The sequence below is a fragment of the Microcystis sp. M144S2 genome (assembly GCF_020246065.1).
GTDB lineage: Bacteria > Cyanobacteriota > Cyanobacteriia > Cyanobacteriales > Microcystaceae > Microcystis > Microcystis ichthyoblabe_A.
Window position 1 is genome coordinate 1 of the sequence record NZ_JADBTR010000006.1, and the last position, 57671, is coordinate 57671.

The 57671-nt window shown below is 41.5% G+C and carries 51 protein-coding genes and 1 pseudogene; 30 read left to right on the forward strand and 22 right to left on the reverse strand.

The window, feature by feature from the left end; all coding sequences use genetic code 11:
• Window positions 1-159: 159 nt before the first annotated feature.
• Window positions 160-1194, reverse strand: a complete 1035-nt coding sequence (pyrC, locus tag IM462_RS00640) for a dihydroorotase (protein ID WP_287700601.1) — start codon at window positions 1192-1194, stop codon at window positions 160-162.
• Between the two features lie 578 nt (window positions 1195-1772).
• On the opposite strand from pyrC, the gene IM462_RS00645 reads away from it, so the two are divergent.
• The 7 genes from IM462_RS00645 (at window position 1773) to IM462_RS00675 (ending at window position 9574) form a co-directional block, all read left to right on the forward strand.
• Window positions 1773-2282, forward strand: coding sequence for a hypothetical protein (locus IM462_RS00645; protein ID WP_002740417.1), 510 nt, complete (start codon window positions 1773-1775; stop codon window positions 2280-2282).
• 71 nt (window positions 2283-2353) lie between these two features.
• Window positions 2354-3133: a photosystem II electron transport protein, Sll1252 family gene (locus IM462_RS00650; RefSeq protein WP_287700598.1), complete on the forward strand. Its 780-nt coding sequence runs from the start codon at window positions 2354-2356 to the stop codon at window positions 3131-3133.
• 43 nt (window positions 3134-3176) lie between these two features.
• Window positions 3177-5225, forward strand: a complete 2049-nt coding sequence (locus tag IM462_RS00655; protein ID WP_287700607.1) for a DNA phosphorothioation-associated putative methyltransferase — start codon at window positions 3177-3179, stop codon at window positions 5223-5225.
• A gap of 34 nt (window positions 5226-5259) precedes the next feature.
• Entirely contained in the window at window positions 5260-5886 is a 627-nt protein-coding gene (locus tag IM462_RS00660; RefSeq protein WP_149974348.1) for a Uma2 family endonuclease, read from the forward strand.
• 16 nt (window positions 5887-5902) lie between these two features.
• On the forward strand, window positions 5903-7216 hold the full coding sequence (locus IM462_RS00665; RefSeq protein ID WP_287700595.1) for a dolichyl-phosphate-mannose--protein mannosyltransferase: 1314 nt from the start codon (window positions 5903-5905) through the stop codon (window positions 7214-7216).
• A gap of 60 nt (window positions 7217-7276) precedes the next feature.
• Entirely contained in the window at window positions 7277-8287 is a 1011-nt protein-coding gene (gene trpS, locus IM462_RS00670) for a tryptophan--tRNA ligase (RefSeq protein ID WP_149978872.1), read from the forward strand.
• A 237-nt stretch (window positions 8288-8524) separates the two neighbouring features.
• A complete protein-coding gene (locus IM462_RS00675; protein WP_287700593.1) occupies window positions 8525-9574 on the forward strand; it encodes a DNA-methyltransferase in 1050 nt (349 codons plus the stop codon).
• On the opposite strand, the gene IM462_RS00680 is transcribed toward IM462_RS00675, so the two are convergent.
• The gene (locus IM462_RS00680) at window positions 9571-10161 is read right to left on the reverse strand and encodes a ScaI family restriction endonuclease (protein ID WP_287700591.1); all 591 of its coding nucleotides are present in this window, start codon (window positions 10159-10161) and stop codon (window positions 9571-9573) included. The two genes, IM462_RS00675 and IM462_RS00680, sit on opposite strands and share 4 nt — an antisense overlap.
• 396 nt (window positions 10162-10557) lie before the next feature.
• On the opposite strand from IM462_RS00680, the gene psb34 reads away from it, so the two are divergent.
• Window positions 10558-10737, forward strand: coding sequence for a photosystem II assembly protein Psb34 (gene psb34, locus IM462_RS00685; protein WP_287700589.1), 180 nt, complete (start codon window positions 10558-10560; stop codon window positions 10735-10737).
• Between the two features lie 74 nt (window positions 10738-10811).
• Here the strand turns inward: psb34 and IM462_RS00690 are convergent, their stop codons facing one another.
• Window positions 10812-11594: a tetratricopeptide repeat protein gene (locus IM462_RS00690; protein WP_287700587.1), complete on the reverse strand. Its 783-nt coding sequence runs from the start codon at window positions 11592-11594 to the stop codon at window positions 10812-10814.
• 62 nt (window positions 11595-11656) lie between these two features.
• Between IM462_RS00690 and psbP the strand changes: the two genes are divergently transcribed.
• The 4 genes and pseudogenes from psbP to ureG all read left to right on the forward strand — a co-directional run bounded on the left by psbP (window position 11657) and on the right by ureG (window position 14322).
• Window positions 11657-12205, forward strand: coding sequence for a photosystem II reaction center PsbP (psbP, locus tag IM462_RS00695; RefSeq protein WP_287700585.1), 549 nt, complete (start codon window positions 11657-11659; stop codon window positions 12203-12205).
• Window positions 12206-12408: 203 nt separating this feature from the next.
• Window positions 12409-12822 (forward strand): annotated as a pseudogene (locus tag IM462_RS00700) (hypothetical protein).
• Between the two features lie 140 nt (window positions 12823-12962).
• Complete coding sequence (locus IM462_RS00705) at window positions 12963-13550, forward strand: Maf family protein (protein WP_287700583.1); 588 nt, start codon at window positions 12963-12965, stop codon at window positions 13548-13550.
• 175 nt (window positions 13551-13725) lie between these two features.
• Window positions 13726-14322 (forward strand): urease accessory protein UreG, encoded by a 597-nt coding sequence (ureG, locus tag IM462_RS00710; protein WP_287657052.1) that lies wholly within the window; start codon window positions 13726-13728, stop codon window positions 14320-14322.
• A gap of 6 nt (window positions 14323-14328) precedes the next feature.
• On the opposite strand, the gene IM462_RS00715 is transcribed toward ureG, so the two are convergent.
• From IM462_RS00715 to IM462_RS00725, 3 genes are all read right to left on the reverse strand, one after another.
• Complete coding sequence (locus IM462_RS00715; RefSeq protein WP_287700581.1) at window positions 14329-15054, reverse strand: WecB/TagA/CpsF family glycosyltransferase; 726 nt, start codon at window positions 15052-15054, stop codon at window positions 14329-14331.
• A gap of 127 nt (window positions 15055-15181) precedes the next feature.
• On the reverse strand, window positions 15182-16609 hold the full coding sequence (locus IM462_RS00720) for an ABC transporter substrate-binding protein (RefSeq protein ID WP_287700579.1): 1428 nt from the start codon (window positions 16607-16609) through the stop codon (window positions 15182-15184).
• Window positions 16610-16802: 193 nt separating this feature from the next.
• Window positions 16803-18404, reverse strand: a complete 1602-nt coding sequence (locus IM462_RS00725; protein WP_287700578.1) for a B12-binding domain-containing radical SAM protein — start codon at window positions 18402-18404, stop codon at window positions 16803-16805.
• Window positions 18405-18752: 348 nt separating this feature from the next.
• Between IM462_RS00725 and IM462_RS00730 the strand changes: the two genes are divergently transcribed.
• From IM462_RS00730 to IM462_RS00770, 9 genes are all read left to right on the forward strand, one after another.
• The gene (locus tag IM462_RS00730) at window positions 18753-18929 is read left to right on the forward strand and encodes a DUF4089 domain-containing protein (RefSeq protein WP_069474623.1); all 177 of its coding nucleotides are present in this window, start codon (window positions 18753-18755) and stop codon (window positions 18927-18929) included.
• Window positions 18926-20257: an AtzE family amidohydrolase gene (locus tag IM462_RS00735; RefSeq protein ID WP_287700576.1), complete on the forward strand. Its 1332-nt coding sequence runs from the start codon at window positions 18926-18928 to the stop codon at window positions 20255-20257. The genes IM462_RS00730 and IM462_RS00735 overlap by 4 nt, the downstream gene beginning before the upstream one ends.
• Before the next feature lie 271 nt (window positions 20258-20528).
• Window positions 20529-21806 carry a glycosyltransferase gene (locus IM462_RS00740; protein WP_287700574.1) on the forward strand — a complete coding sequence of 426 codons (1278 nt, stop codon included), beginning with the start codon at window positions 20529-20531 and terminating at the stop codon, window positions 21804-21806.
• The gene (locus tag IM462_RS00745) at window positions 21793-22584 is read left to right on the forward strand and encodes an MOSC domain-containing protein (RefSeq protein WP_287700572.1); all 792 of its coding nucleotides are present in this window, start codon (window positions 21793-21795) and stop codon (window positions 22582-22584) included. Before IM462_RS00740 ends, IM462_RS00745 begins: the two co-directional genes overlap by 14 nt.
• Before the next feature lie 309 nt (window positions 22585-22893).
• Window positions 22894-23955: an Mrp/NBP35 family ATP-binding protein gene (locus IM462_RS00750; RefSeq protein WP_002733003.1), complete on the forward strand. Its 1062-nt coding sequence runs from the start codon at window positions 22894-22896 to the stop codon at window positions 23953-23955.
• A 219-nt stretch (window positions 23956-24174) separates the two neighbouring features.
• Window positions 24175-25455 carry a rod shape-determining protein RodA gene (gene rodA / locus IM462_RS00755; protein ID WP_287700571.1) on the forward strand — a complete coding sequence of 427 codons (1281 nt, stop codon included), beginning with the start codon at window positions 24175-24177 and terminating at the stop codon, window positions 25453-25455.
• A gap of 10 nt (window positions 25456-25465) precedes the next feature.
• On the forward strand, window positions 25466-25687 hold the full coding sequence (locus IM462_RS00760; protein WP_069474626.1) for a DUF2283 domain-containing protein: 222 nt from the start codon (window positions 25466-25468) through the stop codon (window positions 25685-25687).
• A gap of 42 nt (window positions 25688-25729) precedes the next feature.
• Window positions 25730-26707, forward strand: a complete 978-nt coding sequence (locus tag IM462_RS00765; protein ID WP_287700570.1) for an MvdC family ATP-grasp ribosomal peptide maturase — start codon at window positions 25730-25732, stop codon at window positions 26705-26707.
• A gap of 105 nt (window positions 26708-26812) precedes the next feature.
• Window positions 26813-27787, forward strand: coding sequence for an MvdD family ATP-grasp ribosomal peptide maturase (locus IM462_RS00770; protein WP_287700569.1), 975 nt, complete (start codon window positions 26813-26815; stop codon window positions 27785-27787).
• A gap of 223 nt (window positions 27788-28010) precedes the next feature.
• Here IM462_RS00770 and IM462_RS00775 read toward each other — a convergent pair whose 3' ends face one another.
• From IM462_RS00775 to IM462_RS00790, 4 genes are all read right to left on the reverse strand, one after another.
• Entirely contained in the window at window positions 28011-28544 is a 534-nt protein-coding gene (locus IM462_RS00775; protein WP_287700567.1) for a GNAT family N-acetyltransferase, read from the reverse strand.
• A gap of 299 nt (window positions 28545-28843) precedes the next feature.
• On the reverse strand, window positions 28844-30907 hold the full coding sequence (locus IM462_RS00780; RefSeq protein ID WP_287700565.1) for an ABC transporter ATP-binding protein/permease: 2064 nt from the start codon (window positions 30905-30907) through the stop codon (window positions 28844-28846).
• A gap of 386 nt (window positions 30908-31293) precedes the next feature.
• A complete protein-coding gene (locus tag IM462_RS00785; protein WP_104395982.1) occupies window positions 31294-31548 on the reverse strand; it encodes a DUF7219 family protein in 255 nt (84 codons plus the stop codon).
• Window positions 31549-31646: 98 nt separating this feature from the next.
• Window positions 31647-32591, reverse strand: a complete 945-nt coding sequence (locus IM462_RS00790) for an NAD(P)/FAD-dependent oxidoreductase (RefSeq protein ID WP_287700563.1) — start codon at window positions 32589-32591, stop codon at window positions 31647-31649.
• Between the two features lie 97 nt (window positions 32592-32688).
• On the opposite strand from IM462_RS00790, the gene IM462_RS00795 reads away from it, so the two are divergent.
• Window positions 32689-33516 carry a YaaW family protein gene (locus IM462_RS00795; RefSeq protein ID WP_287700561.1) on the forward strand — a complete coding sequence of 276 codons (828 nt, stop codon included), beginning with the start codon at window positions 32689-32691 and terminating at the stop codon, window positions 33514-33516.
• Window position 33517: 1 nt separating this feature from the next.
• Complete coding sequence (locus IM462_RS00800; protein ID WP_287700559.1) at window positions 33518-34792, forward strand: O-antigen ligase family protein; 1275 nt, start codon at window positions 33518-33520, stop codon at window positions 34790-34792.
• A gap of 192 nt (window positions 34793-34984) precedes the next feature.
• Here the strand turns inward: IM462_RS00800 and IM462_RS21150 are convergent, their stop codons facing one another.
• The 5 genes from IM462_RS21150 to IM462_RS00820 form a co-directional block, all read right to left on the reverse strand.
• Window positions 34985-35200, reverse strand: a complete 216-nt coding sequence (locus tag IM462_RS21150; RefSeq protein ID WP_419547871.1) for a hypothetical protein — start codon at window positions 35198-35200, stop codon at window positions 34985-34987.
• Window positions 35201-35300: 100 nt separating this feature from the next.
• Window positions 35301-36197, reverse strand: a complete 897-nt coding sequence (locus tag IM462_RS00805; RefSeq protein WP_287700557.1) for an AEC family transporter — start codon at window positions 36195-36197, stop codon at window positions 35301-35303.
• Between the two features lie 75 nt (window positions 36198-36272).
• Window positions 36273-36515, reverse strand: coding sequence for a nucleotidyltransferase family protein (locus tag IM462_RS00810; RefSeq protein ID WP_287700555.1), 243 nt, complete (start codon window positions 36513-36515; stop codon window positions 36273-36275).
• Between the two features lie 46 nt (window positions 36516-36561).
• A complete protein-coding gene (locus IM462_RS00815; RefSeq protein WP_287700553.1) occupies window positions 36562-37422 on the reverse strand; it encodes a formylglycine-generating enzyme family protein in 861 nt (286 codons plus the stop codon).
• 205 nt (window positions 37423-37627) lie between these two features.
• A complete protein-coding gene (locus IM462_RS00820) occupies window positions 37628-40054 on the reverse strand; it encodes a dynamin family protein (protein ID WP_287700551.1) in 2427 nt (808 codons plus the stop codon).
• Between the two features lie 228 nt (window positions 40055-40282).
• Between IM462_RS00820 and IM462_RS00825 the strand changes: the two genes are divergently transcribed.
• The gene (locus IM462_RS00825; RefSeq protein ID WP_287700549.1) at window positions 40283-41923 is read left to right on the forward strand and encodes a phospholipase D-like domain-containing protein; all 1641 of its coding nucleotides are present in this window, start codon (window positions 40283-40285) and stop codon (window positions 41921-41923) included.
• A 223-nt stretch (window positions 41924-42146) separates the two neighbouring features.
• On the opposite strand, the gene IM462_RS00830 is transcribed toward IM462_RS00825, so the two are convergent.
• From IM462_RS00830 to IM462_RS00840, 3 genes are all read right to left on the reverse strand, one after another.
• The gene (locus IM462_RS00830) at window positions 42147-42458 is read right to left on the reverse strand and encodes an MgPME-cyclase complex family protein (protein WP_002797828.1); all 312 of its coding nucleotides are present in this window, start codon (window positions 42456-42458) and stop codon (window positions 42147-42149) included.
• 67 nt (window positions 42459-42525) lie between these two features.
• Window positions 42526-43248, reverse strand: a complete 723-nt coding sequence (locus tag IM462_RS00835; protein ID WP_287700547.1) for a pyridoxine 5'-phosphate synthase — start codon at window positions 43246-43248, stop codon at window positions 42526-42528.
• Window positions 43249-43307: 59 nt separating this feature from the next.
• Complete coding sequence (locus IM462_RS00840; RefSeq protein WP_002733791.1) at window positions 43308-43652, reverse strand: YbaB/EbfC family nucleoid-associated protein; 345 nt, start codon at window positions 43650-43652, stop codon at window positions 43308-43310.
• Window positions 43653-43816: 164 nt separating this feature from the next.
• On the opposite strand from IM462_RS00840, the gene IM462_RS00845 reads away from it, so the two are divergent.
• Complete coding sequence (locus IM462_RS00845) at window positions 43817-45109, forward strand: DUF4377 domain-containing protein (RefSeq protein ID WP_353737344.1); 1293 nt, start codon at window positions 43817-43819, stop codon at window positions 45107-45109.
• Between the two features lie 277 nt (window positions 45110-45386).
• Here IM462_RS00845 and IM462_RS00850 read toward each other — a convergent pair whose 3' ends face one another.
• Window positions 45387-46208, reverse strand: coding sequence for a slr1353 family protein (locus IM462_RS00850; protein WP_287700543.1), 822 nt, complete (start codon window positions 46206-46208; stop codon window positions 45387-45389).
• A gap of 422 nt (window positions 46209-46630) precedes the next feature.
• Here IM462_RS00850 and IM462_RS00855 point away from each other — a divergent pair, with 422 nt between their 5' ends.
• The 5 genes from IM462_RS00855 to IM462_RS00875 all read left to right on the forward strand — a co-directional run bounded on the left by IM462_RS00855 (window position 46631) and on the right by IM462_RS00875 (window position 53299).
• Window positions 46631-48883, forward strand: a complete 2253-nt coding sequence (locus IM462_RS00855; protein ID WP_287700541.1) for a ribonuclease R family protein — start codon at window positions 46631-46633, stop codon at window positions 48881-48883.
• A 2-nt stretch (window positions 48884-48885) separates the two neighbouring features.
• Complete coding sequence (locus IM462_RS00860; protein WP_287700539.1) at window positions 48886-49668, forward strand: DUF3153 domain-containing protein; 783 nt, start codon at window positions 48886-48888, stop codon at window positions 49666-49668.
• Window positions 49669-49964: 296 nt separating this feature from the next.
• The gene (gene fbp, locus IM462_RS00865; RefSeq protein WP_002801107.1) at window positions 49965-51011 is read left to right on the forward strand and encodes a class 1 fructose-bisphosphatase; all 1047 of its coding nucleotides are present in this window, start codon (window positions 49965-49967) and stop codon (window positions 51009-51011) included.
• Window positions 51012-51126: 115 nt separating this feature from the next.
• Window positions 51127-52497: an AAA family ATPase gene (locus IM462_RS00870; protein ID WP_287700537.1), complete on the forward strand. Its 1371-nt coding sequence runs from the start codon at window positions 51127-51129 to the stop codon at window positions 52495-52497.
• Between the two features lie 157 nt (window positions 52498-52654).
• Entirely contained in the window at window positions 52655-53299 is a 645-nt protein-coding gene (locus IM462_RS00875) for an HNH endonuclease family protein (protein ID WP_287700535.1), read from the forward strand.
• Window positions 53300-53886: 587 nt separating this feature from the next.
• Here IM462_RS00875 and IM462_RS00880 read toward each other — a convergent pair.
• The 3 genes from IM462_RS00880 to IM462_RS00890 form a co-directional block, all read right to left on the reverse strand.
• On the reverse strand, window positions 53887-55182 hold the full coding sequence (locus IM462_RS00880) for a CO2 hydration protein (protein WP_287700533.1): 1296 nt from the start codon (window positions 55180-55182) through the stop codon (window positions 53887-53889).
• A 57-nt stretch (window positions 55183-55239) separates the two neighbouring features.
• On the reverse strand, window positions 55240-56790 hold the full coding sequence (locus tag IM462_RS00885; protein WP_287700531.1) for an NADH-quinone oxidoreductase subunit M: 1551 nt from the start codon (window positions 56788-56790) through the stop codon (window positions 55240-55242).
• 78 nt (window positions 56791-56868) lie between these two features.
• Window positions 56869-57594: a carbonic anhydrase gene (locus tag IM462_RS00890; RefSeq protein WP_287700529.1), complete on the reverse strand. Its 726-nt coding sequence runs from the start codon at window positions 57592-57594 to the stop codon at window positions 56869-56871.
• Window positions 57595-57671: the final 77 nt, after the last annotated feature.

The following is a 57671-nucleotide window of genomic DNA, read 5'->3' on the forward strand; positions in this document are numbered from 1 at the left end:
CCTTAAATGTATCTGGATACACGCCACACAAGCGTTTGAACTCTGTTGGCTTTAAAGTTTTTACTTGTTCGTAAGTCATCTTTCAATCTTAACTCTTGGACTATTTTATCCTATTTTGTCTAGACTTATGCAAGAGATCTTATCAAGACTGGCGGTTTTCTATTCCCCTAATTGCCAGGTTATCTCTTCACCCGCTCGTAACGGCACCAGTCCAGATTCGGGAAATGGCAATTCATCGGGAATGCGCCAAGGGGTTTTGGTTAAGGTGATTTGTTCGGTATTCCGGGGGAGTTGATAAAAATCTGGCCCGTGGAAGCTGGCGAACCCTTCCAGTTGCTCAAGCGCATCGACGCTCTCAAAGGCTTCTGCGTACAACTCTAGGGCGTGCAGAGCCGAATAACAACCCGCGCAGCCACAGGAACTTTCTTTGCTGTAGCGAGAATGGGGCGCACTATCGGTCCCTAGGAAAAACTTGGGATTGCCCGATGTGGCCGCTTGCAAAAGTGCCAAACGATGATCCTCTCGTTTCAAAATCGGCAGGCAATAAAAATGGGGACGAATGCCACCGGTAAAGAGAATGTTTCGGCTAAACAATAAATGTTGGGGCGTAATTGTGGCGGCGACGTTGTTGTTAGCAGATAGAACAAACTTGACCGCATCGGCAGTGGTAATGTGTTCAAACACGACACGCAGTTTCGGAAATCTTGTTATCAGTGGGAGCAAGTGCTTCTCAATGAACACTTTCTCTCGATCGAACACATCAATATCACCATCGGTAACTTCTCCGTGCAGTAGTAGCGGCATATCTACCTGCTCCATCGCTGCCAAAACGCCATCGCACCTACGAAGGTCCGTCACCCCCAAGTCGGAATTAGTTGTCGCACCGGCCGGGTAGTATTTCACCGCTTTGACAAACTGGGAGGCTTTCGCCGCCATAATTTCTTCGGGACTGGTATTATCGGTGAGATAGAGGGTCATCAATGGCTCGAACTGTTGACCCTCTGGAACTGCTGCCAGAATGCGATCGCGGTAGGCGGCGGCATCGGCCACCGAGCGCACTGGGGGCTTTAAATTCGGCATGATAATAGCACGGGCAAACTGGCGCACCGTATGGGGTAGAACCGCTTTCAGTGCCGCACCATCCCGGAGATGAAGGTGCCAGTCGTCGGGTCGAGTGATTGTGAGTCTTCGCATTTTTCCATCATACAACGGTTAGGAATCCCAGCGCCACAATTAAACGCAAGAGAGAAGTCAATCTTCGGTCAGGGAATCAATTCCCTATTTCAGCAGTCAAGTCGGTTTTAACTAATAAGCTGCCGCGCATCTAAATTGGTCTATATCTATAAGAGAAGGCTGGATCTGCGCTATTTATTTCTCTTTTTTTCATAAATTCAATTGGCGTACAAGTGAATTACTTAAGACTAGATATTATTACCAAAAATCTAATCTCTCTTTTAGTTTTTACCTCAGATGTAGCCGATGAAAACATTCAAATAATGACAGGAGTGAGTCAAACTTTACAGTCTAATCCCAATGGTAATAGTCCTAAAAAACTTCCTGTTAATAATAATTAAACTATCTTTCTTTATAGTAAATTAGTGCCAAAAATAACCAAGATAGAGCAATTTCTTGAATTGCTAATAATTCCACATTAATCAATCCTATCCAAGATTGACTAACGCATCCCCTTGAATATTTTCTTGATCGAGCGGCTTTTCAGTCCCCAAAATCCTTACAATAGGAGATGAAGATAGCCTAAAAAGTTGGAGAATATGAATTATCTCATTGCCGTGTTAGCTGATCGCATACAAGCAGAAGAAGCTGCCGTTGCCCTGGAAAAGGCGGGAATTCCCCAATCTCAAGTGACCATTCTCGGTCGCGGCTATAAAAGTGCTGATGAGTTCGGTTTGATCGATCCCTTCCAACAGGCCAAAAAACGGGCTACTCTCATGGCTTTTTGGTTAATTCCCTTCGGTTTTGCCGGCGGCTACCTTTTTAACCTGATTACGGGATTGCATACTTTTGATTGGGCCGGAGAACCGGGCAATCATATCGTCGGCGGCATTGCCGGGGCGATGGGGGGGGCGATGGGCAGTATTTTTGTCGGTGGTGGCGTGGGTTTATCGTCCGGCAGTGGCGATGCACTTCCCTATCGCAATCGTCTCGGTGCCGGAAAATATATTATTATCGTGCAGGGTTCGGAAAACCTGAAAAATCAAGCGACTCTTATCCTGCGTCAATTTAACCCCGAAAATCTGCAAGGATACGCCCTAGAAAGATGAACGGTTATCGGGAATAAGTTATCGGTCATCTGATTTTTTCCTAAGAATTTTTGATTAATTACCACAAAACAATGTTACCAAGAGAAGAATTACTAAAGGGTGTCGAGAACCGCGAGGAAATAGCGAAAGTTATTGATAAAGCCGAACAAGCGATTAAGACTTGGGAAGTGACGGTGACAGACTTTCTTTCTCCTGCGGTTTTAGCGGAAGTAGAACGAGTTTTTCAGCGTTTAACCGATGTGTCAATGGAAAAATGGGGCGGTTATCCCCAAGCAGAAAGACAGCGCCTCGGTATTGCTAGAGTTGATCTACCTTTGGCAGTAACAGATATTCCCCTATCTGCCCTTGATATTGCCGGTAATTTTCTTTTTGATACCGCTAACCACCGGGATTTTTTAGGGGCAATGTTGGGGACAGGGATCGTCCGGGAAAAAGTCGGCGATATAATCGTTTTAGGTGAGCGAGGAGCGCAGGCGATTGTAGTGCCTGAATTGGCAGATTTTTTATGTGCTAATTTACTACAAGTGCGTTCGGTTCCCGTGAAAACTAGCCCGATTCCTTTGACGGAATTAAAAGTTAGACCCCCGCAAAAAAAAGAAATTAATACTGTGGAAGCTTCCTTACGTTTGGATGCGATTGCCTCGGCGGGTTTTGGCATTTCTCGCAGTAAAATGGCCGAGGCAATTAGTGCCGGGGATGTGCGAGTTAACTGGAAAGATATCAGTCAATCTAGTTATAACGTTAAAACCGGTGATTTGATTTCTTTTCGGGGAAAAGGTCGTTTAGAAGTGGGGGAGGTTACTGTGACAAAAAAAGAGCGCTATCGGGTTCATTTAACTAGATTTATTTAGTTTTTTCTGTCTCTAAAATTTGTTATTAGACAGATTAATTGCCATGGCTGAGAATTTCGCCCTAATCGTGCAACTGTGTCAAGTTAGTCCCATCGGTAAACTATTACCGGGGGCGCTTTATGTTCATCGAGAAGCATTACATCAACTGGATCCTATCCTCCAGAATTACGAACAACAAGCAAGAATTAATCAGCATTTATCCGAGGCAACAATAATTAAATTTAGCACCGATAAACCGAAAATATCCTATCTTTTTTATCCCGATTTTGATCGGGAACCTCACCCAGTTTTAACTAAAAGTTTAGTGGTAGATTTGGGGACATTAATCTTAAGTGAATGGAATTATCAAAATGCTGATAATCCGCCCATTTTACACCGAAAAGAAACTTTTGTTACTAGGGACTATCCTCTTTATCAAGAATTCGAGCATCTCACAAAAATCGAGAGTGCTTTAGGACTTTTAAACAGTTCTTATCCCATCGGTACTAAACAGGAATGGCAACGGCTTTTAAGAAAGCATCACCTTGATTTTGCAGGAGATTATTTAGTTTGTAATCTAGAGGGACAAAAGGAAAAATCGATAATAATTGATCGCCACAAAGCTGCTCTTGTTCGCAAAACCCTTTCTCGTCCGACAAGATTAGCATTAGCGGCGGGATTATTCCTTCCTGAAACCACTTTTTTTGATTACGGTTGTGGTTATGGAGGTGATATAGAACGCATAGCTGAACAGGGTTATCAAAGTGAAGGTTGGGATCCTTATTATCGTCCCGATAGTCCTTTAATTGAATCTGATATTGTTAATTTAGGCTATGTAATTAATGTTATTGAATCCGCCGAAGAACGACAAGACGCTCTATTAAAAGCTTGGCAATTAACCCGTCAAGTTTTAATTATTTCAGCACAGATTTTAATTGATGATAGTGAACGGGGTTTAATGGCTTATGAAGATGGAATTATAACCCGTCGTAATACTTTTCAAAAATACTATCAACAGGAAGAACTAAAACAGTATATTGATAGCAGTTTAGGGGTTGATTCTATTCCGATAACTTTGGGAATTTATCTAGTTTTTCGAGAGGAAGAAAAAGCGGAAACTTTTCGTTTATCCAGATGTCGTTCCCGCGCTACTACCCCTAAAATTAAAACCCATCTCAAACGCTTTGAAGATTACGAAGATTTATTAACTCCCCTGATGGAATTTTACACCCAGCAGGGACGTTTACCCGTTGCGGGAGAATTATTACAAGAGGAAGAAATTAAGGCAGAATTTGGCACTTTTAGACGCGCTTTTCAAGTAATTCTACAAGTAACAGAAGGGGAAGAATGGGAGATAATTGCCGATAAAAGACGCGCCGATCTTTTACTTTATTTAGCTTTAAGTCAATTTAGCCACTGTCCGAAAGTACGGGAATTATCCCCCGCTACCCGTGCCGATTTTAAAGCTTTATTTGGCAGTTATCGCAATGCTTGCGCTTTAGCAGAAGAAGTGTTAATAAGTGCGGGAAATTTGCCAGCGATCGCTCGTACTTGTGAAAATAGTTCTTTAGGCAAACTTTCCCGTTATTCCCTAACTATTCATATTAACATTCTGGAAAAATTACCGATGTTATTACGCTTATATGAAGGTTGTGCTAGTCAAACTATCGGACGGTTAGAAAATGCTAATGTTATTCGTTTATCCTTTCGTCAACCCAAAATTTCCTATCTCTATTATCCCAATTTTGATACAGAAATCCATCCGATTTTAGCTACTAGCATGGATGTATATTTAGGTTCGGCTGATTTTAGTTTTCGCGATTATCGGGATAGTCCTAATCCGCCAATTCTACACGAAAAAGAGCTTTTAGTAACGCCGGATTATCCTAACTATGATAAATTGCTTCGCTTAACTAAATTAGAAAAGGATTGGGGATTGTTAGAGGATAGAAAAGCGATCGAACGTTTACAGGGTTGGCAAAAATGTTTAGAGGATCATTGTGCTACAATCAAAGGCCATCAGATCCTGTGGCGAAAAGATGCTGATCCCTATAAAGTGAGGATTTTACGCGCTAAAATTAACGCCAGAAGAAATCAAAATAAGTCTTCCTGAGTAATTAAGTAAAATAGATGAGGTAATTAATTTTATGATGACTACGATTCGATTACAAGGATTAGAAGATTTCGAGTTAAAAGCGAATGATCCTGAACAAAGAATGTTTATTTCTGGGGTTAATTGGCAACAGTACGAAACCCTCTTAAAACATTTAGAAGATAGTTCCAGTTATCGCATTACTTACTTAGATGGAATGGTAGAAATTATGGCTCCTAGTCGTCGTCACGAAGTTAGCAAAGAAGATATTGGTAGATTAGTAGAAGCTTATTTAGAATATGCTGAAATTGATTTCTGGGGATTAGGTTCCACCACTTTGCGAAAACAGGAAAAAGAAGCTGGGAAAGAACCTGACAAATGTTTTTGTTTATTTACAGAAAAAGAGTTTCCTGATTTGGCGATAGAAATAATCTTAACCAGTGGCAGCTTGAAAGTTTTAGAAGTTTATAAAAGATTGGGAACTCAAGAGGTTTGGTTTTGGCAAGATAATCAGTTAAAAATCTATTCTTTGCAAGAGAATGGCGAATATATTTTAATCCCTAAAAGTGCTTTATTACCAGATTTAAATTTAGAATTATTAGCCGAATATGTTAACCATCCTAATCCCCGTCTTGCCGTCAAAGAATTTCGCTCGCGTTTAACAGAAAATTCCCAGTTATAATAACTATTATTTTTCCATGAATTCTCAAGTAAAATTTAACCTATCTATCCTAGCGATATTTTTATTTTCTCTAGGAATAAGATTCTGGAATCTCAGTCAATTTAATACACTTGTTTTCGATGAAGTTTATTATGCTAAATACGGCAATGAATATCTAATCGGTAAAGAATTTTTCCAGTCTCATCCACCGTTAAGTCAATATTTAATTGCTATTAGTATCTGGATTGGTTCCCATTTTCCTGCGGATCCTGAAACCATTAATAATTTAACAGGTTCCCTGCGCTCAACTTTTAGTTATCGCTGGTTAAATGCTTTGACTGGTTCTTTTATTCCCCTAATTATTGGCGCAATTGCTTATCAATTAACCCAGAGAAAAACTGTATTTTTAATTACAACTTTTATCGCCAGTTTAGACGGATTATTTCTGGTGGAATCCCGCTATGCTCTCAATAATATTTACTTAATTTTATTCGGTTTGTCTGGACAATTATTTTTTTTATTGGCACTACAGAAAAATTACAAACTCAATTGGTTATTATTATCGGGAGTTTCTTTCGGTTTAGCGGCAAATATTAAATGGAATGGCTTAGGATTTTTACTGGGAATATTTATTTTTATCGGTATTGCTTGGTTAATAAAATTATTTAATCAAGAGCAGTCAAAAGATCATCTTTGGACAAAGGCAACTAACCTGAGATTAGAGGACATTTTTATCGCCTTAATTGTCTTTCCTCTTGTTACCTATAGTTTGCTGTGGATACCGCATCTTCTCGTCAACCATCAATATAATTTTTGGCAAGTACATCAAGAAATTTGGTCATTTCATCAGAGAATCAAGGGTAATCAATCTGATGTGCATCCCTATTGTTCTCCCTGGTATAGTTGGTTAGTAATGGGGCGACCAGTGGCTTATTATTTTGAGAGAGTAGGTGATAAAATTTATGATGTTCACGCTATGGGAAATCCGTTTTTATGGTGGTTTTCTACGGGAGCGATTCTAGTGGTTTTTAGTCGATTATTTAACCGAAAAGAGCGAGTAATTTCCGCCTATCTTATCTGTAACTATATTGCCAATCTGCTGCCCTGGTTAAAAATTAGTCGCTGTACCTTTCTCTATCATTATATGGCTGCCTATAGCTTCACTTGGATTGCTCTAGCTTGGCTCTTAGCCGATGGTTTAGAAAGTTCCAGTCCTATTTATAAAAATGGCTCGCGCTCACTCATAATTTTGATAATTTTTGCTTTTATCCATTGGCTACCAATTTATTTAGGCATTCCCCTGTCAGTGGGGGATTATTATCTGAGAATGATTTTTCCCAATTGGATTTAGGATGAAATTAGCGGCAAAAACTGATACAATAAAATCATGAAAAAATCGATCGCATGAGTTATGGGTAAACAAAGAATCTTATCTGGTGTGCAACCAACTGGCAATTTACATTTAGGCAATTATCTCGGTGCGATCCGCAATTGGGTGGAGGGACAAAAAGACTACGATAATTTCTTTTGTGTGGTCGATTTACACGCGATCACCGTTCCCCATAATCCCGCCACTCTTGCGGAGGATACTTTAGCAATTGCCGCTCTATATTTAGCCTGCGGAATTGATTTAGAATACGCGACGATCTTTGTCCAATCCCACGTTAAAGCTCATACAGAATTAACTTGGTTATTGAATTGTATCACCCCTTTAAATTGGTTAACTGATATGATTCAATTTAAAGAAAAAGCGATTAAACAGGGGGAAAATGTTGGCACGGGGTTACTCGATTATCCCGTACTAATGGCTGCCGATATCCTACTCTACGATGCCGATAAAGTACCCGTGGGAGAAGATCAAAAACAACATTTAGAATTAACCCGCGATATAGCCGTTAGAATTAATCATCTTTTTGGGCAACCGAAACAACCAATTTTAAAACTTCCCGATCCGATGATCCGCAAAGAAGGAGCGCGGGTGATGAGTTTAACCGATGGCCGGAATAAAATGTCTAAATCCGATCCTTCCGAGATGAGTCGGATTAATATTCTCGATAGTCCCGATGTCATTGCCAAGAAAATTAAACGCTGTAAAACCGATCTAGTTAAGGGTTTAACTTTCGATGATCCGGAACGGCCCGAATGCCATAATTTATTAACTCTCTATAGCATTTTATCAGGAAAAAGTAAAGAGGTAGTCGCGGGAGAATGTGCCGATTTAGGTTGGGGACAATTTAAACCGATGTTAACAGAAGTTACCATAGAATCTCTGAAACCTATTCAGGAAAAATACGCTCAAATTAGAGAGGATAAAGATTATTTAGCCACAGTTTTGCGGCAAGGTCGTCTCAAAGCAGAAGCGGTGGCCAATCAAACTCTCGATCGAGTCAAAAATGCCATGGGTTATTTACCACCATTTTAGGGATAATTTTCGGGTGCATCTCCTAATTATCAATCTACTCAGTTGAGATTTTTCAAGGAAAACTCGCTACTTTATCACTCAATCTTTAGCTCTTGGTGGGGTTTTACCCCCCCCCATCCAGGGTAAGGGAAGGAGAATGATTACAAAAGTTATTAAATTAAGCACAACTCCAGTGATATTTTGGTAAAATAAGGGCATAATTAAAACTATCAAAATACTTACCTGTCCTTTGAGATTATGGTTGTAGAGTCCCAGCGGAAACAAAAAAAACTATCGTCTAGGGAAGATGAGTCTCGTCCAATTGCCAGCAAGGAACAAAACTCTTATCTAGCAGAGGGAATTGTTGATCATCAATCAACTCAGATTGCTCCTTCCTCCTTACTACAGCCATTTTCTCCAGAGTTAGAAAAAGATAGAGCCAACAAATTTAATTTTCTTAAAGAAATTCTGGTTAGTCATCTTGGTCAACCTTTTTACTCGGACAACGGCTTTATTCTTTATCAAGGAGATGCCACAAACTTTTTGTCTAAACTATCTCATAGTGACATAAAAATTAACCTCACTGTTACATCACCACCTTATAATATTGGCAAAGAATATGAACGAGTTCTTTCAATCAATGACTATGTTGATTGGTGTGCTAATTGGCTGCGGCAAATTTATCAGATTACTCAAGATAACGGTGCTTTGTGGCTAAATGTTGGTTATTTAGAAGTACCAGAAAAGGGATTATGTGTTCCGATTCCCTATCTTCTTTGGGATAAGTCTCCCTTTTATCTTTTACAAGAAATTGTCTGGAAATATGGGGCTGGTGTTTCTACAAAAAATCGTCTTAGTCCTCGCAATGAAAAATGGCTTTTTTATCTCAAAAATTGCCAAGAATATACTTTTAACTTAGATAATATTCGTGACCCTAACGTTAAGTATCCCAATCAAAAGAAAAATGGTAAATATCGTTGTAATCCCCTCGGTAAAAATCCTTCTGATGTGTGGGAAGTTCCTAAAGTCACTACAGGAGAAAAGCGCAGTTCTAAGGAAAGAACCGGACATCCCGCACAATTTCCTTTAGCAATTGTCGAGAGAATTATACAAGCTTCATCTAATCCGGTAGAAATAATTCTTGATCCCTTTGCTGGTTCTTGTTCCACGGGAATAGCGGCCTTGGGATTAGGAAGAATTTTTGTGGGTTTTGAAATTCGACCAGACTATTGCGAGATAGCTGCAGAGAGATTTAAAAGATTTAAAAAAGAAAGAAGCAATACTTATATTCAAGGCTCGTTATTCTAGATTTTTCGATACAATTGGAGCAATTTATAATTTTCTACGTCAGAGGAAAGACGCGATTGTTGACCTGTAGCTGCCTTTTGCCCAATCCAATCCCCAGAATCAATCCAACCGAAACGAATTAGTTTAATCTGAGGATTAGTAGTATTAGAAAACTTCTCAAAGTTAACTGCTAAATAGTATCCAGACTTACCTTTTTTGCTGTTATTAGAATTTTGAGCATAGCTTCTATTGCCATATATATGTCTAGGATCAGAGGAGGTTTTGACTTCAATTGAAAAAAAGTCATCAGGTATATAGACAATATCTTTATCAGATATACTGATATCTCCTCTCCAGAAATTGGGATATTTTGCTTTTAGTTCTAAAGGAATTAATTCATGAAGTAGAAAACCCATAATTTGAGGTTTAGGGAAGATATCCCTACCAATTCTAAAACCTTTTGTACCTAACTGAGAATTAAAAATTGATTGCCAAGATGTTAAAACAACATCAACAATTGCATCGGTAGATAGGGGATGTCTTTCCACAAGTCGTTGGGTGATAGATAACCAATTACTAGGAGAGACATCTGCATAGGGAGAATTCATCTATAGTTTTTTTCCGGCGTTATTAGATACAGTAACTAATATTAACGCAACCACCTCCCCCTATCCCAACACCTAATACTAAATTCTGTTTAAAAGGTATAGGAGAGTGGGGAACGCTGGATCAGGGAGCAGGGAAAAACAATCCATAACTTGGGAGTTAATCATAGTATTAAAAACGGATTTAGTATGATTAGCCTTTTTTAACTTGTTTTCGTAGTTTCAATCATTGGAAATGCGATCGCCAATAAAAGTAGCAGAGTCCGGCAGTTACCCCAAGACTAAGAATTGTTATCCCCGTGGGAATTTCCCACATCCCCGACTAGGTTACTAATATGTTGTACTATTGTAATAAGAGGATTTTTTTCCTGAAAAATTGTCATATTTGAGGTTTTGATTATGCCTTATACAAATGAAGAAGGTGGACGCTTAAATAATTTCGCCGCCGAACCGAAAGTTTATCAAGCGGATCCCCCCACTAAATCGCAACAACGTAATTATCTTGTCTGGGGCGTTGCTGCGATCACACTTGTGGGTGGACTGTTAGCCGTCGCTTTTTACGCATCTCAAGCTGGCTAAAATTTAGTCCCTCGTAGTTGCGATTTAGCCCCTTTCACTCCTCTTTACCGCTAATATCACAACTACTCCCTATTTTAAGGCTTTTGACCCTGAATTAATGCCACTGCTGACTGAGACTTAGCCGCAGTCCCCTGTTTACCCTGAGATAACGCCAGACGAGCCGCTTCCTCTAAATCAGCGATCGCTTTTTCCCTGTTTCCCAATTTATAATAGGTTAAACCCCGATTGTGGTACGCTTCGGCAAAATTAGCATTAATTTTCAGACTCTCGTTATAGTCCCTTAAAGCCATTTCCTGCTGTCCGGCTCGGTTATAGGACAGGGCGCGATTATAGAAAATGCGATCCTGTCCTCTAGTTCCCTGTAAACTCAAAGCTTTTGTGTAATCCTCGATCGCTTCTGCGTGTCTTCCCAAGTCATCCTTAGCATTACCGCGATAAATAAAGAAATCAGCAAAATTTCCGTTTAAAGCGATCGCTTTTGTGCAATCTTCCACCGCTGCCTCGTATTTTTTCGTCAGATAATGCACATAACAACGATTACCGAGAGCATTAACATAATTGGGGTTGATTGTCAAGGCCTGGGTATAATCTGCGATCGCTCGCTCGTACTGGCCGAGAACTAATTCCGCATAGCCGCGATTATAATAAGCATCGGCATCCTTCGGCTCTAATTGTAGAGCTTGAGTAAAATCTGCGATCGCCCCTGAGTAATCCCCTGCGGTTAAACGATCCACCCCCCGATTATAAAATTCTACAGCCTTCACGGGGTTAGGGGTAGTTTGAGCGCTTAGGGGAGAGATAGTCAGTAAAAAAGTCGCTATAGCCATAATAATTGTCAATTTTTTCTTAATTTTCATAATCCGTTCACCTAAACAATTCAAGGTAAAATTAAACAGCCCTACTTACAGGTCAAAATATCATGATTAAATCTCTTTTGGCGACTTTCCTCCTAATTACCACCCTCCTCTTAACCGGTTGTGCAACTCCCATCGCTGGACTGCAAGGATACACCAGTGGCAGCCAAGGCTATCAATTTTTATATCCTAAGGGTTGGACGCAGGTGGATGTGAAAAAAGTTGCAGGAGTAGATGTGGTTTTTCATGACCTGATCGAAACGAGCGAAAATTTAAGCGTTATTATCAATCCCATCCCCGACAATAAAACCTTAACAGATTTAGGGACACCCTCGGAAGTGGGCTATCGTCTCCTGAAAAATAACAGTCTTAACCCCAATCTCGATAAGGAAGTAGAATTAATTCGCTCAGAATCCCATCAAATCGACGGCCAAGATTATTATATCCTCGAATATCAAGTTAAATTAGCCAACGGCCAAGAACGTCATAATCTGGCCAGCGTCACGGTTAATAATCATAAACTCTATTCTTTTAATATTTCCACTTCCCAAAAACGTTGGACGCAAATTCAAGAACTCTTTGAAACTATCGTTGATTCTTTCTCGGTTAGTTAGGGAAATAGGCAATAGGCAATAGTAAAATGTAGGGTGCGTTAGTCGTAACGCACCACTTATGATCAACTAGGTAGCCAGTTACAATTAAAGATAACATACTTACTTAATCAGTAAACAGTGAAAAGACAGTAGGAAACTTCTATTTAATACTGTCACTTAAAACTCAAATCTAATAACTGATAACTGATAACTGATAACTGAATATGAGTAACTCGGAAGAAAATAGACTAGATAGACTCGAATCTCTTGCTGAAAATACCCTAACAGAACTACGGGAGATTAAATCAGGATTACAGGAGATTAGATTAGGATTACAGGAGATTAAATTAGGACTACAGGAAACCAATCAGGGATTAAAAGAAACTACAGCGATCGCTAATTCTAACGCCAAATCGATCGAAGCGTTAACTAATAGTCTTGCTCAGTCTAAAAAAGAATGGGAAAAAGACAGACGGGGACTTTATCAACTGCTAGGACAATTAACTTGATCGATGTCGGATTTTTATGAGGTTCAGTCAGATTTTTACAATCGATTTGACAAAATTGAAGAAAGAAAATCACGCATGGTTGAGATTTTAGATCGTTATTTACCCCCCGAAAATCCTGCCAATTCCTAGCAGAAATAGCTAAAAAACTGATAACTGATGGTGGGTTACGGCAAATAGATAAATTGATAATTAAGTCTAATAATTTGTCATTGCCTAACCCACCCTACCTAACTGTCTTCTATCTCCTATCTCTTTTTACTGAAAAAACTATGTCCATTCCCTTGATTCTTGCTTCCGCTTCTCCTGCACGCAAAAAACTATTACAAATGGTAGGAATCGATCCAATTGTGCGAGTGAGTAACTTTGATGAATCGACAATTAATGCTGATGATACTCTCCATCTTGTCCAAACTTTAGCCCAATGTAAAGCACAAACGATCGCCCCCCAATTTGATTTAGGATTAATTCTTGGTTGCGATTCCGTCTTAGAAGTAGCGGGGGAAGTCTATGGCAAACCCAAGGATAAATCAGAAGCGATCGAGCGTTGGCAAAAAATGCGCGGTCAGGTGGGTACACTCTATACAGGTCATGCTTTAATCGATCGAGTTAATCATCAAACCTTGACTCGTTGTGGGATTACTAAAGTTCACTTTGCCAATATCAGCGATCAAACAATTATTGCCTACGTTAACACCGAAGAACCCCTCAAATGTGCGGGCTGTTTTGCCCTAGAAGGAAAGGGGGGTCTATTCGTGGAAAGATTAGAAGGATGCCACAGTAATGTTATCGGTTTAAGTTTACCCCTATTTAGGCAGATGTTAACGGATTTTGGCTACCAAATCACTGACTTTTGGTGATCTTTTTGCCGATAATTTCCCCAAATTTATTGGCAAAAGGGCTTGACAAATTCTCAGACTTGTGTTAACCTTTTATGATAATGGGAATCCGTGTCGCCCTGCGAACCCCTCTTTTTTCTATCCGATAGCCCCAAAATTTTTAACCCTTTCCTTTTCACTTTTTCCCGAAAAAACTATGTCTTGCTTGCGCGTGGGAATTGCCGGTCCGGTGGGTTCAGGAAAAACAGCCCTGCTCGATGCCCTGTGTAAAAATTTGCGGGATCAATATCCGATCGCCGTAGTCACCAATGACATTTATACTCAAGAAGATGCCCAATTTTTAGTGCGATCGCAAGCTTTAGACCCGGAAAGAATTTTAGGAGTAGAAACGGGAGGATGTCCCCATACAGCTATTCGCGAGGATGCCTCAATTAACTTAGTTGCCATTGAACAGTTAGAGAGAAAATTTGCTAACTTAAAGTTAATTTTTCTGGAAAGTGGTGGTGACAATTTAGCGGCAACCTTTAGCCCCGAATTAGTAGATTTAACCATCTATGTGATTGACGTGGCAGCCGGAGATAAAATCCCTCGCAAAGGTGGACCTGGTATCACCAAATCGGATCTATTGGTAATTAATAAAATAGATTTAGCCCCGATGGTGGGGGCAGATTTAGGGGTGATGGATAGAGATGCCAAAAAGATGCGCGGGGATAAACCCTTTATCTTCACCAACTTGAAAACACGGGAAGGATTAGAGCGAGTGATTGCCTTTATCGAAAAGAATTTATACTAACTATTACTAGGAATAAAAAAGAGAGCGCCAGAAAAATTTAGGTAAAGCTAACATTCTTTTCCAGCGCCAAGGTTCCTGATAGAGTCGATACAACCACTCTAAATTATTGTCACAGAAAAAGCGAGGGGCGCGGATTTTTGTCCCGGACCAGATATCAAAACTACCCCCCACACCTACCCAGATAGCTTGGGGACAGAGATTGCGATGTTCCCTAATCCAATATTCTTGTCGGGGTACTCCCAAACCAACTAAAATTAACCGCGGTTGTTGATCTTTTAACACCTCAATCCAATCGGACATTTCCTGGGAGGATAGATAACCGTGGTTAGACAGAATACGGATATTAGGTATCTTTTTTTGCCAATTACTTGCCGCTTGTTCTGTAATCCCCGGTTTACCACCAAAAAAAGCAATAGGAGAACTCTCACCCTGCATTCCTAACTCAGTAATTAAGGATTCTGATAATTCAATACCGGGGCAGCGGGTTTGTTTTCTGCCCCTTAATTTTAAGTAAATAACAATCCCAGCGCCGTCGGGAATAACTAAATCTGCTTCCCGAATAACTTGGGCTACTTTAGCATCATTTTCTCCTAACATTGCCATTTCTGCATTAAGAGTGACAACGTGGGAACCAAAACCTTGATAGAGGCGATCGATTAACCAACGACTGTAGTTATCGAGGAGATGAACTGGTAAACCAAGAACAGAATATTTGGGGGGAGTTTCTAACATAAGTAGGTAGGTGTTAAAAGTTGTCAGACACCCCCCTTATCAAGGGGGGATTAAGGGGGGCAGGGGCGATTAAGGGGGGATTTATCTTCAATTTAATTATAAATACTTACTTATAATTCATCTTGATTTAGTTGTCATTTGATCGAGAAATTGGCACAAAATCCACCCCAAAACTAGAACGAGAACCGCGTTTAACTACCACTAATTGCACAGATTGATTGCGATCGCCAGATGGTAAAAATCGCACTGGATTAGTCGCCCCAGGGACAGAAAAATCACTGCTTCTTAACGCCTGTTGAACTCCCTCTCGGCTAGATTCTGCCTTAATGCCAGCGATTAAAGCCTGGGTAGCGTCATAGGCGGTGGCAGTGCGCCAATTTACGTCTCCTTGCCACAATTGGCGGGAATTATTCACAAAAGGACTGTTCGGATTAGCCGCCAAATGCCAAGCGACAGCCACAACCATGTCCAGGGCATTTTTTCCGCCTACATCCAGAGTTTTGGGGCTATAAACGACATCACCCGCCACAATCGGTAATTTTTGACCATTGATGTGAACCACCTGCAAAGCCTTATCTAGGGTACCACTATCCCCAAGAAGGGCGATTAGATTTGCTCCCTCCTGTTGAGCTTGTTGGAGGCTTTTAGACGGGGAAAAAGTCAGGGAAGATAGATCAAATTCACTCACCACTTGACCTCCTCCTAATCCTAAAGCGGTGATAAATTCAGATTTTAGGGATTGACTATAATTACTTTGGGAGTTAAAAAATACCACTGCCTTGACGTTAGGATTTTTTTGCAAGCTAGATTCGGCTAATGCCCGTGCCGCCACAAAATCACTGGGAACAGAACGAAAAATATAGTCACCAAAATTGGAGAGTTTAACTGAGGTACTGACGGGGGAAATCATTACTAATCCTGCTTTTTGATAGATAGCAGCCGCCGCTAAAGAGGTGTCACTGCTAGTGTGTCCTACTACTCCTAAAATACTGTTGTCAGCCGCTAATTTTTGGGCAATTTGAACGGCAATTTCGGGATTATAAGCATCATCAGCAATGAGAACTTTTAAAGGAGTGCCATTAATTCCCCCAGCTTGATTGATTTGATTTTGAGATTGGGCAACTCCTCGTAAAACTTCTAGGGAGGTGTTGACACTGCCCCCAATTGGCACGGAAACGGCGATAGTATAGGACTTAGCTTCACCAATACGGGCGTTATTTAGGTAGATGAGAGCTTCCGGATCATTTTGATTAGCTCGCAGGGATTTTTCTAGGAGGTAAACTGCTTGCTGAAAGTCTCCTTTCCCGATTGCCTGTATGGCATCTTGTTTGTCCGAAGAAGCCCCTTCAACTATTAATAAGTTTTCCCCTTGACTAAATTTTGCTTGTGCCGATACCGATTTTTGCTCTGGTGATATTTTCTCGATTTCAGAAAGATTGTTTGGGTTATTTTTTCCTTGAAAACGATTGGATAACCACCAACCACCAGCCCCAAAAAATATTAGGGTAATCAGCAGGGCTAAAAGCAGGGTAACGGTCTCATTTTTCTGGCTCATGGGCTGATCAACTAAGATTAAATTAATGGTTTAATCGAGATTTATAGTTAATAAAAGTGGCTCTTTTTTGTTTTTAATAGGGCTAATTCAAGTCTGAATGGCACCACTATCCGATCTACCTTGATAGAATACCTCATTTGGGGTTTGATAGTCAAGACATTGTTTAAATGCGTCTTAGCTTATTAGGGATACTTTACCTTTTTGTTTGGGAATCTTCTAAATGTTTTACCAAAACATTGGAGGATAAAGGACCGTGTAAATGACTCCAGGGTAAAACCTGTTCTAAACGCCATTGTTGATGGACGTAATAATCTAGAGGGGGAATTTGTCCTTTTAGTTCCTTAAAAGCCCGTTTATAACTGCCTAAAGAATCACCGTAGCCACGGGTTAATTCTAACAGGGAAGTTAAGCGGCGATCGCCTCTAGACAATAGGGCTTGAATCACTGACCAATTATAACTCTCTGGGCGAAATTCTATGCCCTGTTTACCTAATTGTTTATCTAGATATTTTAATCTTTTTTCGGCCATTTTATTAACTCCAAACCACTGAAAAGGAGTATGAGATTTAGGCACAAATGTGCTGCAACCAAAAGAAATTCGCAGTCCAGAAGCGGCTTTTTTTAAGGCTATTAACATTTCCACAGTTGCCCCAATATCTTCGGCTTCTTCTCCCGGTATTCCCACCATACCATAGAGTTTTATCCCTTTTAAACCGCCCGCTTTAGCATTAATGGCAGCCTGGATAATTTCATCATTGGCTAACTTTTTGTTGATAATTTCCCGCAAGCGATCCGAACCACTTTCTACGGCAATAGTAATTGATTTGCTGTCTCTTTGGGATAAAATTCTGGCTAATTTTTCCGTGACGGTATTAGTTCTAACTGAAGCGATCGAGAGTCTGACTCCCTCAAATTTTGGTTGAAAAAGATAATCAAGTAAGGTTTCAAATTCAGGATGTTGGCTGACAGAAGCACCTAATAAACCCAGGCGATCGGTCACTTTTAAACCTTTTTCAATGGCGGGAATTAGAGATTCTAAACTAGCGGTACGAAAGGGTAAAGTTAGATAACTAGCTAAACAAAAACGGCACATTTCTGGACAACTTCGCACCACCTCTACCATATAAATATTCTCCCATGCCGCTTGTTTTGTCACCACCGTAGAAGCTGAAAGGGTACTACTGCGATAGGTTTGTTTACTAACAAAGGTAGGAACATTATTATCTATGGGTAGAATTGCCGTAATTTCACCTTCGGGACTATCATAATTAATGGTATATAAACTAGGAACATATACCCCCGGAACCTGGGCCAAATGACGGAGTTTTGTCGGGCGATCAGCGTTTCTCACCTCTTGATAGGCATTAATAAAATCAGCAATTAAATTTTCACCATCTCCCAATAAAATTACATCAAAATAAGCAGCAAAAGGTTCGGGATTAGCGGTTAAAACTGGCCCACCTCCGAAAATTATCGCTTGCCGATCTTGGCGTTGATGACTGTGACAAGGAATTTCTAAAGATTCTAACAGCGAGAGGATATTAACATAGTCTAATTCCCAGGAAAAGGAAAAGCCAACTAATTCGGGATAACGGGGTAAAGATTCTTGAAAATCCGTAAATAAACGACTAACTTGTATATCCGATCGCAGAGCTAAAGTTGCCCAAACAATTTGATAACCTAAACTGGTTATACCCACGGAATACTGATTAGGAAAGGCAAAAATAGTTCTAAGGGCATCACTGTGGGGTATTGCGGGAGTAAAGAGGAGTTTTTCGTCTTGTAAGATGGTCATTTCAGTTATCAGTTATCAGTTATCAGTTATCAGTGACTACCAGTAGTCTTCAGTAGCTTTTAATTTTCATTCTCTTGAAAGGGGAGACTTATTACCTCTTGTTTTTGGTCATATATAAGTTTAATTTAATCTGGAGGTGAAGGAGGGGCAAATATCTCAATATACAGTTATATGATCATATCTCAGGTTATGATGCTGGGGAGTCGGTGGTCAAGAACAAATTCAAGTTATACTTCCTCCCTAGGGATAGCTATTGTATTTACAGGAGATTTTCTCTTATATCCTAGCAATTTTCACAGCTTAACTAGGTGTCGATTGATCCCCTTCACCCCAGCCAGAACGAAATCTATGAATAATTCCGAAGAATACGTTATAATCATGGCGAAAATCCTAGATTTAACCATTCCTGATCGCTATTTAAATTCTGTGGTTGAAAACTGGCAACGCTTGCAAGAAATCGCCAGTTTAGTGACAGAATTTCCCTTAGAGGATGACGGGGAAAGCGCCCTCAGCTTTGAACCATGACTATTTGTGCGATCAATTTAGCTCGATCGATCCAAAATCGTCAAACTAGCGCCTTAGAAGTTATTAGCCAGACTTTGGCAGTGATAGAGGCGAAAAATCCCCATTTAAATTGCTTTACCGACATTTTACAGCCTAGGGCGCTCGCTCAAGCCCAAAAAATCGATCAAGCGATCGCCAATGGGGAATCCGTCGGTGTCTTAGCAGGAGTCCCCTTCGCCGTCAAAAATCTCTTTGATATCGAGGGTATTGTCACCCTTGCTGGTTCCAAAATCAATCGAGATCACCCTGCCGCCGGACAAGATGCGATCGCTATTCAAATCCTAGAAGCGGCTGGCGCAGTTTTGGTGGGGGCGACCAATATGGATGAGTACGCCTACGGTTTTGTCACCGAAAATGCCCATTATGGAGCCACTCCCAACCCCCTCGATCCTAGTCGCGTCTCGGGGGGATCCTCCGGCGGTTCCGCTGCTGCCGTTGCCGCTAATTTAGTGCCTCTCGCCCTCGGTTCCGATACTAATGGTTCGGTGAGGGTTCCCGCCGCTTGCTGTGGCGTGGTGGGGCTAAAACCCACCTTTGGGCGCGTATCCCGTCAGGGCCTATTTTTGTTCGTCAGTAGTTTGGATCATCTGGGATTTTTTAGCGGCAATGTGGCGGATATGGCGGCTATTTGGAGTCTTTTTGCCAAAAATAACCTTAAAGCCCCTTTAAATGGCTTAGAGGGGGTAAAAATAGCCCTTGCCGACGATTATTTTCAGCAGGGAGCCGAACCGGAAGTAATCGAGGCGGTGACAGCGATCGCCGAACGTTTAGGAGTTACCAAAAAAATCACCATTCCCGAAACCGCCCGCGCCAGGGCAGCCGCCTATATAATTACCGCTTCCGAGGGCGCAAATTGGCATTTACCGCGTTTACAGACCAGATTAGAGGATTTTGACCCCGCAACCCGGGATCGCTTCTTGGCAGGGGCATTAATTCCCTCTAGCTGGTATTTACAGGCTCAACGTTTTCGCCGTTGGTATCGTGATCGTCTGCGAGAGATTTTCAGCGAAGTCGATATTATCCTCACCCCGACGATTCCCTGTATTGCGCCACCATTAGGAGTAGAAAAAATGATTATTGACGGGCAAGAGCTATTAATTAGACCTAATTTAGGCAGATTCACCCAACCTTTTTCTTTTATCGGTTTACCTGCCCTTTCTTTGCCGATTAAACGTCCATCCCAGCTACCTTTAGGTTTACAAATCATCGCCGCCCCCGATCGCGAAGACTTAATCCTAAGGGTAGCCAGGGTTTTAGAAGAAATGCTCATAGATATCCCGCATAAGTGAGATCTCAAGGGCGCACTTAATCCTAAAATCCCTAATTTAAGGACATATAGGCAAAAAGGTCATTTTTCTAGTCTAAGTAAACAATCTATTCGTTTTTTCTTTTCCTGAATGCTGACTACTGGCTCGGAGACTCCTTTTCAATGGTTGATAGAGTCTTATTTCCTTGAATTTAACTCGATTTCTCGACTCATTAGAACAATTCGAGCCTATAATATAACAGGTTCAAATCGAGAATCAATCTTTTTATTGCCATCTATCTGCAAGGAAATCTATGAAAATTGTCATCCCGATCCTATTTTATAGCAAAGGAGGAGTGGAAAGAGTCATTATCTCTTTAATACCCAGCTTATTAGAATACGTCGAACAAATTATTATCGTCCTCCCTCGTAAGGAAATTGAATATTTTAGATCTTTAATGCCCGATTCCGATAAACTCATCTACGAGAATTTTGATTTTTATCCCCAGAGTTTTGAAACAAAATTAATCTATTTTTATGGTCTTCTAGCGAATTTTTATAAAACCCTAGGACTAACTTCTATTCATCGTCTTTTCTCTCGTAGAATTGAACTTTTACGCAGCGAAGCAAGAATTAATCAGATTATCAAGCGTTACCAAGCTGATCATTGTTTGTATGGGATGACTAATCGGATTTCTCCCCCCAATGTCAAGGTTACTTTAAGTGGCATTATTTATGATGTCTTTTGGCAATTTGCTCCCTTAACTTACTCAGAATCCTATCAAGAACCCTACAATGAAGCGTTAAAAGAATGGTTAGATCGGGCTGATATACTGTTCACAATTTCCCAAAAAACTAAAGAAGATGTTTTAAAAATTTTTCCTAATGTTACCTATGCTAGTAAATTAAAATCTGTACCCTTAGCTGGATTTATCGATGAATCTAATCTCAAGAGTAATTTAGTCAAAAGTGATCTAGTTACTTTTTATTTTCCCTCCTCTTTTGGTATCTACAAGGATCATACAACTTTGCTCAAAGCAGCCATTAAACTAGCTAAAAAAGGTTTAAAATTTCAAATAGTTTTTATTGGCAAAGAAACCGATAATCTAGTTAATGGAAATCTGCAATTGTCTCAACAGTCCCAAACTCAAGAATACCAAGATTATCTCAAAGAATGTACCCGACTTTATCGGGAAAATAAAGAAATTTTCGAGAGTCACATCAAGGGATTAGGTTATCAAGACTATGAAACCTTGCAATTTTATTATCAAACCTGTTCCTGTGTGGTATTTCCCTCAAAATACGAAGGTTTTGGATTAGCAATAGCGGAAGCCATTTTACAAGGTATTCCCGTTATCGCTGCCGATTTAGAAGTGTTTCAAGAACAGGTAGAATTATATAATTGTCCCGAAAGAGTGCAATTCTATCCTAGGGGAGATGCGGACAGTTTAGCCAACTGTTTAGAACAATTTATCCTTAATCCAATTCCTCGCTTGTTACCCGAAGATATCCCCAATAAAATTAATCTCTGGACTTGGGAAGATGTGGCGAAAAAATATGTAGAACTAATCAAAGAAAATGCAGGTTACTGATCTCTATATCTACCCGATTAAATCCTGTCGAGGTATTCAATTATCCCAAGATGAAGTGACTCCTAAAGGTTTACTCTGGGATCGAGAAATGATGTTAGTGGATGCCGAGGGTAAATTTATCACTCAAAGGGAATATCCGCAATTAGCCAGGGTTTCTGTCACGATTACAGGAGATAACTTTTCTCTGAAAACATCTCAAGATTCCCTGACTTTCCAGCCTAATTTCACAGGAGAAAAAAGAGCGGTTCAAATCTGGGAATCCCAAACCCTAGCCATGGATCAAGGGGATGAAATCGCCGAATGGTTCCAGAAAATTCTCGACATTCCCTGTCGTTTAGTGCGACAATCTCCCGATTATCCACGTTCCGCGAATCCTCGCTATGCAGGGAATGATCATACTCCCGTCAGCTTTGCCGATGGTTATCCAATTTTATTAACTAATACTGCTTCTTTAGAGGACTTAAATCGGCGTTTAGTCGCACCAGTGCCGATGAATCGTTTTCGTCCTAATATTGTTATTAGTAGCGATCGAGCTTTTAGCGAAAGTAGTTGGCAAAAGATCACAATTGGAGAGATAAATTATGCTCTAGTTAAACCCTGTAGTCGCTGTATTATCACCACCACCGATCAAGAAACAGGTAGGAGAAATCCCCAGCAAGAACCTTTAAAAACCTTAAGCACTTTTCGCCGTTTCCCCGGGGGCATCATGTTCGGAGAAAATGTCATCCCCGAAAAGACAGGTACAATTAAAGTCGGCGATCCTATTACCGTAATCTAGAGATCTAGAGATATAGGGGGATAGGGGTTATCAGTTATCAGTTATCAGTTATCAGTTATCAGTTATCAGATGTGAGTTTTCAGTTCACTGATTAAGTACCTAAGCAAAATTAATTACACATATCTAACCCCGCTCTTGCCTATTGCCTTTTGCCTCTTGCCTATCTTCACTAGGAAATTAATTTTGCACGACTACTTACTGTTCACTGTTCACAGCAAAAAACTCCCCACTCCCCACTGATAACTGTGCGGGCATCAAGGTTAAGATAAATAACCATAAGAACAATACTTGATTAGAGACACTGAAACCATGCCCCTTGATACCGCATCGATTTTAGAAGTATTACGTCCCGTTCAAGATCCAGAACTGCAAAAAAGCCTAGTGGAATTGAACATGATCCGCAATGTGGCGATCGATGGCGGAAAAGTTAGCTTTACCCTAGTTTTGACCACTCCCGCCTGTCCTTTGCGCGAATTTATCGTGGAAGACTGCCAAAAAGCCGTTAAACAGCTGCCCGGGGTGGAAAGTGTCGCTGTGGAGGTAACTGCCGAAACCCCGCAACAAAAAGCCTTACCCGATCGCCAAGGCGTGGAGGGGGTTAAAAATATTATCGCCGTTTCCAGTGGTAAGGGCGGTGTGGGGAAAAGTACCGTGGCTGTCAATATCGCCGTCGCCTTGGCTCATTTAGGGGCAAAAGTGGGGCTATTAGACGCGGACATCTACGGCCCCAACGCCCCGACAATGTTGGGCTTAAATGACGCACAAGTGACCGTACAGGGCGCAAATGGCGAGATATTGGAACCCGCTTTCAACCATGGCATCAAAATGGTTTCCATGGGCTTTTTGATCAACCCCGATCAACCGGTAATCTGGCGCGGTCCGATGTTAAACGGCATTATCCGTCAGTTTCTCTATCAAGTCAATTGGGGCGATTTAGACTATTTAATCGTCGATATGCCTCCCGGTACCGGGGATGCACAATTAACTTTAATTCAATCGGTTCCCCTAGCGGGTGCGGTGATTGTCACCACTCCCCAGACGGTTTCTTTAATTGATGCGCGTCGGGGTTTAAAAATGTTCCAACAGCTAGGGGCGCGGGTTTTGGGTATCGTGGAAAATATGAGTTATTTTATTCCCCCCGATCAGCCCGATCGCTCCTATGATCTATTTGGGTCCGGTGGTGGGGAAAAAACCTCGCAAGAATTGGGCATTCCTTTACTGGGATGTGTACCTCTGGAGATAGCCCTACGAGAAGGTGGTGATACTGGTGTACCGGTAGTCTTGGGGCAACCAGAATCGGCCTCAGCTAAAGCCCTAATAGCGATCGCTCGTCAGGTGGCGGCGAAAGTATCCGTGGCAGCCTATAGTTAGGGTTTGCGGCAAAAAGTTTTTCGGTGGGGGCAGGGTGTGGGGTGTAGGGTGTAGGGTGTAGGGTTTTACCCATTTTCAGGGAAAAAGTCCCTAAATTTTCCCCCCAATCACTCCAATGTCCGGTACTTTTGGATTTCAAAAAGGTCTAAAAGTCTTATCGAACAATGTTTTTAGATTTATTGAGCAAACCCTAGTTAGTTAGTAAATTTGGGGAGAGAAATGGTGAGAAGACAGTCCCTTGTTAGTAGGAAACTAAGCGGTTTTGGTGAGCAGTTTAGCTTCATTTTCCGTGATATAGCCCAAATTGATTGGCTTTTGTTCGTTTTGGTGACGGGTTTAACCGTTTTCGGTGGTTTAATGATTCGTAGTGCCGAAAGACATACCACTGCTCTCGATTGGTGGCAACACTGGTTATTCGGATGCGTGGGAGTGGCGATCGCTTTATTTCTGGCCCGTTGTCGTTACGAAAGTCTGCTGAAATGGCACTGGTTAACCTATCTTCTCACCAATCTCTCCCTAATTGCGGTAATTGTCCTAGGGGTGACGGCGAATGGGGCGCAAAGTTGGATTAATATCGGCAGTTTTAACGTGCAACCGTCGGAATTTGCCAAGGTAGGTTTAATTATCACCCTAGCAGCCCTCCTACATCATCGTCCCGCCGATAATCTTTTTGCGATCGCTCGTGTCTTTGTCGTCACTGCCATCCCCTGGGTGTTAATTATGGCGCAGCCGGACTTGGGGACGGGATTAGTCTTTGGGGCAATTACCCTAGGCATGATTTACTGGGCTAATGCGAAACTGCCTTGGATGATTATCCTCTTATCTCCCCTCGCATCGGTTTTTCTGTTTAATTTACTTTTTCCTGCTTGGATTGTTTTAGCAATTATCATCGCTGTGCTTGCTTGGTTTACCCTTCCCTACCGTTTTTTATCTACTTTCATCGTGGTGGCAACTAATCTGGCAGTGGGTAAATTAGGCGAGGTTTTTTGGGGTTTATTAAAAGAATATCAAAAAGATCGTTTAACCCTATTTCTTCACCCAGAAAAGAATCCTTTGGGGGGAGGTTATCAATTAATTCAATCCCGCATTGCCATCGGATCGGGAGAATTATTGGGACGGGGATTACACCAAGGCACCCAAACCCAATTAAATTTTATTCCCGAACAACACACCGATTTTATCTTCTCTGTAGTCGGGGAAGAATTCGGTTTTGTCGGCAGTATTCTAGTTTTAATAGCTTTCTGGTTAGTTTGTTGGCGTTTGTTAGTCATTGCTAATACTGCTAAAGAAAACTTCGGTTCTTTAATAGCGATCGGTGTTCTCTCGATGATCGCTTTTCAGGCAATTCTTAATATTAGCATGACCGTGGGATTAGCCCCGATTACAGGGATTCCTCTACCTTGGTTAAGTTATGGACGTTCATCTTTATTAACCAATTTTATCGCCTTGGGTTTAGTGGAATCCGTGGCTAATTATCGCCCCCGTAAGCGTTTGTACTAAGGAGAACGCCATGAAAGTGACCTATGATCCGGTCGTTGATGCTCTCAAAATCACCTTAAGTAATGTGCCAATTACAGAAAGCGACGAGCAGAGTCCGGGGGTGATTCTCGACTATGACCAGTGGGGGAACGTGGTGGGGTTAGAAATCCTCAATGCTCAGGAGCGGATGGACAATCCGCAGTCTTGCGAATATTCGATTCTGACAACTAAACCAGAATTTGTCGCCAGTTAAGAGAGACAAAAAGAAATTTAAATATAGGAATTTCCCACTGATATGAAAGAATCGCCTAAAGTTGTTTTATTGTTGACCCATAGCGGCGATTTTTTCACGATTGACCGCGTGGCTGAGGCGATAGAAAAAAAAGGAGCCACACCTTTTCGCTTAGATACCGATAAATTTCCCTTAGAGGTTCAACTAACAGCCCAATTTAATGGTAAAAAAAGTTTTTATCAATTAACCTATAAACATCAATCTATTGATAGTGAACAGGTGCAATCTGTTTGGACAAGACGTATTTGGCAACCTGAACTAACAGGGGATTTAGATTCTCAGTTTCGGGAGGCTTGTGTGCGAGAATCCCAGACGACTTTGGCTAGTTTTTGGGATAGTTTAAGGTCGGCGCGTTGGTTAGATAATTTAGCGCAAATTGAGAGGGCTAAAAATAAGTTATTACAACTTCGTTTGGCCTCAGAAGTTGGCTTGATTATTCCCCCCACTTTAGTTACCAATAATCCTGATGCTGCCCGGGAGTTTTTTTCCCAGGTTCAGGGACGAATGGTGAGTAAATTGTTAACTGCGATCGCCCGCAGTATGGAGTCGCCGGAATTTTTTCTTTATACCAGTAGGGTGAAAGCAGAAGACCTTGAGGAAGCGGAATCTTTACGCTATTGTCCCATGGTTTTTCAAGCGGAAATTCCCAAACAATTAGAATTGAGAGTTGTCGTGGTTAATGGACAGACATTTGTGGGAGCTTTAGAATCTTCTCAGTATAATAATTCTGCCGTAGATTGGCGAAGACCGGGTATTGATCCTGGTGCTTGGCAACATCATACTTTACCTGATTCACTATTGCAGCAACTTCAGATTTTTATGGCTAATTTAGGGTTGAATTTTGGTGCGTTTGATTTTATCTTAACTCCTGGGGGAGAATACGTTTTTTTAGAAGTTAATCCGGGTGGTGAGTGGGGAATGTTAGAACGGGATTTAGATTTACCTATTTCTCATGCGATCGCTGATTTTTTAGTATGCTAAAAATCAAACCAAAACCTAATCAGGATTTTGAGGATTTTAGGATTATCAAGATTCTCAATCCAAAATCTAATCAGGATTCTCAATCCCAAATCATCCAGGAGATTTATGACCGTTTTACTTGTTACTTTTAGCCACGATAATGAAAGTATTCCTCTGGTAATTAAAGCCATAGAAACGATGGGGAAAAAAGCCTTCCGTTTTGATACTGATCGCTTCCCTACAGAGGTGAAAGTTGATCTTTACTCAGGCGGTCAAAAAGGCGGAATTATTACCGATGGAGAACAAAAATTAGAGCTAAAAGAAGTTTCTTCTGTTTGGTATCGACGCATGAGATACGGACTAAAATTACCCAATGGGATGGATAGTCAATTTCGCGAAGCTTCTCTTAAGGAATGTCGGTTAAGTATTCGAGGAATGATTGCTAGTTTATCTGGTTTTCATCTTGATCCAATTGCTAAGGTAGATCATGCCAATCATAAACAATTGCAGTTACAAGTGGCGCAACAATTAGGTTTATTAATTCCGGGGACTTTAACTTCTAATAATCCTGAAGCTGTCAAGCAATTTGCTCAGGAGTTTGAAGCGACAGGAATTGTGACTAAAATGCTTTCTCAATTTGCTATTTATGGAGACAAGCAAGAGGAAATGGTTGTTTTTACCAGTCCTGTTACTAAGGAAGACCTAGATAATTTGGAAGGTTTGCAATTTTGTCCCATGACTTTTCAGGAAAACATTCCTAAAGCTTTGGAATTACGCATCACTATCGTCGGTGAACAAATATTTACGGCGGCGATTAATTCCCAACAATTAGACGGTGCTATCTACGATTGGCGAAAAGAGGGAAGAGCGCTCCATCAACAATGGCAACCCTACGATTTACCGAAAACTATTGAAAAACAACTACTAGAATTAGTGAAATATTTCGGTCTTAATTATGGTGCAATTGATATGATTGTCACACCAGATGAACGTTATATCTTTTTAGAAATTAATCCCGTTGGCGAGTTTTTTTGGCTAGAACTTTATCCTCCTTATTTTCCTATCTCCCAGGCGATCGCTGAAATCCTAGTTAACTCATAAACCAACAACTACAGAGCCAGAGTATTTTATCGCATCGACGAGGCTCTGACTCCCGATTTCCCCCCCGACTACTGACTTGAAAGAGGGTGTAGGGTGTGGGGTGTGGGGTGTGGGGTGTAGGGTGTGGGGTGTAGGGTGTGGGAAGTGGGGAAGTGGGGAGTTTTCTCAGTGAACTGATAACTGATAACTGATAACTGACTCCTAACCCCACCAACAAACTTTTTCAGCAAACCCTACTTAATTTCCAGACCAAGACTTTCTCTCGTGCTTCTATCAGATCCATGCCGATTTTTTCTAAAACTCGCTTTGAAGCTATATTATCGGGAGCGCAGCCAGCGGTCACTGTTTGCATACCAGGTTGAAAAAGTGTCCAGTCCATCATTGCTTTTGTCGCCTCGGATGCGTAGCCTTGTCGTCGATATAACGGCGCTACTTGATAGCCAATTTCTACAGCATCTGTGGGTAAACCTGTGGCATCAGGAATAATTTTGATCATCACATGACCAATAAGAGTATTTTCTGTTTGATGAATAATTAAACTCCCCCACCCCCACTCATTTTGTAAGGGGAATTGCAGCAAAATATTCGCAATATCAGGTAAAGCTTGAATCAACTCTTGTTCGGCCCAGTCAGCTGCAACTTTTACCCACAAAATTGTTGCTAATTCATCGATACCTATAATTGCGGCCTTGAGAAGTTCAAGCTTGAAGGGGACTAAATATAATCGTTCCGTCACCAGTTTTTCCAGTGCTTTCATTTGATAAAACTACTATATCAGTTATCAGTTATCAGTTATCAGTTAGTAGCTTGTTAATCAACTTATACCATTTCTCTAAATGAAAACTACACATCGAATTTAAGTCACCCTTTTTAAGGGGGATTTAGGGGGATTAAACTTCTGTAGTCAGACTTTGGAGAATTGGTATTACCCAGCAAAAACCTCATTCTCTAGTTCTCCTGAGAGGGGGAAGTCTGAAAAATTTTCCCTACCCCCTACACCCTACCCACCACACCTCATACCCTGTCTCACTTTCAATCTGTTTGTCACCCCATTAGCTATATTCTCACCCATTTTAAGGTTTTTGGGTCTTTATCGTAACGATAATTAAAACCATCTTTGGCAGTAATAATTTTACCTAAACTGGCTCGATTACGAACGCTACTTAAAGAATAATCAGTTAGGGACTGCATTTGTTGATGGGACAAACCTTCGGCTATTTCAGAAACTCCGGCAATTTCCGCATCATGCTCAGTTTTAACCTCAGACAAAGTCTCTATTTTTACCGCCGAAAAATTTTCTGATTTTTTTGACATCATCACTAGGTTATTCACTTTTTTGCGCTGATAATCTTCTACAGTTGACAGCTGCCAATGGGAATTTTCTGTTAACTCTAAGACCCATCGATGATAATTAAATAAACTTTCCCGATGACCAACACTAATAAAAGTGGTTTCACTTTCCTGTAATTGCTGATATAAGCTGGCTTCATTGGCCAAATCTAAAGCGCTGGTTGCTTCATCTAAGATAGTAAAAGTGGGTTTAGTGATTAATAGTCGAGCAAAAGCTAGTCTTTGCTGTTCTCCCAGAGATAAAATTTGTTCCCAGTTTACTTCTTTATCTAAGCTATTTTTGTCAGTTAATAAATGTTGCAGGTTGACTTTTTTTAAGATGTTTTCTAATTCTTCATCGCTCACCTGATCATTGGTATGGGGATAAAGTAATTGCTGGCGTAAAGTGCCAAGGATAATATAAGGACGTTGGGGTAAAAATAACATTTTAGCTAAAGGAGGACGCACTAAACGACCACTACCTGCTTTCCATAAACCGGCGATTGCTCGTAACAAGGAACTTTTTCCTCGACCACTGGGGCCAATAATCAGTAGGCTTTCTCCCAAAGGGACAGAAACCGATAAATTCTCCACAATTACCTTTTCATAATCGGGAGTTTGTAGGGTAAAATTTTCAAAAGCTAGACGATTATCTTCCAGGGTGATAATACGACTTAAGTTTTTCGGCTCTTCACTGGCAACTTTTAAGGCATCTGTCAAGGTAGCTAACCGTTCAATATAACTGGAAACTTTACCCGATGTTCCCCATTCAGTAATTAATTGTCCCAAGGCATTAGAAAAAAGGAAACAGCATAAACTCGCTTGACTAATTTCTCCATAATCGATTTCGTTTTTAATAAACATCGGGGTCAAAATAAACATTGAAAATACACTAATCGCTGACTGATAACCTCGATTAAAAAGATTATTAAACCGTTCCCAATTGATCAGTTTTTCCGAGCTTTGAATAACCCGTTCAAAACGGCCTTCAATGATTTTTTCTTCCTGCTCTTCTCCCTGAAAAAAAGCAATGGATTCGGCGTGGTTACGCACATGGGTTAAAGCATAATTATAATCAGCTTTGTTATTAAGTTCAGATTGATTAATTTTGTTTAATTCTTGAGTTAGATAAATTGCTATTAAATTTCCTGCGAGCGTATAAATTATTAGATAAACCGCAATTTGCCGAGAAATTGTCCAAAGAATAATCGCAAAAGTAATCATTTGTAACCCTTTTTCCACGAAGGTAATTAACAACCTTAGGGTCATGGTCGTAATTGGTTCAATTTCTTGAGATAATCTTTGATCGGGATTTTTTAAGTTCGAGGTAAAATCAATGTTATAATAAGCGCGATAATTGAGATATTTTTTGACGGTTTGTTTCGTTAACCACTTATACCAATCTAATGCCACTTTGCGACGAATAAATTGAGAAAAAGCAAATAATCCCGTTGTTCCTATAATCAACAAACTGGATAACCACAGCGTATTTAGATATTTAGAAAGATCTCTATCTTCAATAATAATATCGAGTACATAACGATTCCAGTAGCTACTAAAAGCTTCTACCCCCACCGTTGCCAAGATACTTAAAAGAATCAAAGCTGACATTCCCCAAGAAATGATCACATCTCCAAAGGCACGTCCATTTAACTCCGTTGGATACCAATAGGGTTGAGCCACAATTTTTAGGCTTTCCCAAAATTGACCAAATAGTGAAAAGGGATTCTTGGCGGACTGGTCGGACACAACAGGGTTTTCCGTTGCTTGTTTAGTAGTATATTGGGGCATCTAGATCCAATTGGCAGTTCTTTTACTGTTCTCTTGACAACTCGCTATCATATTTTAGCGGCAGAATTACCTCTTATTGTCTTTTGGTAACATTTTTATCTCGAAGACGAAAGTGACCGATGATCCGGTCGTTGATGCTCTCAAAATCACCTTAAGTCATCTGCCGAAATGCTCAGGAGCGGATGGACAATCCGCAGTCTTGTGAATATTCGATTCTGACCACTAAACCGGAATTAGTCGCCACTTACCCAGTCCCAGTCTCTCAGAATACTGCCAACTATGGCGAGAAAGCTCTGAGATAACTAAGAACTACTTGACCCACTTTTGTTACTGTGGCACTTTAGATACTGTTTACTGTTTACTGATCACTGAAAAACCCCCATCTCTCAATCTCCGTCATCCTCAAAATGATTAGCTAACAGGAATTTTCGACTGGTATTCAACTCTTGCCAAAGCTGGTTAATTTTCTCGTAAGCTTCCGTGGAGGTAAGCTTTCCCCCAGTGTGTAAACCAGCGATAAAAGAGACTCTCAGGGCGAATTCCTGCAAGTTAGCGTTAAAAACTAAATTTTGTGGCGTGAATAAACCCCTGTAGCTGGTTTTAGGGTAGAGAAAGTTATCTTTAGAATTGAATTTTTCCATTGTGACCAACCCCCCAGTATAGGATATCTACATTATTATATATTTAACCTTTTGTTAACCCAAGCTTAACCTAAGAATTTAAACCTGTCTCTAGATTCTTAAGAGAGTAGCTGCTCAACTTGATTAGCCGCCGCTATCCCGGAAGTTAAGGCCGTTTCTAGGGAAGAATTTCTCGATAAATCTCCCCCTTGACACCAATCACCACAGGCAACTAGAGGTAAAGGACTATTAACACTTAAACAGGGTACAGCTAAACCCTGACGGACTAAAGCATAACGCCAACGGTGCAGCTGAGACCAATCCGGGAGAGGCAAAGAAGCGCGAGCGAGTAAATCTAGCTTAACTGCTTCTAAATCCTCGCTATCGAGATATTTAACCGCAAAATCTCCACTACTATGCACAACAAAGACATAATCAGGGGATGATTGCCGTTTACTGCTATCAAGTCCTAACCAAGCGATATCGGTGGCGGGAGCAACTGCGGGTAAAGAAGCGCCATAACCCGCCATTACCGTTAAACAGGGATCGTAAACGATTGATCGCAATTCTGGCATAGTAGTTATGAGAGAGTTTTCTAATAATAACGCCGCTTGCGGGGCGGGAATAGCCAGGACAATCACCGAAAACTCCCCCCGAATTTGACCGTTATTGTTTAAAAACCATTTTTCTTGATGATTTTCCAGACGAGTAACCAGAAAATCTCGTTCAATTTCTAAACCTTGAGCTAAAAATTTCGCCACGCTGTTGATGCCAGAAGGAGCAACATAGCTAGAATCAAACCAAGAAGTAACTATATTCTCTCTCAGCAGATTATCAATTAAAGCCGCCGTTTTTTCGCCCTGAATAGTCAAAAAAGGCAAGCCATGATCTACGGCAATCACTTGATTAGCTCGATTAACCCGTCGCGTGGCTAAACGACCACCAATGCCTCTAGACTTATCAAATAGCTTAACAGTATAACCTCGATCGCACAACTGACGAGCGCAGGTTAACCCGGCTAAACCCGCACCAATGATCCCAACCTTAATCGAAAAATTTGTCACTAGCCTTCCTAATCCTGTGAACCCTTGAGTTAATATTAGTAGTAATCAGCACTAGCGAAACTAAGTTGATTATTGGGGCTGAGGAGGACAAACCACATTGGACGAACTACGCACAGCTTTGGAGTTAGCCACCGAGGAGGAACTACAGCAAATCACTAACATCCTCTTTTGCCGTCGTTTTAACCCTCTCGATTATCTACGAGCGCCGGACGCAATCGCCGTTCAAAGTCAAGATTGGGATAGTTGGTTAGATAGCGTCGAGGATCGTTTTCGTTATTTAGCTGCCGATGGTGTGACAGTATTAAAAGGTCAAACCGAAAAAGTTAGTTATCGTCAAATTCTCGTCCGTGTCTGTCATTTCCTCAAGGTTCCCTACTCCCAAAAAATGCCGACAACGGAAATTGAAGCGGAAATCTATCTTCACCTCGTTAACAAAGCTTGGAAACGTCTCCCCCCATCGGAACAAAAATCCCTCTCGATTCAAATTCAAAAGGCGCTCGCGGATTCCCACACTCCCCAACCCTTACCCGTTCACCTACAACACAATCCCCTCGATATAGTCCTCAAAGGCGGCAGCGTCATCGCCGTTAATTCTATCCTGAAACCGATTCTGCTTAAACATATCGCCGGGCAGTTCGCTCTCCATTTTGCCCGCTATCAAGGGGCAAAAACTGCCCTAGTCCAGGGTGGGGCAATTGTTAATCAAATCGCCCTACAAACGGCTAAACAGGGCATGACTAGGGCGGCGGCCCGGTACGGAGCGGTCAGAACCGTGTTAAGTTTGGTGGGACCGGCTTTATGGGGTTGGTTTATTGCTGACCTCGGTTGGAAAGCGATCGCCACCGATTACGGCCGGATTATCCCGACTATTTTTGCCCTTGCCCAAATTCGTCTGACTCGTGAGGATTGTTGGCAACCTGCCTAGCATGAAAAAGATTTTTTGTCAAGGGTGGGAGTGGAATTTAATACTTTTTTCAGTTTTTATCGCCCTGATCCTGCCGGAGTTAGCGGGTATCGGCATTATTATCGTCTTAATTAGGGTTTTTACTGGCAATTTTCGGGCAATTATCCAGTCACGTCTCAATCAAGGTCTCGGTATCGTCACTCTTTGGTTGATGATTAGTGCCAGTCTTTCCCCAACTCCGGGGGATGCTTGGATTGGTTTAGGAAATTTTCTGCCTTTTTTCTTCTTTTTTAGCAATATTCGGCAATTAATTAAAAAACCCTCTCAATTGCGTCAACTAGCTTGGGTGATGGTTATCCCCTCAGTTTGGGTAGTGGTGATGGGATGGGGACAGATTTTTCTCGGTTGGCAAAAACCGGAAGCATTAAAAGGGATTTTTACCTGGCCCTACGGGGTGGGGGGTGAACCTTTGGGGCGAATGTCTTCGGTTTTTATGTATGCTAATCTTTTGGGGGCTTATTTACTGATAACTCTGATTTTAGCCCTCGGTTTATTAATTCTAACTTGGCGGCAGTGGCACAGACAAAGAAATAACCTTTTAAATCTCAAAGTCGGGTTTTTAACTTTAACCATATTTATCGACAGTGTAGGGCTATTTTTAAGCAATTCTCGCAATGCTTGGGCCTTAGCCTTTTTAGGTTGCCTAATTTTCGCCCTTTATCTGGGTTGGAATGCCTTAGTCGCCGGTTTTGTCCTCTTGGGAGGGGTGATTTCCCTTGCTTCTTGGGGACCAAATCCTTTCAGGGATAGTCTGCGTTTTTTGGTTCCTAGGGCGATTTGGGCGCGATTATCCGATGAAATGTTCCCCAATCGCCCTCTAGCTACTCTCAGATCAACTCAATGGCGTTTTACTCTAGAAATGACCCAAGAAAGACCCCTATTCGGTTGGGGATTACGCAGTTTTACACCTCTCTACGAAAACAGTCAGGGATTATGGTTAGGTCATCCCCATAATTTATATTTGATGTTAATGGCAGAAACGGGAATTATCGGCTTAATTTTATTGTCTGTTTGGGTGGGTTGGATTTATGCCCAAGGGTTGCGTTTATTTATCTTTTTACGGCAACAAAAAGCTGGGGGTGAGTTAATTATCTTTACCTATCTGGTAGCCTTTGGTGCTTGCGTTTTATTTAATCTCGTCGATGTAACCCTCTCCGATGTCAAGATTAATACTATTGTTTGGTTTCTCTTGGCTGCTATTGCCGGGGTGAGTCAAAGGTTAAATTATGAATTATGAATTGGGGAAGTGGGGTGTAGGGTGTGGGGTGTGGGGTGTGGGAATTGGGGAAGTGGGGAAGTGGGGAAGTGGGGAAGTGGGGAAGTGGGGTGTGGGGTGTGGGGTGTGGGGAGAATAAATAAAATAATCTCCTGAATAAGGGTGCATCCCACACTTGCAGAAATACCAACAATCAGCAATTATCAGTGACTCTTAAATTAGTACAAAAATATGAACAATCGCGTGTAAGCATCCCACAGTTAACCTAATGCGCGGGGGGTTTGGGGGCGGCACTTCGACAGGCTCAGTGGCCGCGCCACGCCCCCAACGGGGGGTTTGGGGGGTAGAACCCCCCAAAAGCTTGGATTGAGTGATAAAACCGAAAGTAATGCCCAATTTTAGGAGAAAGTTTCCCCTTAAAAATCCCAAATTAGTAGATTTACCAAAATGAGATGCACCCCCTGAATACTGATAACTGAATACTGGCTCCCCAAAACGAAAACTTCGCACCTCACCCTTAAGATAACTGCTATAAATAGACTTTTAATAACCAAAGAAAGAAAGGAATAGTCAGAAAACTGGCAAGGGTAGTGACCACAACTGTGCGGGCCATTAAAGCGGCTGAACCACCGAATTCTGTGACTAAAATGACGGTATTAACGGCGGTGGGCATGGCACTTTGTAGGATGAGAATTTTTAGATCCATACCGGTTAATCCTAAACTACTGCCGATCGCAAATGCCAAAAGAGGAGCGACTAAAAGACGCAAACAGGACCCTAATAATTCTAATTTACCGATCGCTAATTTTTGCTGAGATAATTGGATACCTAGGATAATTAAAGCCAAGGGAATTGCCGCTTGTCCCAGATAGCTAATACTTTTATCTAATTGCAGGGGAAGATGAAAAGGGAAAGTTTGAAAGCCAATGCCGATAAAAATTGACCAGATTAAGGGCAAGCGAAAAACTAAGCGAAATCCTGAAAGAAAGCTTTTTCCTCGCAAATAAGCGGGACTAATACCAAATAACAGAATACTAGAGCCAATCATATAGATTATCGCTCTTTCCAGTCCAGCCGCACCCAGGGCAAAACTAGCCACCGGTAAACCCATATTACCGTTATTGGGCATCACAGCGGCAGCCATGAGGCTTTTGCGGGTATCGGCATCGAGACTGAGACAAGAGGCGATAATTTCGACGACAATCGCCATTACCAGTGAGATAAGAGCAAAGCCTAGGAGAATCAAACCGATATTGCTGCCGGATAAAGTGGTGCGATAGAGTCCATCAATCACCAAAGCGGGAGCAAGAATATATACCGTGATTTGGGAAAGGGAATGCACTTCCACAGTGAGAATTTTTCCTGCTATCACACCGATGAGGATGATAAAACCCACTGGAACAATAGCGGAGAGGATGACAAGCATTAATCAAGTAAAAAGTAAATAGTAAACAGAAAAAAACTGATCTAATTTTTTAACAGATTTCTGTTATCACCCCAGTCACTCGATCGATTTTTTCGTTAGCAAATCAACTTTCCGTCCCAATAAATTCTCTAATTCCCGTTTCATCCTCGAAAACTCCAGAAGTCCCCAAGAAACACTATCTTGAAAACTGACCAGTATATCAATATCGCTATCTGGACGAAAATCTTCCCGCAAAACCGATCCGAATAAACACATTTCAGATATCTGCCATTTCTGACAAAATTCGCTGATTATTTGCTGGGGTAGTTCTATTTTCAATTTTTTCACCTCCCTGTCACCGGTAATCAGTGATCGGTTTTCAGATTTAAGGAGAATTATCGCTAACGACACGAAAACCGATATCATAGAGTCCAGCAGTAGCCAGAAATTTGACCCGGTAGGCCGAGCGACATTTGTTGGGACCGTCATTCCAGGAACCCCCCCGTAAAACTCGTCTGTCCCTATCTTCTATGGTGGCTGCTTCGTAGTTATCGCGCCAGTAATCTGCACACCATTCCCTGACATTTCCGTGCAGGTCGTAGAGTCCGAAAGGGTTAGCGACGGCAAACATTCCCACCGGTGTGGTTTCCCTGCGATCGCATCCTAGGCGACCTTCCCCATAACGACCAGAACTGCACACTTTGCCGCCATAATCCCAGTCCACCCCGGAATAGTTGGCTAAATCAGTGGAAATTGTCGGGCCAAAGTGGAAGGGGGTTGATGTACCCCCCCGACAAGCGTATTCCCATTCTTTTTCTGCGGGTAAACGATAATTGAGTCCGGTGAGACGGGATAGGCGATCGCAAAATTCCACCGCTTCCCACCAGTTAATTTGTTCTACGGGGCGATCATAACCTTCAAAATGGGCCGGATAGGGATTAAGTTCAATATTTACCGGTTCTAATTTTGCCACCTCGCGCCATTGTCGTTGGGTAATTGGGTAGCGACTCAGGCAAAAAGCCTGAATATTAACCAGAGATTGGGGACTTTGACTCAATTTCCAGCCTAACTCGCTTTTGGGCGCACCGATGAGGTATTGACCGCTAGGGATAGAAATCATTTCTAAAAAGGTTTTTTTGCTTAAAAAATATTTATAACCTCGATTAGTGACTTTTTCCCGTTTAATTTCCTCACCTTTGCCATTAACAGTGACCACTTCATCGGTAAAATCTAACCATTCTCCCATTCTGCACCCCTCTATCGGTTATCGGTTGATCGGGTTAAGCTGCGGGCCTAGAAAAATCCCAAAACCTACCAGTTTAAGAATAACAAGACTTCGATCGCTTATCCCCCGATGAGTTTTAATTTTAATTAATTTTTTGCTTTGACAGCAAATCGGTTTTTAACAGATGGATTGTTTCCCCTCACTTCTCACCTTCCCACTCCCCATATTAATCGCTGGAGTAATTAACAACTTCTGGGACAATCTCTAATTCTTGTTCACCAATTACAGGTAAATGATTTTTCTGTAAACCCATAGCAGTTAAACAAGTATTGAGAGAATTTATCGCTTGGTTATAATCCTCAATTTTTTGGTGAATTTCTTCCTGTTTGCGGGCATTATTAGCAATTTTTTCCGCCGCTTCCTGTTCTAAAGTTTGTTCTAGATAAGAACGAGCTTGATTGAACTGTTGTAGAATAGTATCCGCTTGTTTTTTTGCCATTGGTATCAATTGATTTTTCAGAGTATTATTAACAGTTTGGCGGAAGTTTTTATGAATTGTTGCTGATACTTTTGGCTCAAAATCTAACTTAAGTAATTGACGGATAGCAGGTTCGGCAGCAAGAATACTTTCACAGTCATAACCTTGAGCAGTTTGTTGCACAGTTTCCCGAAATTGAAAGATCGAAAAAGTGCCTTCGTTGTAAAAATTGTGATTTTCTCTTACATAGCGATCGCACTCTGTTCTCGCCTGGGAAACTAAGGCATGAATTAACTGCCATTCTAGCTGTTTTAGCTGACTTTCTAGGTGGCCATCATTGCCTAATAAACGATAGATTTGCCGATAATAATCACCTTGTCTTACCGCATCTAAAAGACGCTGACAAAAGCGACTAATTAAACTGGTTGACTCCTCAATTAACACATCTTCTAGCTGGTTAGACAGATAATAAAAAGCTTCTACCAATACTGCTAATAAAGGTGCTGTAGCATTGCGAGGATGAGTTAAAGTCGCTTGCGAGTAAGCATTTTTAACAGAAAAAGTATTTAATAACTCATCCAATCTTGATACCATTCTCGCTTTCAGTTTCTTAAAGTCTTCCTCAAAGTTTTCATCGCTATTAACCACGATAGCATTGACATAACCATCGATATGTTTAGTTAATTTCTCTCCCACTTCCTTTAACTCTTGATTGAGGTGATTTAACTCCAGAGCTTTCATCGCCTCAATTTCTCGTGGTTGACTCTCTAAATCACTATAAATCCCTTGATAATGATTTTTGAGAGTAATGCAGAGAGATTGTAAATCATCGGCTAAATTAGCAAACAATTGCGGACGCTTTTCCTCCGTGAGATAACGAGTAATTGCCGTGCGAAATTCTTCGATACCGCTATCAGCAATTAACTGCTCTAGTAAAGGAGTTCCCCACTCACTTAAAACTCGGAAGTAATTTTTATTAGGAGTTTCATAACCGTGGATGGAAACTTTAAAGGGAGTTGCCAGTAATTTACCGGAGTTGGCACAATAGTTATTAAACTCGCTGACAAATTGCGGTGTTTCTTCTTCTCCTCCTAAATTTTTAACACTTTCGGTAAAGATAGAATCTAAACCATAACGCTGATTAATATTGGTTTGATTTTTCACCTGATACCCATAAAACCCTAAAAGTCCGCTGGTTTTGTAAATGCGGGAAGTATCACGAAATTGCGTTTGAATTAGGTTCTCTAAACGCTGTTTTAGTTGGGCTGAGTACCAGGTTTCATCAATGCGGTTAAAAATATAAAAAACTCGATCACGAATACCAGCATTAGAGCGAACTTTTTCGAGTAATTCCGTTTCTTCTGTGGCTAATTCTCCCGCAGAAGCAGCCTTTAAAACACAAACCACTGCTGAAGTATCAGGATGCTCTATTTTACGATAGGCTAATTCGGCATCTTTTTTGACTGGGGCATCAATACCGGGCAAATCTACCAAAACGTTACCATCTTTAAGGAGAGGATGATGACAGTAATATTCTAGACGTTTTAAGACCGCGCTATTGCTACCACGACGGGCAAAACTTGCCGCTTCTGCTAAATTAGAAAAGTGAAATTGTTCCATGGAATAGGTGGCATTATGCAGCGTATGGATCCGCTCACGATTTTGAGTAAATCCTTCAATTAATAATTTTAAACCCTGAGCTTGTTTAGCTCGCTCGGATTTGCCTTCTCCCCCTTCCTGTTCGATAATTTTTTGACAGTATTGGTTTAACTGACTACAGTATTCGGGGGAATTAATGTTACTGGGATTAGTTAATTGCAGATTTTGACAGACGCTATCGACTAAAGTACGAATTTCTACTTCGCTGAGAAAGGTTAAAACCACTCTTTCCTCATCAGCTTCTGCGTACTCAATATAACATTCTGTACCCGTTGCGTGTCCTTCGGCACTATAGAGCAATTCTCGCTCTAAAAGTGCATTGATTAACATTGATTTCCCGGCACTAAAAGCACCGGCGAAAACGATTTCAAATTTGGGAGAAATGGCTTTTTGTAGGGCAATTTCTATCTTGCTGGTATCCTGTTGATTGCGGAGAGACGATTCGCCTTTCAATAGTTCAATTATACTGTTAACATTACCAGCCAGATTACTGCATTGGGGTAAAAGTTCAGTCATGGTAAAACCCAGATCTAGAAGAACAGTGCTATTATTCCCCACATGATAACAAAATTCCCTAACTAGATGTCACATCTTTGCTCAGTAATTTAAGCAATCAAGGACAAGGCCCTAGTCTTGAATCTAGAATCATGATTGATTATAATCAATTTAGTACATACCGATTTCCGAGAACCTGCTTAGGTAAAAATTACCTCCTCACTCCTGAATCCTAGGGGAATGATAATTATGTGGGCAAAAATGGCAATAGATAAATGGAGATTAAAAAAAATTCGGACTATGGGACAGTTAGGATTTTTGTTAGGGACAGTTTTTCTTTTGGGTGGCTGTCATTCTTTGAATGCTATCCAAAATCGTCCGCAACCCTTGCCCCAAGATCAATATATTCAAGTCTATTTTAATTATAATCAGGCCCAGGGGTCAAATTATACCGATCCCTATCGCCAAATTAATCGCCCGGGGGATAATTTAGAACAGGTTATTATTGATAATATCAACTCGGCCAAAAGTTCGATCGATCTAGCAGTGCAAGAGTTACGTTTACCCGCCATTGCTCAAGCTTTAGTTGCTCGTCAGCAGCAGGGAATTAAAGTTAGGGTTATCCTCGAAAATATTTACAATAAACCTATTCATAGTTTAGCCAAAAACCAAGAAAAATCAAGCGATCGAGAACAGGAACGTTATCAAAACCTTGTTGATTTAGTTGATATAAATCGAGATGGTAAATTAAGTGCGGAGGAAATCGCCCAAAGAGATGCAATTACTATCCTCAAAAAAGCTGGTATTCCCCTAATTGATGATAGTGCAGATCGCTCAAAAGGTAGCGGTTTAATGCACCATAAATTCATGGTTATTGATAATCACACTACTTTAATCAGTTCAGCTAACTATACCTTAAGTGATATTCATGGAGACTTTTCTAATCCCAAAACTGTTGGGAATGCCAATCACCTATTAGTAATTACTAATCCCCCACTAGCTAGAGTTTTTCAAAAAGAATTTAATCTGATGTGGGGAAGGAAAGATCAACCTAGATTTGGCTTAGATAAACCCCACAGAAAACCGCAAACAATTACTATCGGTAATAGTAGTCTAACGGTCAAATTTTCCCCCGATTCTACCGCTTATCCCTGGGCAATTACTAGCAATGGTCTGATCGGTGAAACTTTAAATAAAGCTGAAAAATCCGTGGATTTAGCCCTGTTTGTCTTTACGGAACAGCCTCTAGCTAATATTCTCGCCAGACGACATCAAAAAGGGATAGAAATTAAAGCTTTAATTGATCCTAGTTTTGCCTTCCGATACTATAGCGAAGGATTAGATTTATTAGGAGTTGCTCTCAGTAATAAATGTCGTTATGAACCAGATAATCAGCCTTGGCAAAACCCAATTAATACTCTAGGAGTTCCCGATCTAGCCCGGGGAGATAAATTACACCATAAATTCGGTTTAATCGATGATAAAATTGTGATTACTGGTTCTCATAATTGGTCAAGAGCCGCTAACCATCAAAACGATGAAGCTTTAGTTATTATCAATAATCCCACCGTTGCCGCTCATTTCGATCGAGAATTTCAATATCTTTACCGTACCGCTAAATTAGGACTGCCGGAAACTATTAAAAATCGGATCGAACGGGATAGAAAAAACTGCCCCCAATCTGTAACAATTAAAAGCGATCGCTTAATTAATTTAAACACCGCCACCAAAGAAGAATTAGATAGTTTACCCGGTATCAGTGGCAAATTAGCCGAAAAAATTATCGCAGCCCGGCAACAAAAACCCTTTACTTCCCTAGAAGATTTGGATCGAGTATCGGGAATCGGTCGGGGAAAAATCAACAAGCTCAAAGGCAAAGTCAACTGGTGATGATTGCCTCGTCTGTATTTTTTGCCACAGACAAAAACTAGCAATTTTCCCTTGTTACAGCAAGCTAAGTAGGTAGGTGTTAAAAATCGTTAGATACCCCCCTTATTAAGGGGGATCCCCCCGCCTATCGGCACCCCCCTTATCAAGGGGGGCAGGGGGGATCGAGCCCAAAATCTATCTTCTATTTAATTAGAACCACTTATTTACCACAGACAAAAAAGAGTTATTTTAACGGTTCGGGAATACTATCGGAAGGAGCTTCAAACTGTCCGGTAATAACGTATTCTAGACGCAATTTCAGCCAAGTAATAAACTGTTGGTTGAGAGAAACAATTGCCGCTGCTGGTTGGGGAGTTTTCTTTTTGATATCGGCAAAAGCGGGGGTATCTAAAAAAGCTGGATTGGCAATTAACCAAAAATCAATTTCTTGACCTTTTTCTTGATAATTCCTGATTCTTTCCTTCAAAACTTCCTTTTCGATCGCTTCTTCTTCTAAAAACTTTTGACTGGCTACCAAATAATAATAAGTTGTCATCATCTTTCCTTTAATTTTTCAGTGTAATTGTTCCTGAGTCGGGAGATTAGCTGATAGCTGATGGCTTTTACAATTGTCCACGCATAGCCAATTTCATTTCCCTAACAGCCCGTTCCAACCCGACCAAAACCGCACGACTGATAATTGTGTGACCAATGTTCAATTCTTCCATATTGGGCAAACAGGCGACGGCATAAACATTCCAATAGGTCAAACCGTGGCCGGCATTCACCCGCAAACCGAGAGAGGAAGCGTATTCACAACCTTCTTTAAGAATTGTTAACTCCGCTTGACGATCGCTCTCCTGTTGTGCGTCGGCGTATTGACCGGTGTGGAGTTCGATAAATTTCGCCCCCGTGTTAGCGGCCGCTTGAATTTGGGCAAAATCGGCATCAATAAACCAACTAACGGGGATATTAGCCGCTTGTAGGCGCTCTACAACCCGACAAAAACGGTCAAAATTGCCCAGCATATCGATCCCCCCTTCCGTGGTCACTTCCTCGCGCTTTTCGGGGACAAGGGTGACATAATCGGGTTTAAGATCGAGAGCAATGGCGATCATTTCCTCCGTCGGGGCCATTTCCAGATTCAGATGAGTCCGCACCGTTTGCCGGAGAATCCGCACATCGCGATCTTGGATATGACGACGATCCTCGCGCAAGTGGACGGTAATGCCATCAGCACCGCCGATTTCAGCCAAAACTGCCGCCGCCACGGGATCCGGTTCCACGGTTCGACGCGCTTGGCGAATTGTGGCCACATGGTCGATATTGACACCCAAAGTCAGCAAAGTTGAACCTCCTTGTTTGTTAGTCCAACTTTCCATCTTACCATTGCGGTCAAAAGCGATTACATACTGGAGATATTTAAACCCATGGTCAGTTCTTCCATTTTGCTGCGCATGGTTTCCGTGGAGGCATCATAGGCGGCTTTCATGGCTTCTAGAATAGACCCAGCCACAATCTCCAGATCTTGGGAGAGGAGAGAAGGGTCGATTTCAATCCCCCGGGGTTCTTGGTTGCCACTGAGATAGACTGTCACCAAGCCATTTTCACTCTGGCCAGGAATTTCCATAGTTTCCAGTTCTTCTTGCAGAACTTTCGCCCCTTGTTGCACCTGTTGCGCTTTTTGGAAAGCGTCTTGTAGTTCTTTAATCTTACCGAGACCGAATCCGAATCCTTGTCCTTGTGCCATGATGTTTTTTTTTGTTTAAGGGGTCACTCAAGGTTTTTATTGTACTGCTTAAGGTGAACTGGGGTCAACTTGTGGCCATTGGAGGACGATAAAACCTCTGCAATCGGGGGGCAACTATCGGCTTTTGCCTCTGATAGAATCAAGGCAAGGGAAGGAGTCGAGAAATGGGGAAAAGTCTTTTTCTACCCTTTATCCTGGGCCGCCGGGCAACCGCCCCAAGCCATAATAGAATTGTTGCTTTGACGAGGAGAATAGCAATTTTGAACGCCAAAAAAACGGGAATTTTCTTGACAATTGCCCTAAGTTGTGCTTTAGCAGGGAAAGCGGCGATCGCTAATACTTCCCCTTTGGAGGGGACTCGATGGAAACTAAGGGGGTGGACAGCCGGAAGTTTGGTGAAAGAAACGGAAATTACTGCCGCTTTCCAGAAAAATATCCTCAGTGGTTCGGCCGGATGCAACCAGTATAATACTGGCTATCAAGTCAATAATGACACGCTTCAGATCAATCAAGCGATCGCTACTACGAAAAAAGCTTGTCCGGAACCGCAGATGAAACAGGAAAATCAATATCTTGCTGCCTTGCAAGGAGTGGAACAATTCCAAGTGACGGCTAAAGGCGATTTACAATTATTTTATCGTACTCCCGAAGGTTTAGGAATACTCACTTTTACCCCCGCACCAACCACCACGCGCACGGAAAGGACAATTTATATCAATTCTAGGAAACAACCCTGTACTCAAGGCCAAAGCAAAGACTGTTTACAGATGCGAGAAAAACCAGAGGAAAACTGGATATTGTTCCCTAATACTATCGAGGGATTTGATTATAAACCGGGGTTTTTATATCAAATTAAAGTTAGCATTGAAACCGTCTCTAATCCAGCTAATAATCAAAGTTCCGAAACATGGAAACTATTAGAAGTTATTAGCCAAACCCCAGAAAAAGAGACTCCGCGAGCTTGGTTCGATCGACCGTTAACTAATTGGAATAAAGCCAAGTCACCTATACCAAAATCTCCCGTTAAAACCGTGATCGATAACCAGTGTCGTGAACAGGTGCGTCCGGCAATTACTGCCAATGATCAAGCGCTTAATAAAGCAGGATGGTTACTGTACGGGGCCGTGCAAACCTATGGGAAAACTAGCGTTATTTCGGCCATGAGTGGAGTGGATGGAATGTGCCGACCGATGGGTTATCAAGACTTTGTTTTTGTCGATGGTAAATTCGCTGGTACTCTTTCCCCGCGACCGATGGATTCTCGCGCTGATGGGGCATCTCAGAGAATTGTTTTACAAAATAGCGATCGAATTATTGTGGTTTTTAATCGCTATAAAGATACGGATCCTCTCTGTTGTCCTTCCCAATTAAGTCGCGTTATTTATCAAATTGAAACGGTCAGCGGAGTGCCAGTGGTTGTTCCCAAAGAAGCGGAAACAGAAGCGGTGAGAAACTAATTCAGTTATCAGTTATCAGTTATCAGTTATCAGTGAGATAGGGAAAAAAAGACTGGCAGTTAATAGCTTCCTTTTTTATTATATCTCCCGCAAAAGTGTTTTTTTAATCGCAGACTTGCTCTTAAAGTCCTTAATTTAAGGATTTTTTCAGAAAAAGATCGCTTTTCTACTGCCAGGAAATAATCTATTTCTTTCTTCTTCTCCTGACTCGGATGATACTGGCTCGGAGACTCCTCACTTAACTAAAGATTTTTGATTTATGCAGCAGATTTAGTGATTAGGCACTGATACTAGATAAGTAGTTATAGAATTCTAATAACTCCTCATTAGTTAGGAGTAAACGGGACTTTTTGCCATAGGTAGAAATCAGGTATTCCCGACCTTTTTCTGTGGTCCAAGCTAATCGTTTCATCTCCACATCAATTTTAGTTTTAAGCACTGAATAATCGATTTCTTCGGGAATAACAACAACTGGTTCTGATGCTGGTGGTTCTTCTTCAGTTAAACTCGCTTCTTTTGGCAATTCTGTTAATAAGGAGTAATTATCGGTTTCCATTTCTAATAATAAAGGCTCTGGTTCTGGTAAAGGAATATCCTTAACTTGGGGTAATTCCGGTTCAATTTTAGCTGGGGGAATATCCTGAACTTGGGGTAATTCCGGTTCAATTTTAGCCGGGGGAATATCCTTAACTTGGGGTAATTCCGGTTCAATTTTAGCTGGGGGAATATCCTTAACTTGGGTTAATTCCGGTTCAATTTTAGCTTCAGGACGAGGTATTTCAGTGAATTTAGCCGTTTTGGTCGATTTTTTGGCACTAGCGACGGGTTTAGGTAAATCTTCCGGTAGAGAAATATTATTGGGGCTGACTTTTTCCACAAGCTGGAGATCGGGGGTGTTTTCAGCCTCTAAAAGCAGTAAAGCTCGTTCTCTGGCTCTATCTTCGGCGATTTCCACCGTATCTGCCGCAGCTAAACCTGTAACGACCGTTTTTCCCTCAATTTCGACGATCGCTTTCACAATATACTTGCCGTGATCGATTTGAACTAACTCGCTAATCAGGGCAACTTGGGGGTAACGTTGGCGTAACTTTTGCAACATGGTGACTTTTTCGAGTTCTTTTGTACTTATACTAGAATACTCTATCGTAATTATGGAAAAATGTAGCAAGTTCTTGCTAAGATTAAAGGTTAGATAAAATTTTCAGTACTAGGATTAGCCTTGCCCACAGTAACAAGATTCTACTAGGCTGGAACTTCTGCCAGAAAGACTAGCGATCGCCGAAGAGTTTGTCAGTGTTCGCTATTGGCTTATCCTAAGGAAGGATTCGATAATTCTCAAGGTAGGTTCGGGTGTTCGATGCTTGCTCAGTTTACCTTCACTGTCACCACCAGCGATCGCAATTACCCCGATAGAGATAATCTCTGGAGTTAATGGTTTAAATCAATCTTCTCATTATATAAGTATTTAAACTTAATTGTCCACCATTCCGTCAGTGTCTTGTAAGTAAGGATTATTGTTAGATGGACTTCTCGATCGCCACACTCCTCTCTCATCTTAGTGATGACAAATTAGCTACGGGTAAACTTCTCGAAAAAAAACTAGGCTGCGAAGACGATCCCGAAAGCTGCGAAAAATTGCAAGTGATTCTCGATGCTTTAGAACGTCTGGGAATGGTTGTCAAAGAACGCGGGCGCTATCGTCGTGTGATCGAGGAAAATGTCGTAGAAGCAAAGCTGCGCTGTTCCAGTAAAGAATTTTGCTTTGCTATCCAAGATATCGAAGATGCTGACGACATCTACGTCTCAAAAAACCATCTAAGTAACGCTTGGAATGGCGATCGAGTTTTGGTCAAAATCATCCGCGAGGGAACCCGTCGTCGTTCCCCGGAGGGAGAGGTGAGATTAATTCTCGAACGGGCTAATCCTTCACTTCTAGCGCAAGTAAAACAGGAAAATGAGCAGTTTGTGGCGGTTCCCCTCGATGATCGCCTGAAATTTACCCTTAATCTCCTCGAAAATGGTCAAAACCTCCAAGAAAACATCGATCACCTCGTTCATGTTTCCGTCCTTCGTTATCCCCTAGGGGAAATGCCTCCCATCGGTAAAGTTACTCGGATTCTCGGTTCCACGGCCGAGTCCGCTGCCGATACAGATATCGTCTCCTGTAAACACGATCTACCCCATAATTTTACGCCTGAAGCCCTCGAAATTGCCGATAATTTGGCGGATTTCTTCGATAGTGGCGAAAAAGAACAACTGCGAGATTTAACCCAACTCTTCACCTTTACCATCGAAGATGACGCCCCCCTGGATTATCCCCCAATCATTGAAAATGCCTTTTCTTTAGAGAAAATCAACCAAAATAGCTGGCGAGTCGCCATTCATATCAGCGATGTCACCCGTTACATTGAACGGGGGGGATTATTGGATAAAGTTGCTAAAAAACGGGGAAATGCCGTCTATTTAGGCGAAAAAGTGTTGCCATTAGTCCCGGCTGCCGTCACCAGTCGTTGTTCCCTGTCACCGCAAGAACAGCGCCCCGCTATTTCTATCCTCGTCACCCTCGATGACAAGGGCGATCTATTGGAGTACGAAATCACCCGCAGCCTCATCCAAGTGGATCAACATTTTACCTATCAACAGGTGCGCGATCTGCTCAGTGAAGAAGATAGTGAAGCTGCCCCCACCGATACCGTTGAAACCCTGAAAGATTTATTTTTCAGCGTTTGCCCCACCCTAAAATCCCAACGTCTGCAGCGGGGTAGTTTTGATATTCAATTAGACAAAATCTCTCCCTACAAAGACGAGGGACGGGGGGGGACTGTTCTCGCTTCTAATAATTTACCGGCCCGCTCTTTACTGACAGAAGTGGCAATTTTAGCTGGCAAAGTTGTCGCCGAACATTTACAGGCCTTAAAATTGCCCTGTATCTACTGCGGACAATCGGAACCGGATTGGGATGAATTGGAGGATTTACTCAAATTAGCCAATAATTTAGGGGCAGAATTAAATTTAACTGCCGAGGAAGAGATTAAACCCAATGACTATCAAAATCTCACCCGCACTTTTTCCGCTTCCTCATCGGTGAAAGTCCTCAATTATCTCCTGCAAGAAACTCTCAAATTAGTTAGATATAGCAGCCATCCTCTACCCCATTTTGGTTTGGCCTATCCTAGCAATTATACCCACTGTCTCTCACCCCTACAAAGATATGCCGATCTTTGGGTACAACGGGTGTTAAAAATCCTATTAACCGAGGGGAAAGATCGCCGCAGCAAAATCGTCAAAGTTGGGGTTAATTTGGGCAGTAATAGCTGTCATGGGCAGATTAATTGGAATATTCTCCCAAGTCAAATTCAGGAGGAGTTAGAAGAAGAAAGCCACCTAATTGTTTCCCATCTCAATGATCGCTCAAAAATTGCTGAAGATGCGGAAAAAGACCTAGAAGGATTGAAAAAAGCCGAGAAAATGAAAGAAAGAATGGGTCAAGTTTTTCGCGGCTTAATTACCGGTGTACAATCCTATGGTTTCTTCGTGGAAATTTCCGATTTATTAGTGGAAGGATTGGTTCATGTTTCTTCTCTCAAGGATGACTGGTACGAATATCGCGCTCGTCATAGCTGTTTGGTAGGACGGAAAAATCGCGTTGCCTATCGTCTCGGTGATGAGGTAGAAGTGGAAGTAAAAGATGTAGACTATTATCGTCAGCAAATCGATCTAGTTACGGTTAGCGGTGGCAGTTCAGCAAGTTATGACGACTTAGAAGAAGATTAATTATGAATCAACCAACCACCGAAAAAATCGGGAAAACCCGCTTTATTCTGCCCTTTTTATGCGGTATTTTTCTCTTTTTAACCGGCTGTGTCCGTTACGATGTGGGCATTAATTTTCCCCACCAACACCACGGGGAAATTATTCAACATATCACCCTCGGACAACGCTTAACCAGTCTCAGTCAAACCGAAGCCACTAAATGGTTAAACAGTATCGAACAGAGGGCAAAATTACTTAAGGGGAAAACCGCTCATATTTCTGAACGAGAAATAATTGTCACTATTCCCTTTAGTAATAGTCAGGAATTAGAGGAAAAATTCAATCAATTTTTTGATCCTAGTTCTTCCTTTAAAATCAAAAATTCCCCTAATAACGACGATATCAAATTACTGCAACTAGATTCAAAACTGGCAGTGACAGAACAAGATTGGTTCTTTTTGAACCAGAAAAACTTAAAATTAACCGTTGATTTGCGGGCTTTAGGTGTGCTTTCCGAACAGGGAAATATTATCATTAGCCCCGGTTCCTTAGTCGATATCGACTTCGCTTTAAAGACTCCCTTCGCTGGTCAAAATATTGAAGATGACTCAGGATTAAATCCCCCGGTAGAAAAAGTTGATGATCAGTTAATTTGGCATTTAAAACCGGGAGAAATTAACACCATTGGGGCGGCTTTTTGGGTTCCTAACTATTTAGGTATCGGCACAATAGTTATTGTTTTAATAACAGTTTTTGCCTATTACTTGAAATATAAACGCTTGCCCGGTGTATCCCCATCGACTTAAATTGAGAGGGCAAGTAAGTAGTTAGGTGTTAAAAACTGTCAGACACCCCCCTTATCAAGGGGGGATTGGCACCCCCCTTATCAAGGGGGGATTAAGGGGGGATCCATCTTCAATTTAATTATAACCAGCTACTTATTGACCAAAATTTAATGATCAATGAGGGGAAAATTAGCCAACTCTAAAACTGATCTAAAAATTGGCCAACAATAGGGAAAATCTTGGCTAGGATCAAATCATAGTCACAATTGAGACTAGACGGGTTTTCCTTTTTTACTTTATTACTGGCAATTACAGTTATGGTTAGCAATATTCCCTTTTCTATCCCCGAACATAGCCTCGATCGAGATTGTACCACCCTGTCCCGTCACGTCCTGCAACAACTACAAAGTTTTTCCCCCGACGCGCAGGATTTAAGCGCAATTATGAGTCGGATTGCCCTAGCGGGAAAATTAATTGCCCGTCGTCTCAGTAAAGCGGGATTAATGGCGGATGTGCTAGGTTTTACTGGAGAAACCAACGTCCAAGGGGAATCGGTCAAGAAAATGGACGTTTTTGCCAATGAAGTATTTATCTCGGTTTTTAAGCAAAGTGGTTTAGTTTGCCGTCTTGCTTCCGAGGAAATGGATAAACCCTATTATATCCCAGAAAACTGTCCCATCGGTCGCTATACCCTACTCTACGACCCGATCGATGGTTCTTCCAATGTGGATATTAACCTAAATGTGGGTTCGATTTTTGCCATCCGTCAACAGGAAGGCAATGATTTAGACGGAGAGGCGCGGGATTTACTGCAAAATGGTCGTCAACAAATCGCCGCCGGTTATATTCTCTACGGACCTTCAACTATTTTAGTTTACTCGATCGGTCGCGGTGTTCATGCCTTTGTCCTTGACCCCAGTTTAGGGGAATTTATCCTCGCCCAAGAGAATATTATTATCCCCGATCACGGCCCGATTTATAGTACCAATGAGGGCAATTTTTGGCAGTGGGATGAGGCAATTCGCGACTATACCCGTTATGTCCACCGTCATGATGGTTACACAGCCCGTTACAGTGGGGCATTAGTGGGAGATATCCATCGAATTTTAATGCAGGGTGGTGTTTTTCTCTATCCGGGTACTGTTAAAAATCCCCAGGGAAAATTGCGCTTAATTTATGAAACTGCCCCCCTTGCTTTTTTAATTGAACAGGCAGGAGGTAAAGCTAGTGATGGGGTGACAAATCTTTTAGATATCGTTCCCGATAAATTACACTACCGCACACCTTTAGTGATCGGTAGTGTCGAAGATGTTAAATTGGTGGAGTCTTTTATCGCTGATCGACGTCATCGCGATCGAGTTTAACTTATAGTTTTATTTAGCGATTAGGAAGCCAGATATTTTCACTATTTCCTAACTGTTTTACGGTTTTATATCTAGTCTATCAGCAGTCAGCATATCCCTCACCACTCTCCCCGATATGGAAATTCAACGGGTCATCTTAAATAACATCGGGCTATTTGAAAAGCTGGAAATTTCCTTGGCGCCTACAGAGCAAAACCCAAGCAAAATTACCGTTTTTGTTGGTAATAACGGGGCTGGTAAAACTGCTATACTAAAAGCATTAGCAACTTCTCTTAGTTGGTTTACTGCTCGTTTACTTACAGAAAAAGGGAGTGGTAACCCTATTTCTGAAGATGCCATATTTAATACTGCTAATGCTGGCAGCATTGAAATCGAAGTCTGGGATTCCTCCAACTCATTAAACAATCCTGATCAAAGCGATATTGACCATTATTTCAGATGGATTCTTGCAAAAAGTAGAAAAGGACGTAAAGCCCAATATAATAGCAACCTTAATGACTGTACGCGCTTGGTCAATCGTTATCGTGATGCCCTCACCCATGATGACAAAACTAGCCTACCTCTAATTGCCTTTTATCCTGTCGAGCGTGTCGTACTCGATATTCCACTAAAAATTAGGACTAAGCATACCTTTTTGCAATTGGACGGTTATGATAACTCCTTAAGTCAGGGCGTTGACTTTCGTCGCTTTTTTGAATGGTTCCGAGAACGGGAAGATACCGAAAATGAATCAGGAATTCCTGAAGACGTTCTAAACCAACTAAGACCACTAGCTGAAACCAATCAAGACTTATGGCAATTGTTAAACGAACGCAATGCCTCAGCTAAAGATCGGCAATTAACAGCAGTTCGCACCGCCATTAGCCGATTTATGCCCCATCTGGATAACCTTAGAGTCCGTCGTAAACCTCGTCTCTACATGGCAGTGGACAAAAATGGTGAAACCCTCAACCTAGCTCAACTTTCACAAGGCGAAAAATCCCTAATGGCTCTTGTGGGTGATATTGCCCGCCGTCTAGCCATGCTGAACCCTGCCTTAGAAAATCCTTTAGCAGGTGATGGTATCGTTTTGATTGATGAAGTCGATTTGCATCTACATCCCTCTTGGCAACGTCGCCTCTGCGAGCGCCTGACCGAAACTTTCCCAAATTGTCAGTTTGTGCTGACAACCCATTCACCTCTAGTGATCAGTGATTGTAAAAATGTTTTGATCTACACTTTAGCTAATGGCGAATTGCGACAGTTACCATCTCAATATGGGCAAGATGCTAATACTGTCTTATTAGATGTCATGAATACCAGCATTCGTAATGAGAAAATTGATACTGAATTGAACGATCTGTTAGATGCCATACAAGATTCAAAGCTAACCGAGGCTCAACAATTGCTGGCAGAATTAAGTGAGGAACTACCTGCCAATCATCTCGAATTGGTCAAAGCAAAACTACTGCTCCGTAAACAAGAATTGCGTCATGGGAACCATTAGACCTCTTGCAAAAGTCTTAAGTCGATCCTTGTACAGCAACATTTTTGAAGATTATCAACTACTAATAAATAATTAACTGAAAGTCCCTCCCATTATTGTTTCTATCGTTTGTTTTCGGATTTATGCAAGAGGTCTATTAGTAAAGGGGCTGAAACTTATGCGAACCATTAGTAAAGGGGCTGAACCTTGTTGTTTAACAGCTTGGAAAAGGAAGAACCCTCATGGGGCATACGATGATTTAGATAAAACAGAAGAAGGGAAAGTCGTTCGGGCAAAGATTCGAGACTATGCTCTTAATGAGCAGTTTTATCTTTGTGCCTATTGCTGCCAGCGAATCGAAAAAATTAATGCTTGCCATAATGAGCATATAGAAGCTCAAAAGCTAAATCCTAAACGTACGCTCGACTTTTCAAATATTGTTGCTAGTTGTAATACCCCTAATCAATGCGGTGATGCACATAAATCTCAACACCTACCCCTAACTCCCCTGATGACAGAATGTGAAACAGAACTGCGATTCAAAATTAGTGGTCGGGTAGAAGGATTGAGCGATCGGGCAGCTGTGACGATTCGAGTTTTAAATTTGGGTGACCATGAAAAAAATAACCGTGCTTTGATCGAAAAACGGAAGCGGTTGTCTAATGTTTTATTATGGGAAAATGGCATAAATCCAGATGACGGCTTAGAGGATGATGAAATATTAAATATATTAATCGATGACCTATCACAACCTCAGCAAGATCAAATGGAACCTTTCACTCCAGTAGTAATTAATATCTTGAGAAGTTGGCTCCAAGCTTAAGAGCAACCCTCTTGATAAATCTGGCTCTTCGTTACTTGTTATGGTTCGATAGGGGGGCATAAATCGACTAAATCCTTATGGCAAGAGATTTAATTGATTAGTTCGCTCTAGCTCGAAAACAATTAACAAAAATCGCCAAATGTCTTTCTCTATAAGAGTTTCATGCCTTATAAACCTGTACGTTGCATAAGACAAACCGAAGAACCATAAATCTGCTCTAAATTAAAACCTAAAACAGACAAATAATACCATTTCTCTAAATGAAAACTACACATCGAATTTAAGTCACCCTTTTTAAGGGGGATTTAGGGGGATTAAATTTCTGTAGTCAGACTTTGGAGAATTGGTATAACAACTCATACTAAATCCGCTGAGTAACGCACAGAAAACGGGTTTCTCCGAGAAACCCGTTTTCTACTCATGCACTCATGCAAAAAGGGGAATAAATAATCAGTTTTTAATACCCAGATTTAGTATTAATTATCGATGATGGAAGAAGTGGTCATCTTTTTTGAGGTTGGGTGTCGGTTATCTCATAATCAAAAAAAGGTGGGCTATAAACCCACCAGAAAAGTAACCAAAAAACCTCAACGATAATTAGGACTTTGGATATCTCTAAGACGCGCTTCGGGGCGTTTAAATCTGTCCATTTGTGCCTCAAAGAATTGACGATTTTTCAGTAAATGTTTGGGATTAGGATCGTCGAGGGGATAGAGTAAAGCAGTGCGTAGAGCTTGAATAACTGCTGAAGTAACATTATACATTGATCGCTGGAAACTAATCCCCAATTGAATCAAAATATCATCTTCCCCCCGGCATTGTTGCTGATAGTAATCGATCAGATATTGGGGTAAAAAATGATACATATCATCCATTAACAAAGTGGGAGGAATTCCCGCAGTACCCACGGGGAAAACATCCGCATAAAGAATGCCATAGTGAAAGTCTTTTTGTTCGTCAGGAACCTGTTTTGCTTGGGCATTATAGGACTTTGTACCCCGGAAGGGAGCAGTACGATAAAAGACCGCTTCCACATAGGGTAAAGCCGCTTCATAAAGCCAAGTAAAAGCCTTTGATTTGGGGATAATTTCGTAGCATTGACCATCAATATAAACATGATGATAAATCGGCCGGCCAGCGATGGCAAAAATACCATTAACGAGGAAATTCATGGCATCGGGAACACCTTTAAACCCGCCTTCATCGTAGATATCAGACATCTCGAAAAATACCGGGGCCATCACTTCCCAGAATAGTCCTAAATTAGAGTAGTAGGACATCATCCGCACCTGTTCCAAAAACATATCGGGGAACAGGTCATAAAGTTTCATCATGACGGGATTTTTCTTGAAATAGGCCTTAATAGCGCGGTCGGCATTTTGGCGATATTCTTCTGAATCGAGATAGGCATCAAATAAACCCCAACCCATATCGCGGCCATGCCATAACATGGCTTGCATACAAGCTTCAGCAAATTCCATATTAACGCGGTCATGCCAAAGATGATGGATTAATCTGGGCATTTTTCGGGTTTTACCTTTATCCATGAATTCTAACAATTCAGGGTGAGCGGAACCCGTACCGCGCCAGATGCGTAAATCGGCATTATCGCCAGCGTAATGATTTTGTAGGTCTAGGTATTCTTGGGGTAGAAAATATTTAAAAAAGGGCAAAGGATCGAGGAAAACTCGTTCGGCAATGTAGAGCAGATCTCGCCAATAAAAATCCATTGGCACGGCATAAGCTTTATAAATGCCGATAATTTGCATCAGGTTTTCGGGAGTATCCGGCAACATGGATCCACCCGCTTCTAAACGATGGATAATGTCGGCGAATTCGTGATTAGAAGGGGGAATTTTGGCTTTGATTAATGTCCCAGTCATAGTTTTAGGTAAAGTAATTAGCAGCGGTTACAATAATTCGGAAACAGCAAGGGATAACTAACTATTACTCAAAAATTTACCCCGATTCAACCAGTTGGTTTTTGAGGACTTTTGCGGAGATTTTTTGAAGACAAAACTAGGTTTTGCTTCCCCCGATAAGCTGGCAACCATCGAGTTAGTGGTGGGTTCAATCCAACGGACTAAATAATTGGGTTGAATACCTAAAAAGACGATTAATACCATTAGGACAAAAGCGGGAATAGTTTCCGATTTCAGGACTTTGGGATAGTAGGCAAGTTTATTATCCAATTTACCAAAACAGGTGCGATTAAGCAGGATAACAAAGTAAACCGCCGTTAAACCAGAAGCAATGATACAGAGAACCGTCTGCACGGGAAAACGGGAGAAACTACCCTGAAAAACGATAAATTCCGCCACAAATCCCACTAATCCCGGGATACCAGCACTGGCCATACCGGCGAGAATTAATAGGGCGCTAACCAGGGGTAAACCGCGAATTGGGTTCATTAAACCGTTTAAAACGTCTAAATCTCTAGTTTCGGCTTTGCGTTCGACGATGCCCACCAGATAGAATAAGAGGGCGAGAATAAGACCGTGGCTAATCATTTGCGCGACGGCACCAAGGACGCTTAAACCCGTGCCGGCGGCGGCTGCTACCAGTATATAGCCCATGTGACCGATCGAACTGTAGGCCACCATGCGTTTAATGTCTTTTTGGGCAATAGCGCTCAATGCCCCGTAAATAACGCTAATAACGCCGACAATTGCCAGTCCGGGGGCGATTAAAGACCAAGTTTCCGGGAATAATTGCAGACCAAAGCGAACTAAGCCATAAGTACCGAGTTTAGCGAGGATACCACCTAATAAAATTGCTGTAGCGGGGGAAGCTTCCGTATAGGCATCCGGTAGCCAAGTATGGAGAGGTACGAGGGGGATTTTGATGCCAAATCCCACTAACAGCAGAGTTAAGAGCAGTAATTGGGTTTTTTGGGAGAAATCGGCGGTCGAGAGGGAGGAATAGTCAAAAGTACCACCGTTGAGGAAACCTATGCCTAAAAATGCCGCTAGGACTAATAACCCAGAGACAGCAGTATAGAGAAGGAATTTAATCGAAGCATAGCCACGTTTTTCGCCTCCCCAGATAGCAATCATCAGATAAAAGGGGATTAATTCTAGTTCATAGAAAACGATGAACAGCAGCAGGTTTTTAGCCATTAATGCCCCAGAAACCCCGGCGTTAATCAGGAGGATTAGGATGTAATAAAGTCGGGGACGCTCTATTTTTTCTTCGCTACTATAGATAGCTATTCCTGTCAAGAAACAGCTTAAAATAATTAACGGTAAGGACAAACCATCGACTCCGAGGTTATAACTTAAACCGATTGGTTTTGCCCATTCGCGGTATTCAGAAAATTGAAAGCCATTACTGGTTAAGTTATATTGGGTCAGCAGATATAAAGACCACAAGAAGACGGCGGCAACAAAAAAGAGGGTAATTTGACGTAATTTTGCTGGGGCAAATTTATCGGGGAAAAGACCGACGATAATTGCTCCAATTATTGGCAACCAAAGCAGGGTACTGAGCATATTGGTATCGATCGAATTTATAATGACTGGGATGAGAAAAGGATTAGCCAACCGACACGATGACTAATCTAGAATTGACTAAATTAAACTCACTTTGCCGGTATCGAGATCGTAGTAGGCTCCAACAATTTTTAATTGTTTTTTATCTACTAAATCACCCATGACTGGGGACTTGCCTAATTTCTCTACTTGATAGACAACATTGGATTTAATGGCTCGCTCAAGTTTGTTAGAACCGGGTTGTTTTTCAGCCCGATCAACTCCCACCTGTAGGCCATCGATTAAACGACCGATTTGTCCGGGGAAACGACCCCCTTCAATGGTGGCTTTTACCGCTCCACAACGAGAATGGCCGAGGACAACAATTACCTTGGCTCCTAACACCAACGTGCCGAATTCGAGGCTACCAATTTCTTCGGAAGTGGCTAAATTTCCCGCTACCCGACAAACAAATAGATCTCCTAATCCTTGATCAAAAACAATTTCTGCCGGCACGCGAGAATCGGCACAGCCCAAAATTGCCGCAAAAGGGGCTTGACTTTCGGCCACTTCTGTGAGTCGAGCTTGATCGCGGTTAGGACTTTTTTGTCTTCGTTCCCAGAAACGTTGATTGCCTTCCATGAGCATAGTTAAGGCCTGGTCTGGGTTCAATCCTTTATTTTGAGCCGTTAGCCATGGCTCAGAATTAACGGCGGTTTGGGCGTTAGTTTTGGACAACTGAGAACCCAAAACAGTGGCGGCTAGACCGGTTCCCAAAAAACCACCCCCATAACGGATTAATTGGCGACGAGAGGTATTGAACATAGGTAATTGTTTCCATTAATCAGGACAAATCCTATTGTCAGGGCCGGGGATGCTAAAGAAAAGCCTAAGTTATCAAA

Bases quoted from the DNA above. Each gene is read 5' to 3' on its own strand.
- IM462_RS00780 (WP_287700565.1), bottom strand. From the start codon at position 30,907: ATGCCCCAATATACTACTAAACAAGCAACGGAAAACCCTGTTGTGTCC.
- IM462_RS00805 (WP_287700557.1), bottom strand. From the start codon at position 36,197: ATGCTTGTCATCCTCTCCGCTATTGTTCCAGTGGGTTTTATCATCCTC.
- IM462_RS00645 (WP_002740417.1), top strand. From the start codon at position 1,773: ATGAATTATCTCATTGCCGTGTTAGCTGATCGCATACAAGCAGAAGAA.
- IM462_RS00740 (WP_287700574.1), top strand. From the start codon at position 20,529: ATGAAAATTGTCATCCCGATCCTATTTTATAGCAAAGGAGGAGTGGAA.
- IM462_RS00745 (WP_287700572.1), top strand. From the start codon at position 21,793: ATGCAGGTTACTGATCTCTATATCTACCCGATTAAATCCTGTCGAGGT.
- IM462_RS00885 (WP_287700531.1), bottom strand. From the start codon at position 56,790: ATGCTCAGTACCCTGCTTTGGTTGCCAATAATTGGAGCAATTATCGTC.
- IM462_RS00785 (WP_104395982.1), bottom strand. From the start codon at position 31,548: ATGGAAAAATTCAATTCTAAAGATAACTTTCTCTACCCTAAAACCAGC.
- IM462_RS00720 (WP_287700579.1), bottom strand. From the start codon at position 16,609: ATGAGCCAGAAAAATGAGACCGTTACCCTGCTTTTAGCCCTGCTGATT.
- IM462_RS00680 (WP_287700591.1), bottom strand. From the start codon at position 10,161: ATGAATTCTCCCTATGCAGATGTCTCTCCTAGTAATTGGTTATCTATC.
- IM462_RS00665 (WP_287700595.1), top strand. From the start codon at position 5,903: ATGAATTCTCAAGTAAAATTTAACCTATCTATCCTAGCGATATTTTTA.
- pyrC (WP_287700601.1), bottom strand. From the start codon at position 1,194: ATGCGAAGACTCACAATCACTCGACCCGACGACTGGCACCTTCATCTC.
- IM462_RS00760 (WP_069474626.1), top strand. From the start codon at position 25,466: ATGAAAGTGACCTATGATCCGGTCGTTGATGCTCTCAAAATCACCTTA.
- IM462_RS00840 (WP_002733791.1), bottom strand. From the start codon at position 43,652: ATGGCACAAGGACAAGGATTCGGATTCGGTCTCGGTAAGATTAAAGAA.
- IM462_RS00775 (WP_287700567.1), bottom strand. From the start codon at position 28,544: ATGAAAGCACTGGAAAAACTGGTGACGGAACGATTATATTTAGTCCCC.
- IM462_RS00845 (WP_353737344.1), top strand. From the start codon at position 43,817: ATGGGGAAAAGTCTTTTTCTACCCTTTATCCTGGGCCGCCGGGCAACC.
- IM462_RS00750 (WP_002733003.1), top strand. From the start codon at position 22,894: ATGCCCCTTGATACCGCATCGATTTTAGAAGTATTACGTCCCGTTCAA.
- IM462_RS00715 (WP_287700581.1), bottom strand. From the start codon at position 15,054: ATGTTAGAAACTCCCCCCAAATATTCTGTTCTTGGTTTACCAGTTCAT.
- IM462_RS00815 (WP_287700553.1), bottom strand. From the start codon at position 37,422: ATGGGAGAATGGTTAGATTTTACCGATGAAGTGGTCACTGTTAATGGC.
- IM462_RS00860 (WP_287700539.1), top strand. From the start codon at position 48,886: ATGAATCAACCAACCACCGAAAAAATCGGGAAAACCCGCTTTATTCTG.
- IM462_RS00850 (WP_287700543.1), bottom strand. From the start codon at position 46,208: ATGTTGCAAAAGTTACGCCAACGTTACCCCCAAGTTGCCCTGATTAGC.
- IM462_RS00660 (WP_149974348.1), top strand. From the start codon at position 5,260: ATGATGACTACGATTCGATTACAAGGATTAGAAGATTTCGAGTTAAAA.
- IM462_RS00730 (WP_069474623.1), top strand. From the start codon at position 18,753: ATGAATAATTCCGAAGAATACGTTATAATCATGGCGAAAATCCTAGAT.
- IM462_RS00820 (WP_287700551.1), bottom strand. From the start codon at position 40,054: ATGACTGAACTTTTACCCCAATGCAGTAATCTGGCTGGTAATGTTAAC.
- psb34 (WP_287700589.1), top strand. From the start codon at position 10,558: ATGCCTTATACAAATGAAGAAGGTGGACGCTTAAATAATTTCGCCGCC.
- IM462_RS00765 (WP_287700570.1), top strand. From the start codon at position 25,730: ATGAAAGAATCGCCTAAAGTTGTTTTATTGTTGACCCATAGCGGCGAT.
- IM462_RS00870 (WP_287700537.1), top strand. From the start codon at position 51,127: ATGGAAATTCAACGGGTCATCTTAAATAACATCGGGCTATTTGAAAAG.
- IM462_RS00800 (WP_287700559.1), top strand. From the start codon at position 33,518: ATGAAAAAGATTTTTTGTCAAGGGTGGGAGTGGAATTTAATACTTTTT.
- IM462_RS00655 (WP_287700607.1), top strand. From the start codon at position 3,177: ATGGCTGAGAATTTCGCCCTAATCGTGCAACTGTGTCAAGTTAGTCCC.
- IM462_RS00830 (WP_002797828.1), bottom strand. From the start codon at position 42,458: ATGACAACTTATTATTATTTGGTAGCCAGTCAAAAGTTTTTAGAAGAA.
- IM462_RS00855 (WP_287700541.1), top strand. From the start codon at position 46,631: ATGGACTTCTCGATCGCCACACTCCTCTCTCATCTTAGTGATGACAAA.
- IM462_RS00825 (WP_287700549.1), top strand. From the start codon at position 40,283: ATGTGGGCAAAAATGGCAATAGATAAATGGAGATTAAAAAAAATTCGG.
- IM462_RS00770 (WP_287700569.1), top strand. From the start codon at position 26,813: ATGACCGTTTTACTTGTTACTTTTAGCCACGATAATGAAAGTATTCCT.
- IM462_RS00705 (WP_287700583.1), top strand. From the start codon at position 12,963: ATGTCCATTCCCTTGATTCTTGCTTCCGCTTCTCCTGCACGCAAAAAA.
- psbP (WP_287700585.1), top strand. From the start codon at position 11,657: ATGATTAAATCTCTTTTGGCGACTTTCCTCCTAATTACCACCCTCCTC.
- IM462_RS00650 (WP_287700598.1), top strand. From the start codon at position 2,354: ATGTTACCAAGAGAAGAATTACTAAAGGGTGTCGAGAACCGCGAGGAA.
- ureG (WP_287657052.1), top strand. From the start codon at position 13,726: ATGTCTTGCTTGCGCGTGGGAATTGCCGGTCCGGTGGGTTCAGGAAAA.
- trpS (WP_149978872.1), top strand. From the start codon at position 7,277: ATGGGTAAACAAAGAATCTTATCTGGTGTGCAACCAACTGGCAATTTA.
- IM462_RS00725 (WP_287700578.1), bottom strand. From the start codon at position 18,404: ATGACCATCTTACAAGACGAAAAACTCCTCTTTACTCCCGCAATACCC.
- IM462_RS00890 (WP_287700529.1), bottom strand. From the start codon at position 57,594: ATGTTCAATACCTCTCGTCGCCAATTAATCCGTTATGGGGGTGGTTTT.
- fbp (WP_002801107.1), top strand. From the start codon at position 49,965: ATGGTTAGCAATATTCCCTTTTCTATCCCCGAACATAGCCTCGATCGA.
- IM462_RS00735 (WP_287700576.1), top strand. From the start codon at position 18,926: ATGACTATTTGTGCGATCAATTTAGCTCGATCGATCCAAAATCGTCAA.
- rodA (WP_287700571.1), top strand. From the start codon at position 24,175: ATGGTGAGAAGACAGTCCCTTGTTAGTAGGAAACTAAGCGGTTTTGGT.
- IM462_RS00675 (WP_287700593.1), top strand. From the start codon at position 8,525: ATGGTTGTAGAGTCCCAGCGGAAACAAAAAAAACTATCGTCTAGGGAA.
- IM462_RS00690 (WP_287700587.1), bottom strand. From the start codon at position 11,594: ATGAAAATTAAGAAAAAATTGACAATTATTATGGCTATAGCGACTTTT.
- IM462_RS00875 (WP_287700535.1), top strand. From the start codon at position 52,655: ATGCGAACCATTAGTAAAGGGGCTGAACCTTGTTGTTTAACAGCTTGG.
- IM462_RS00880 (WP_287700533.1), bottom strand. From the start codon at position 55,182: ATGACTGGGACATTAATCAAAGCCAAAATTCCCCCTTCTAATCACGAA.